Origin of the sequence: Kitasatospora sp. NPDC101176 (genome assembly GCF_044768035.1) — a bacterium.
GTDB lineage: Bacteria > Actinomycetota > Actinomycetes > Streptomycetales > Streptomycetaceae > Kitasatospora.
Window position 1 is genome coordinate 121,908 of sequence record NZ_JBIWPA010000018.1, and the last position, 46,115, is coordinate 168,022.

The following is a 46,115-nucleotide window of genomic DNA, read 5'->3' on the forward strand; positions in this document are numbered from 1 at the left end:
GCCGGATCCCGTCCGAGGCCGCCGCCTACGCCGCGGCGCTGCGCGACCTGCGGCACCTGAACGACCACACCGCGGACCCGCTGCCGCACCCCCCGGCGGTCGGCCACTACGACATCGCCCGGGTCGCCGCCGACCTGAGCGCCCTGTACGACCGGCTGGCCCGCGCCTGACCGCCCGCCGCCGGAACCGCCGTCACATTCCCAAGGAGTCACACCCATGACCACACCGCGCCGAAGCGCCCGCCACCTGGTCCGCCGCTGGTGGCCGGTGGCGCTCGCGGTGCCGCTGGGCGCCGCGGCCGGAGCCGGGTACGCCGTCGTCTCGCACCCCTCCTACGCGGCCAGCGCCTACGTCCTCGTGGTGCCGGAGAGCCCGGGGGAGGCCGCCACCGCGACCAACTTCGCCCAGGCGTACGGACGGCTGGCGGGCCAGCCGCAGGTGCTCGCCGTGGCGGCCGCCGAGACCGGCCACACCCGCTCCGAGCTGGAGTCCCTGGTGCACGGGACGACCTCCCCGGACGCCCCGATGATCGAGATCACCGGGACCGGGACCCGGCCGCAGGAGGCCGCCCGGACCGCCGACGCGGTGGCCCGCTCGCTGGTCTCCTTCGCCAACACGAGCAGCCGGGACACCAACGTCCGGCTGGTCACGCTGGCGCCGGCCGCCGAGCCGGACAAACCGACCACCCCGTCCGGGCGCCTGGACGTCGCGGTCGGCGGAGCGGCCGGCCTGCTGATCGGCGCGCTGGTGATGATGACCCGCCGCCGCGGCGGGGCGGACGCCGAGCCGCCGGCCCCGGCGACGCCGGCCGCCCCGGCCGACCGCTCGACCACCCCCCGGCCGCGGACCGAGGAGCCGGCGGCCGCCGGCGCCGCAGCGTCGGAGGAGACGGGGCAGAAGGCCGCGCAGAAGTCCGGAGGGAAGCCTGTGGAGAAGACCTCCGCGGAGGCCCCCGCGAAGGCCGCCGCGACGGTCGCGGAGCCCCCGGCCAAGGCGAAGAGCGCCGCCGGGAGCCCGCGATGAGCACCGAGACCCGGCGGGCCGGCCTGCCGCACCGGGCACCGGCGCCGGTGTGGACCACCGAGCTGCGCCGCGAGGACGACGCCCTGGACTCCCTGGCCGAGGAGTGGGACGACCTGGCCGCCCGCTGCCGGACGGCCACCTTCTTCCAGGCCGTCGACTGGCAGCGCTCCTGGTGGCGCCACTACGGCAGCCCCGGCGGCCTGCGGGTGGTGCTGGTCCGCCGGGACGGCCGGCTGGTCGGCGCCGGCGCCTTCATGCGCCGCGGCGGCCCGCTCGGCGGACTGACCGGCCTGGGTGCCGGGCTGGCCGACTACACCGACGTGCTGCTCGACGACGACTGCGCCGACCGGGCCGCCGCCGAGTTCGCCGCCGCCCTCCCGCTCACCCGCCCGTGGCACTGCCTGGAGCTGCGCGAGGTGCACCCCGAGGCCGCGGTGCAGCGGGTGTACGAGCACTGGCGCGGCGGGCGCCGCCGCTTCCAGGACTCGCTCTGCCAGTACCTGCCGGCCGTCCCGATGGAGCGGCTGCTCAAGCGGGTGCCCGGGAAGACGGCGCAGCGCAGCCGGGTCAAGCTGCGCAAGATCGCCGAGGCCGGGGTGGAGGTCTCCTCGACGCCGCCCGCCGAGGTGCCGGAGGCACTGCGCCACCTGCTGCGGCTGCACTTCCAGCAGTGGCAGGAACGGGGCGTCACGCCGGAGCACCGCACCGAGCGGTTCGCCCGGCACCTGACCGAGTCCACCACCGGGCTGGTCGCCACCGGCCGGGCAGCCGTCCACCAGTTCCGGCTGGACGGCGAGCTGGTCGCGGTGAACCTGCTGCTGCTCTGCCCGTCCTTCGGCGGCCTCTACCTGTACGGCGCGCACCCGCTGCTGCGCGAGCGGCTGGACATCGCCGGGCTGCTGTTCGGCGCGGCGCTGGACGAGACGGTCGGCGCGGGCATTCCGGTGCTCGGCCTGCTGCGCGGCCAGGAGCCCTACAAGCAGCGCTGGCGGCCGGACCGGCTGCCCAACCAGCGGCTGCTGTTCGGCCCGCCCGGGCCGGCCCCGGCCGCCGCCGCCCGGGCCGGCGCGGTGCGCGCCCGGCAGACGGCGGCGGAGGTGCTGAGCACCCGGTTCCCCCGGCTCAAGGAGGCCCTGCTGGCCCGGCGCCGAGGCTGACCGGGCCCGCCCCCGGGGCTCACCGCCGCGCGGGCGCCCCGGCGGCCGACGGACGGGGCGACGGGTCGGCCGCCGGGTCGGTGGCCGCGGTGGACGGGCTCGGCGAGGGGCCCGGGCCGGTGGCCGCGGCCGGGCTCGCCGCAGGGCTCGTGGCCGCGGTCGCGGTCGGCGTCCCCGGCTGGGCGGGCCGGTTCGGCGGGGTGGGGGCCGCGGGCGCCGTCGGCACCACCGCCGGCGCCCCCTTCGAGCCGGACATCAGCCGCTTGAACCGGTCGGCCGAGCGCGGGTTGCGGTCGCACTGGAAGAAGCCGTGCGGGCAGTAGTCGGTGATGGTCTGGTAGGCGGTGTCGTGGGTGCGCATCCACTCGACCATCCGCTGCACGAACTCCGGGTTGTCGCCGTTGCGGAACAGCCCCCACTCCGGGTACGAGACCGGCTTCCCGCGCCTGGCGGCGAACTCCACCTGGTCCTGCAGCCCGTACGGCTCGCGCACGTACTCGTCGAAGGTGCCCCCGGCGGGCTGGTCGTAGCTGTCCATGCCGATGATGTCGACCACGTCGTCGCCGGGGTAGCACTTGGTCCACGGGATGGCGTCCAGGCCCCGGTTCGGGGTGAAGTCGAAGCGGAACCGCTGCCCGGGCACCGAGCGCATCACGCCGACGATCCGCCGCCAGTAGGCCTTCCAGGCGCTCGGGTCGGGCTTGCAGCGGTGGGTGTAGGTGACACCGTTCATCTCCCAGCCGAGGGTGAGCACGGTGTCCGCGCCGCCGAGGGCGACCAGCCTGCGGGCGAGCCGCAGGAAGTGCCGGTCGAAGTCCCCCCGCGCCCCCTGGGCGAGCAGCTTCGCGACCTCGCCGTCCGGCACGTTCGCCTCGTTGGGCACCAGCATCGGGACGCCGAGGACGAGCGTCCTGGACGGGTCGGCCAGCCGCCACTGCGACCACATGCCGAGCACCACCGGCTCGCCCTCGACGTCGGCCCAGCTGTTGCCCGCCAGATAGGTGTGGCCGACCTGGAGGTTGGCGTCGCCCAGCCACTGCGCGTACCGCCCGATCTGCGGGATGTAGCTGTCCCAGGAGCCGACGAAGGCACCGAACGGGGGCTCGTGCCGGGGCCGTTGCACGGCCGGGCGGGGCGCGGCGCCGCGCGGCTCGAAGGCGTCCGAGGAGAGGGAGTGCCGCTCGGTCTGGCTGAGCGGGGTCCCGGTCGGGACACTGGCGGTGGCCAGCAGCAGCAGCGCGGCGGCGGCCAGCGTCAGGCGGCCGATTCGCATGGTCTCTCCTCCGGGCGTCGCGGGGCGGGGCGCGGTGGACGGACCGTGGCGCCCCGCTCGCCGACAGTAGGCCCGGCGGGCGTCGGAAAAGCCGAATGTCACCCTAAAGTGGGCGCCATTCGAACGCCGTCTGCCGCAGCGGCCACCCGGGTGCACCGCGTGTATCAGCTCTGTAACGGTCGATCCGACCCTCCGGGCCTGACTCCGGAGCGGTCGGCGACCCGGCCGCGCCCCCGACGGCGCAGGTCGGCGGGCGGGTGCGCGGGGAGGGCGCGCACGCCCCTGCGCGCGGTCCGCAGTGCGGACGGTGGGCGATTCCAGGCTGACTCGCGTGCCCGGTGCCGGGTACGCTCCGGCCGTGTCCTGGAAGCCGCTGCGTGTACTGACCCCCCGCTCGATCCTGCCTGCCCTGGCGGTGATGCTGGTCCTTGCGGCCGGAGCGGCGGCCCACGCGAACAAGCCGGTGCCGTTCGGCGACCGGGTGGCGGGCCCCGGGGACGCGGAGGCCACGCCGGTGAACTCGCAGTCGCTGAGCTCGGCCGACCTCGAGCTGAAGGTGGGCCCCGGGCTGGAGGCCTTCCACCGCGCGACCGGCGAGCAGGCCTGGTCCTACCGCCGCGAGGGCGCCACCGCGTTGTACCTGTCGATGGCGGGCGACAACGCCGTCGTGGTGTGGGACGACGGGCTGATCACCTCGGTGCGCCCGGGCGACCACGAGGTCCGCTGGCACCGGGCGGTGCCCGGCCTGGCGGACTGGCTGCGCGGGGACGGCGAGCCGGGCGCGGACAAGCGGACCGACGAGCAGCGCAGACAGCTCGCCCGGGACCGCGCCGCCGCGGCGATGCACACCGTCCAGCAGGGCGGCTCCGCCTGGGTGGCGGTGGTCACCCCGAACCTGACCATGGGCCTGCGCGAGGCCGACGGCGACCTGCGCTACAACTCCAAGCCGCCCGGCAACTGCGTCTACGACCCGCTGCGCACCGTCGGCACCGAGTACGCGGTGCTGGTGCCGCGCAGCTGCACCAACAGCTCCGGGCAGGCCGTCTCCGGCGGCATCAGCGGCTACCGGCTGGACAGCACCGGCTGGCAGCTGAACACCGGCCCGGCCGCCGCCATCAAGGCGCTGGACGGCAGCCGGGTGCTGATCACCGACGGCCCGATCGTGCCGCCCCGGGTCTTCGACACCAAGGCGGCCGCCCCCGAGGCGGCCTGCGGCAGCCCGTCCGTCCCGTTCGCGGCGGTGCGCCCGCAGGGCGGCTGCGCGGACCCGGCGGCGAGCCCGTCGACGGACGTCCCGGTGCCGGACCAGCCGGCCGCCCAGCCGCCGGTGCAGGACCAGTCGTCGCAGGCGCCGCAGCCGTCCGAGCAGCCGCAGCAGTAGCACCGGCACCGGCGGTGGAGGCGGTGCCCCGGGGCGTTCCCGCGCGGCCCGGTAGACTTGCCGCCATGGCTGACTTCTCCGGGCACTAGCAGGCGTTGCGGCGCCGCGCTCCGCGCCGTGCCGAACACCGACGAAGCCCCTTCCCCGCTGCTCGGCCCGGGCCCCGCCCGCCGCCCGCCCACGTCCCAGGAGTAGTCCACCGCCATGATTTCCGCCAACGCCCTCGAGCTGCGCGCCGGTGCCCGGATCCTGATCGAGTCCGCGAGCTTCAAGGTCGCCGCCGGCGACCGGATCGGTCTGGTCGGGCGCAACGGCGCCGGCAAGACCACCCTCACCAAGGTGCTGGCCGGCGAGGGCCTGCCCGCCGCCGGCACGGTGATCCGCTCCGGCCAGGTCGGCTACCTCCCGCAGGACCCGCGCACCGGCGACCTGGACGTCCTCGCCAAGGACCGCATCCTCTCCGCCCGCGGCCTCGACACCGTGCTGAAGAAGATGCGCGAGAACGAGGACCGGATGGCCAACGGCAAGGGCGCCACCCGCGACACCGCGATGAAGAAGTACGCCCGGCTGGAGACCGAGTTCCTCACCAAGGGCGGGTACGCCGCCGAGGCTGAGGCCGCCACCATCGCCGCCGCGCTCGGCCTGCCGGACCGCATCCTGAACCAGCAGCTGCACACCCTCTCCGGTGGTCAGCGCCGCCGCGTCGAGCTGGCCCGGATCCTCTTCTCGGACTCGGACGTGCTGCTGCTCGACGAGCCCACCAACCACCTGGACGCCGACTCGATCGCCTGGCTGCGGGACTTCCTGAAGACCTACAAGGGCGGCTTCATCGTCATCTCGCACGACGTCGACCTCGTCGAGACGGTCGTCAACAAGGTCTTCTACCTGGACGCCAACCGCTCCGCGATCGACGTCTACAACATGGGCTGGAAGCAGTACCAGCAGCAGCGCGAGGACGACGAGAAGCGCCGCAAGCGCGAGCGGGCCAACGCCGAGAAGAAGGCCGCGACCCTCAACGCGCAGGCGGACAAGATGCGCGCCAAGGCGACCAAGACGGTGGCCGCGCAGAACATGGCCCGCCGCGCCGAGAAGCTGCTCTCCGGCCTGGAGCAGGTGCGCCAGAGCGACAAGGTCGCCAAGCTGCGCTTCCCGGACCCGGCGCCCTGCGGCAAGACCCCGCTGACCGCCGCGGACCTGTCCAAGTCCTACGGCTCGCTGGAGATCTTCGCCGGCGTGGACCTGGCGATCGACCGCGGCTCGCGGGTCGTCGTCCTGGGCCTCAACGGCGCCGGCAAGACCACCCTGCTGCGGATGCTGGCCGGGGTGGAGCAGCCGGACACCGGCGAGGTGATCCCGGGCCACGGCCTGAAGATCGGCTACTACGCCCAGGAGCACGAGACCCTGGACCCGGACCGCACGGTGCTGGAGAACATGCGCTCCTCGGCCCCGGACACCGACCTGGTCCAGATCCGCAAGATCCTCGGCTCCTTCCTGTTCTCCGGCGACGACGTGGACAAGCCGGCCGGGGTGCTCTCCGGCGGTGAGAAGACCCGTCTGGCGCTGGCCTCGCTGGTGGTCTCCAGCGCCAACGTGCTGCTGCTCGACGAGCCCACCAACAACCTCGACCCGGCCAGCCGGGAGGAGATCCTGGGCGCGCTGCGCGAGTTCTCCGGCGCGGTCGTGCTGGTCACCCACGACGAGGGTGCGGTGGACGCGCTCCAGCCGGAGCGGATCATCCTGCTGCCGGACGGGGTCGAGGACCTCTGGAGCCCGGCCTACGCCGATCTGGTCTCGCTCGCCTGACCGGCAGTAGACACGGGATCCTCTTTTCGGACCAGAAAAACTAGTCCTTACGGCGTGTCCGGGAATGAAGTAGGCCTGGATTCCGTTTAAGGACTTCCTGTCGGCCCGCCACTCGATCGTGGTCGGGCCGACACTGCTGATCAGCCCTTTCACGGCGGTCGGCGCAACCCGCCCGGGGGCGTGCACTCTGCGTGAGCGCCCTGGTGCGCTCGGATCACCACCGTAGGACGGCACATTCCCGACATCGACCTTGTCGAATGGGTGGCCAGGACGCGGTCGATGGGTGATCATGGGAATCTGACCGAGCAACGCTACGAGGAGGCACGGGTGGCCGAGACTCTGAAAAAGGGCAGCCGGGTGACCGGTGCCGCGCGTGAGAAGCTCGCGGCCGATCTCAAGAAGAAGTACGACTCCGGGGCGAGCATTCGCGCTCTCGCGGAGGAGACCGGTCGTTCGTACGGCTTCGTGCACCGGATGCTGAGCGAGTCCGGAGTGATCCTCCGGGGCCGCGGCGGTGCCACGCGGGGCAAGAACAAGGCGACTGCAGGGGCCGGTTCCTGACGGTCCGTCAGCACATGGCTGGATGACGCGGCGGCAGGGCGCCGGCCGAGGAGACGACAGCTGACCGTCAGCTGGGCGTCCGCCCTCGGGTCGAGTGGACCGGCCGCCGATCGTCATGCCCGGGGTGTCGACCGCCCCCGGGCATTTTTCGTGCCCCCGATCTTTCCCGGCCGGTGGCCTGCCGTCGCGCCCCCAGTTTTGTTACTCTCCGGTAGCCAAGCCCCTCGCCACCGGAGGTCCCCGCATGACCGCCCCCGTCACCGACCCGCAGGCCCCGAGCTGGGAGCAGGACGGCGTCCGCCTGGAGATCGACGGCGAGCTCGCCGTCGTCACCCTGTGTCAGCCCAAGCGGCGTAACGCCCAGTCGCCCGCCATGTGGCGCGCCCTCGCCGCCGCCGGCCGTGACCTGCCCGGCACCGTCCGGGTCGTCCTGCTGCGAGCGGAGGGCGTCTCCTTCTCGGCCGGCCTCGACCGCGCCATGTTCACCCCCGAGGGCATCCCCGGCGAGCCCAACTTCCTCCGGCTCGCCGCCGCGCCGGACCAGGAGCTCGACGACACCATCGCCTTCTACCAGGAGGCCTTCACCTGGTGGCGCCGCCCCGACCTGATCTCCATTGCCGCCGTCCAGGGCCACGCCGTCGGCGCCGGGTTCCAGCTCGCCCTCGGCTGTGACCTGCGGGTCGTCGCCGACGACGCCCAGTTCGCGATGAAGGAGACCTCGCTCGGGCTCGTCCCCGACCTGGCCGGCACCAAGCCGCTCACCGAGCTCGTCGGCTACGCCCGGGCGCTGGAGATCTGTGCCACCGGCCGCTGGGTCGGCGCCGAGGAGGCCGCCGCGATCGGGCTGGCCAACCTGGCCGTGCCCGGCGCCGAGCTGGACGCCGCCGCCCGCGACCTCGCCGCCGCACTGCTGGCCGCGCCGCGCAACGCCGTCACCGAGACCAAGGCCCTGCTCCAGGGCGCCTCCGGGCGGACCTTCGAGGAGCAGCGCGCCGCCGAGCGGGCGGCGCAGGCCCGCCGACTGCGCGACCTCGCCGGGATCGGCGACTGACCTTCGGCCGTTCGAACGAGGCCCGGCCCCGGGGCGCCACCCGGGAGCCGGGCCTCCGCCGTTCCCGGCGGGCGCGAAACGTGGCGAAATGCCAGAGTTGGGGGGATCTGCGATATAGCTGGAGCCGTGACGACGGGAGACCCGCCCCATGCCTGACACTCCGACACCCGCCACCATGCACAAGAACGCCGGAGCCGCCGCCCCCGCCGCCCCCGCAGCGGCCGAGAGCCGGAGGGCGGTCGGCGAACGGGGCCGCACGGCCCTGGCCGTCGGCGTGGTCGAGAAGATCGCCGGCATGGCCGCCCGCGAGGTCTCCGGGATCCACGCCCTCGGTTCCGGCCTCGCCCGCACCTTCGGCGCGATGCGCGACCGGGTGCCCGGCGGCAAGTCCAGCATCGGGCGGGGCATCAAGGCCGAGGTCGGCGAGAAGCAGACCGCCATCGACATCGCGCTGGTCGTCGAGTACGGCGTGGTCATCCCCGAACTCGCCCGTCAGGTGCGGGAGAACATCATCGACGCGGTCGAGCGGATGACCGGCCTCGAGGTCGTCGAGGTCAACATCGCGGTCAACGACGTCCACCTCCCCGACGAGCCGGACGTCGAGGAGGAGGAAGAGGAGACCGTTCCGGCGGGGCAGCGGCCCAAGCTCAGATAGCGGGTTCAGGCGGCGCCCGACGGCGGGCGGCAGCGGAAGACGAGGAGTGAGCGGATGAACCTGGCCATCGTCGGCCTGGTGGTGGGCATGGCCCTCGGCTTCGCCGGGTACTTCGGCGGGTTCGCGGCGTTCCTGCTGGTGGCCGCCCTCGGGCTGGTCGGCTTCGTGGCCGGGCGTCTCCTGGAGGGCGACATCGAACTCGGTGACCTCGGCGATCTGCTCCGCGGCCGCGACCGGCGCCGCTGATGGCGGCCCCGGCCCCCGCCGCCCGCCGCCGTGAACCCGCCGTCCGGGGGCGCCTGCGGATCGCCGACCGGGTGTACGCCCGGATCGCCGCCCGGGCCGCCCGGGAGGCGCTCGCCGACGTCTGGACCGGCCGCAGCGCCGAGGGCGCGCCGCCGAGCGTCACGGTCGCCACGCCCGGCAGCACCGTGACCGTGCGGGTCGCCGTCGAGCTGCCCTTCCCCGCCGACCTCGCCGCGCTCGCCCGGGCCGTGCGCGAACGCGTCGCCGCCCAGGTCGCCGGGTTCACCGGGACCAGGGTCTCCGAGGTGGTCGTCGTCGTCGAACGGCTGGTCGCCGGGGGAGCGTCGTGACCGCGGACGGGCCGGTGCAGGCGCAGGGCCCGGTGGTGGAGGGGCCTCCAGCGGCGCCGCCGGACGGCCCGGGGGGCCCGGAGGACGAGGCGGCGGCGCCCAGGGTGCGGCGGCCGCGGGCACCCCGGACCACGGCGGCGGTGATCGTCGCCACCGTCGTGCTGGTGGTCGCCGGGGCACTGCTCTACGACGTGATCGCCGTCCGCGCCGGGCTCCCCGCCCGCCGGTGGCGCGCCCGGATCGCCGACGAACTGGCCACCCGGCACCTGGACGACCCGTGGGTCCTGGTGGGCGCCGGCGTCGCCGTGCTGCTCGGCGGCACCCTGCTCTGGCTCGCCCTCGCCCCCGGGCTCGGACGCTGGCTCCCGTTGCGCCCGCACGGCGGGACCGGTGCCACCATCGACCGGGCCGGCATCGGACACCTGCTCGCCGACCGGGCCGCCGGGCTCCCCGGCGTCGACCACCTGAAGATCCGTCTCAGCCGCCGGCGGATCCGGGTCACCCTCACCGGGACCGCCGATCCGGCGCTGGTGGAGCGACAACTGCGCGACGAGCTGGCCCGGGTGACCCTGGCCCGGCCGCCGCAGCTCGACGTCCGGTCGGCAGGCGGAGCGGCACGGGACGTCGCGCCCGAGCCGGAGACGGGGACGTCCGAGACGGGGACGTCCGAGACGGGGACGGAGATGCCCGAGACGGGGACGTCCGAGACGGGGACGGAGATGCCCGAGACGGAGACTCCGGGGACGGGGACTCCGGGGACGGGCACGGGAACGGGGGCCGCGGGATGAGACGGACGACCGTCAACCGGGTGCTGCTCGGGGTGGTCGGCGCGGTGCTGCTGGCCGTCGGGCTCCTGGTCCTCGCCGGAGGGCTCGACCTGTACGGGCGGCTCGGCGTCCACCCGCCGGGCCGGTGGCCCCTCGCCGCGCCCGGCCGGCCGGTGCTCAGTGCCGCCGCGCGCGGCCGCTGGTCGGGCGCCGTCTGGTGGTGGCCCGTCGTCATCGGCGGGCTGACCGTGATCGTCGTCGGCACCGCCTGGTGGCTGGTGGCCCAGCTGCGGCGCAGCGGCCCGGGCGACATCTCCGTGCCGACGCCCGGTGCCACCGGTCTGCGGTTGCGGATCCGCACCCGGGCGCTGGAGGAGGCGCTCGAGACCGGGACGGCCACTCTCCCCGAGGTGGAGCGGGCCGGGGTGCACCTGGTGCGGGCGTCCGGCCGCCACCGGCTGCGCGGCGCCGTCCGGCTCACCCCGGGCGGCGATCCGGCGGCGCTGGTCGAACACTTCGAGACCGGCCCCAGGGCGGACGCCTGCAGCAGTCTCGGTCTGCCGGAGCTGCCGGCCGACCTGCGGATCAGGGTCCTCCAGGCCGCCCCGACCGAGCCCGCGCGGCGCCGCGGACGGCGCCGCGGGCACCCTCGGGTGGAGTGAGCCGGAGGCGCGGGGGCCGTCCGACCGGGCGGCCGCCCCGCGCCCCGAGCGCTCCTCAGAGGGTGCGCAGGGCGCCGCCGTCCACGGGCACCATCACGCCCGTCAGGTAGGAGGCGGCGGGGGAGAGCAGGAAGGCCGCGACCTTGCCGAACTCCTCCGGGGTGCCGTAGCGGCCGAGCGGGATCGCGGCGGAGGCCTGGGCGCGGGCGCCGTCCGGATCGCCGCCCAGGGAGTCCAGCTCGCGGACGCGGTCCGTGTCGATCCGGGCCGGGAGCAGCCCCACCACCCGGATGCCGCGCGGGCCCAGCTCGTCCGCGAGGGACTTGGCGGCCATCGCCAGCCCGGGGCGCAGGCCGTTGGAGATGCCCAGGCCGGGGATCGGCTGGCGCACCGAGCCGGAGAGCACGAAGCCGATCACGCCGCCCTCGCCGAGCGCCTCGGCGGCCGCGCGGGCGATCCTCAGGGCACCGAGGAAGACCGACTCGAACGCGTCCCGCCAGGCCTCCTCGGGCGCGCCGACCACCTGGCCGGCCTGCGGGCCGCCGACGCTGATCAGCACGCCGTCGAGCCGGCCGAAGTGGGCGGTCGCCTCCGCGACCAGGCGCCCGGCGGTGGCCGGGTCGGCGTTGTCGGCGACCAGGCCGTGGGCGCGACCGCCGCCGAGGGAGTCCAGCTCGGCGACGGCTGCGTCCACCGACTCCTTGCTCCGGCCGCTCACCAGCACCCGCGCGCCGTCGGCGGCCAGCTCCCGGGCACTGGCGAGGCCGAGACCCCGGGTTGCGCCGGTGACCACGTACGCCCTGTCCTTCAGTCCAAGATCCATGGGCCCATCCTGCCGGGTGGCGGGTGACCGGGACAGCAGGCGGGGTGGGTCGGTGGTGCCGCCGCGGAGGCGGGGAGGGCGCCCGAGGCGCTGGCGTTGACGTCGGCGTCAAGGTCTACCGTCGGACGTGGCGGCGCGCGGAGGCGGTCGGGAGAGCGGGGGCGGGCATGCGGATCGGGGAGCTGGCGGAGCGCGCGGGGACGACCACCCGGGCGTTGCGCTACTACGAGCAGCTCGGTCTGCTGCCGGCCCGGCGGGCGGGCAACGGGTACCGGGCGTACGACGAGCGGGACCTGCGGCTGCTGCGGCAGATCCGGACCCTGCAGGACGCCGGGTTCGGCCTCGAGGAGACCCGGCCCTTCGTGGAGTGCCTGCAGGCGGGCCACCCCGAGGGGGACTCCTGTCCGGCCTCGCTGGAGGTGTACCGGCGCAAGCTGGCCGAGCTGGACGAGTGCATCGCCCGGCTGCAGGAGGCCCGGGAGCGGGTCGCCGGGCAGTTCGACCGGGCCGTCAGGGCCCGGGACGGGCTCGCGGCCGAGGCCTCCGGGCAGCGTCCGCCGCAGTGTGGACTGTCGACCGAGTGGACGGAGGAGTAGACGATGGTGCGGATTCCCGGAGTGCCGGCGGTGACGGACGACACGTTCGCCGAGCAGGTGCTACAGGCCGAGGGGCCGGTGCTGGTGGACTTCACGGCGGACTGGTGCCCGCCCTGCCGGATGATGGCGCCGGTGCTGGCGGACATCGCCCGCGAGGAGGCGCACCGGCTGCGGGTGGTCAGTCTGGACGTGGACCACAATCCGCGCACCCAGGCGGCGTACGGGGTGCTGTCGATGCCGACGCTGATGGTGTTCCGCGCCGGTGAGCCGGTGCGCTCGGTGGTCGGTGCCCGGGCGAAGGCGCGGCTGCTGCGCGAGCTGGCCGACGTCCTGTGAACCGGCCCGGCCGGGGGCGATCAGGAGCGGCGGCGCCCGGCTAGGCCGCCGGGACGGGCTCGGCCGGGGCCGCGGCCTCGGCGGCCTGCTTGGCGCGGTCCCTGGCCTCGCGGCGGGCCAGGACCCAGACCCCGACCGGGATCATCGCGGTGAAGAGCCACCACTGGATCGCGTACGCCATGTGCGGGCCGATGTCGGAGTGGTTGGGCTCGGGGATCAGCTGGGGCTGGTCGGCCGGGGCCGGTGCGGTGGCGGTGAGCTCCAGGTAACCGCCGAGCAGTGTGGCGCCGGTGTCCTCGGCCTGCTGGGCGGTGCTGATCAGGTTGAACTGGCGGTCGGGCAGTCCGGCCCGGTCCCTGATGCCGCTGCCGGCGCTGGTCTCGTCGGCGCGCAGCCGGCCGGTCAGGGTGACCTCGCCGCCCGGGGCGGCCGGGACCGGCGGGTAGGCGGTGGCGTCGTCGCCGGAGGCGACCCAGCCGCGGTTGACCAGGACGTCGCCCCGGCCGTCGGAGAGCTTCAGCGGGGTGACCACGAAGTAGCCGATGGTGCCGTTGCTGTCGGTCCGCTTGCGGACCACGAACTCGTGCGCCGTGTCGTACCGACCGGTGGCCGTCACCGCGCGCCAGGTGAGGTCCTTGGGCACCGCGGTGCCGGGCGCGGTCGACAGGGTGTCGAACGGCACCGGGGCGGCGGTGAGGGCCCTGCCGATCAGCTCGTTGCGGGCCACCCGCGCCTCGTGGCGGTGGAGCTGCCAGAAGCCCAGCTCGATCGTGGCGGGGATCAGCAGCAACGCGATCAGCATGGTGATCAGCCACTGCCGGGTCAGCAGAAAACGGTACACATGGGCACGGTACGCCGACCTCACAACGGGCTCACGCACCGGGGTGCGGGGCTACCTCGCGCAGCAGCTGCAGGAAGGCGTCCTCGCCGACCACTGGGGTGCCGACCTCCCGGGCCCGGCGGGCCTTGCCGCTCCAGCTGCCGGGTTCGTTGGTGACCAGCAGGCTGGTGAGCCGGCTCACCGAGGTGGCGATGTGCAGGCCGGCCTCGACGGCGCGGTCCTCCAGCAGCTCGCGGTCGGTGGCGGTGTCGCCGGTGAAGGCCACCCGCATGCCCTGCACGAGCGGCTTGCCGTCCTCCCAGCGCCCCGGGTTGGGGTACGGGCAGGGCGGGCGCTTCTTGGCCTGGCGGTAGGCGGCGCCGGTCCAGGAGGCGCGGCCGGGGGCGGCGGGCTCCTCCTCGCCGAGGTCGGTCACGGCGACGCAGGTCTGCAGCGGCAGCGGGACCCCGCCGAGTCGGGCCAGCCGCAGGCTGGGGCGGAACGCCTCGGCGAGCACCCGGGCGTCGTCGAGGGCGTTGTGCGCCTGCTGCTGCCGGACGCCGAAGTGGGCGGCCAGCGAGGACAGCTTGCCGTTGGGCAGCGGCAGGCGCAGGTCGCGGGAGAGCACCATGGTGCAGATCCGCTGCTCGACCGGGGCGCGCAGGCCGGCCCGGGAGAACTCGCGGGAGATCATGTTCCAGTCGAAGAGCGCGTTGTGGGCGACCAGCACGCGGCCGCGGAGCCGGTCGGCGAAGTCGTCGGCGATCTGCGGGAAGGTCGGGGCGCCGTCGAGCAGCTCGGCGGTGAGCCCGTGGATCCAGACCGGGCCCGGGTCCCGCTCGGGGTTGACCAGGGTGTACCAGTGGTCGGTGACCTCGCCGTCGTGGTCCAGCTGGTAGACACCCGCCGAGATGACGCGGTCCGAGCGGCCGAGGCCGGTGGTCTCGACGTCGACCACCGCGAACCCCGGGGAGGGGTCGGCGGAGCGCTGGGCGGGGACCGGGGCGGTCCGCGGCGCGCCGTGGGTCTCGGGCTGGATCGGTTGCATGGTCCAACAGGATAAGCGCCGCCGGGCACCGCCCCGGTCGACATGTTGCCGCCGACCGGCCGGAATAGAGTGGTCCGCATCGGTGTCGTACATCCGGTCGACCCCGATCCCCAGGCCGCCGACACCCCTGACGGCCGTCTCCGTAAGGACGAACACCCATGCGCGCCACCGTGATCCACGGCCCCAACGACATCCGGATCGAAGAGGTCCCGGACCCGGTGATCCAGCACCCGACGGACGTGGTGGTCCGGGTGGTGAACGCCTGCATCTGCGGCAGCGACCTGTGGGCGTACCGCGGGGTGGCCCAGCGGGTGGCGGGGCAGCGGATCGGGCACGAGTTCCTCGGCGTGGTCGAGGAGGCCGGTGCGGAGGTGCGGGGCTTCGCGCCCGGGGACCTGGTGGTGGCGCCCTTCGTCTGGTCGGACGGCAGCTGCGACTTCTGCCGGGAGGGCCTGCAGACCTCCTGCCCGCACGGCGGGTTCTGGGGCCAGGTCGGGTCGGACGGCGGTCAGGGCGAGGCGGTGCGGGTGCCGTTCGCCGACGGCACGCTGGTGAAGCTCCCGAAGGAGGCCGCGGGCGACGAGAAGCTGCTGCCGGGCCTGCTGGCGCTGTCGGACGTGATGGCCACCGGGCACCACGCGGCGGTGTCGGCGCGGGTCCGCCCGGGCGCGACGGTCGCGGTGGTCGGTGACGGCGCGGTGGGCCTGTGCGGCGTGCTGGCGGCGCACCGGCTGGGCGCGGGCCGGATCATCGCGCTGGGCCGGCACGCCGCCCGGACCGATCTGGCCAGGCGCTTCGGCGCGACGGACGTGGTGGCCGAGCGCGGCGAGGCGGCGATCGAGGCGGTGAAGGAGCTGACCGGCGGGCAGGGCGCGCACGCGGTGCTGGAGGCGGTCGGGACGGAGGAGTCGATGCGCACGGCCGTGTCGATCACCCGGGACGGCGGTGCGGTGGGCTACGTCGGCGTTCCGCACGGCGGCAGCGCGGGCGTCGACATCGGTCAGATGTTCGGCCGAAACGTTTCGCTGAACGGTGGGGTCGCCCCGGCCCGCGCCTACATCCCGGAGCTGCTGCCCGACGTCCTGTCCGGTGCCATCGAGCCGGGCCTGGTCTTCGACCGCACCGTGGACCTCGACGGCGTCCCGGACGGCTACCGGGCGATGGACGACCGGTCGGCGCTGAAGGTCCGCATCGCGTTCTGACGCTGCGTCAGAAGGGGTGGCACCGCTGGGCGGTGCCACCCCTTCCGCGTGTGCGGGTGGTGTGCCGGGCGTGACGCGGGTGGTGGTTTTCGGCCAATTGGATAGTGCGAGGGGGTGAACGGCTGGCTGATCGCGGTCAACCCCTTTCGGGGCGGGCACGACGCTCCTAGCATTGCGCGGCGCGCACACGGAATGTGACGCCCCTCACGTCGGATCGTTCCTCATGTGCGACCGCTACGCCGAAGGAGTGAGGAGACCAGAGAGTGGATTCGCCGCCGATCACCACTGCCCCTACGGATGTCCAACTCATCGATGACAGCGCGGAGTTCCGCGCCCTACGGCGCTCGTTCCGGAGCTTCGCCTTCCCGGTCACCATCGGCTTCGTGCTCTGGTACCTGCTCTACGTCCTGCTCTCCTGCTACGCCCCGGGCCTGATGGGCACCAAGGTCCTCGGGCACGTCAACGTGGCCCTGGTGCTGGGGCTCCTGCAGTTCGTCACCACCTTCGTCATCGCCGGTTGGTACGCCCGCTACGCGGACCGGCGGATCGACCCGCCCGCCGCCGCGATCCGCGAGGCCCACGGCGCCGTCGTCCACGCCCCCCGGGAGTCCGCCGAATGACCTTGCTCGCCAGTTCCGCCACCGAGCACCGCGGCCTGACGATGACCCTGTTCGGGCTCTTCGTCCTGGCCACCCTGGGCATCACCGTCTGGGCCGGACGGCAGACCCGCAGCGCCGCCGACTTCTACGCCGGGGGCCGCGGCTTCACCGGCTTCCAGAACGGCCTGGCCATCTCCGGCGACTACATGTCCGCCGCCTCCTTCCTCGGCATCGCCGGCACCATCGCGCTGGCCGGCTACGACGGCTTCCTCTACTCGATCGGCTTCCTGGTCGCCTGGCTGGTCGCGCTGCTGCTGATCGCCGAACCCCTGCGCAACTCCGGCCGGTTCACCATGGCGGACGTGCTCGCCTTCCGGATGCGCCAGCGCCCGGTGCGCACCGCGGCCGGCGTCTCCACCATCGTGGTGTCGATCTTCTACCTGCTCGCCCAGATGGTCGGCGCCGGGACGCTGGTCGCCCTGCTGCTCGGGGTCAACGGTGACGCGGCCAAGCGCTGGACCATCGTCGCGGTCGGCGCGCTGATGGTGGTCTACGTGGTGATAGGGGGCATGAAGGGCACCACCTGGGTGCAGATCGTCAAGGCGGTGCTGCTGATCGCCGGCGCCGCGCTGATGACCGTCATGGTGCTCGCCAAGTACCACTTCAACCCCTCCGAGCTGCTGGGCGCGGCGGCGAGCGCCAGCGGCAAGGGCGAGGCCTTCCTCCAGCCGGGGCAGAAGTACGGCAGCGGCACCGCCAAACTCGACTTCATCAGCCTCGGCATCGCGCTGGTGCTCGGCACCGCGGGCCTGCCGCACATCCTGGTCCGCTTCTACACCGTGCCCACCGCCAAGGTCGCCCGGAAGTCGGTGCTCTGGGCGATCGGCATCATCGGCGTCTTCTACCTGATGACCCTGGCGCTCGGCTTCGGTGCCGCGGCCCTGGTCGGCTCCAAGGCGATCAAGGCGGCCAACCCGGCCGGCAACACCGCGGCCCCGCAGCTGGCCGAGGCGCTCGGCGGGGTCGGCACCACCGGCGGCGCCGTCCTGCTCGCGGTGATCTCGGCCGTGGCGTTCGCCACCATCCTCGCCGTGGTCGCCGGTCTGACCCTGGCCTCCTCGGCCTCCTTCGCGCACGACCTGTACGCCAACGTGATCCGCCGCGGCAAGGCCAGCGAGAAGGAGGAGGTGCGCTCGGCGAAGTGGGCCGCGGTGGCGATCGGCGCCGTCTCGATCGTGCTCAGCCTCTTCGCGGACAAGCTCAACACCGCCGCCCTGGTCGCCCTGGCCTTCGCGGTGGCCGCCTCGGCGAACCTGCCCACCCTGCTCTACTCGCTGTTCTGGAAGCGCTTCACCACCGTCGGCGCGGTCAGCTCGGTCTACGCCGGCCTGATCAGCTCGGTGCTGCTGGTGGTCTTCTCCACGGTCGTCTCCGGCGGGGAGAAGTCGCTCTTCCCGCACTCCGACTTCCACTGGTTCCCGCTGGAGAACCCCGGCCTGGTCTCCATCCCGGTCGGCTTCCTGGCGGGGTGGATCGGCACCCTGCTGTCGAAGGAGCGAGCCGACCCGGCGAAGTACGCTGAACTGGAGGTCCGCTCGCTGACCGGGCTGGGCGCCCACTGATCATCCGGGGATGACTATGCTGGCCCGGCCCCGCCGTGACGGTGGCCGGGCCGGCCGCATTCTCGGGAAGGGACGCACGTGCTGCTCGACACCTTCGGACGACAGGCCGTCGACCTGCGGGTATCCCTCACCGACCGGTGCAACCTGCGGTGCACCTACTGCATGCCCGAGGAGGGCCTGCAGTGGCTGGCCAAGCCCGACCTGCTCACCGACGAGGAGATCGTCCGGCTGGTCACCGTCGCCGTGCGCGACCTGGGCGTCCGCGAGGTCCGCTTCACCGGTGGCGAGCCGCTGCTGCGCCCCGGGCTGGTCGCCGTCGTCGCGGCCTGCTCCGAGTTGGAGCCGCGCCCCGAGCTCTCCCTCACCACCAACGGCATAGGCCTGGCCAGGACGGCCACCGCGCTGCGCACGGCCGGGCTCGACCGGGTCAACGTCTCCCTGGACACCCTCGACCCGGAGGTGTTCCACACCCTCACCCGCCGCCACCGCCACCAGGACGTGCTGGACGGACTGGCCGCCGCGGAGGCGGCCGGGCTGGCGCCGGTCAAGCTGAACGCGGTGCTGATGCGCGGGGTCAACGACCACGAGGCGGCCCACCTGCTGTCCTGGTGCCTGGAGCGCGGCTACGAGCTGCGCTTCATCGAGCAGATGCCGCTGGACGCCCAGCACGGCTGGGACCGCTCCTCGATGGTCACCGCCGAGGAGATCCTGGACCTGCTCCGCGCGCGCTTCACGCTCACGCCCGAGCCCTCCGCGCGCCGCGGTGCGGCGCCCGCCGAGCGCTGGGTGGTGGACGGCGGCCCGGGCCGGGTGGGCGTGATCGCCTCCGTCACCCGCCCGTTCTGCCGGGCCTGCGACCGGACCCGGCTGACCGCCGACGGTCAGGTGCGCGACTGCCTGTTCGCGACCGGGGAGACGGACCTGCGCACCGCCCTGCGCTCGGGCGCGGACGACGCCGAGCTCGGTGCGCTGTGGCGGGCGGCGATGTGGGGCAAGAAGGCCGGGGCCGGCATCGACGACCCGGAGTTCCACCAGCCCGAGCGGCCGATGTCGGCGATCGGCGGCTGAGCCGGCGTCAGGAGGCCTCGGAGGTCCCGGACGTCTCGGGAGTCCAGTCGGCGAAGGCGACGACCTCCTTGAGGAAGCCGCGCACCCCCAGGAACTGGGACAGCGACTCGCGGTGCTCCTCGCAGGCGAGCCAGGTCTTGCGGCGGTCCGGGGTGTGCAGCTTCGGGTTGTTCCACGCCAGCACCCAGAGGGCGTCCGCCCGGCAGCCCTTGGCGGAGCAGATCGGGGTCTGCGGGGTGTCCATCGGGCCGTCCTCGAACGTTGGCGGGTGGTCTGCACCGCCAGTCTTTCACGTGCCCCCGGCCGCCCGGGTCGGGGCCGTCCGGATCGGGGCATGGCGACGCCGGGCAGCCACGGGGGGAGCCGCCCGGCGTCGGTCCGTCGCTCCGACGGGGGATGCGGAGCGCGTACGCAGTATGTCACGCCGGGGGGCCCGCTTGGGGAGGTCCTGCATGATTAATCTGAGCTTCTTTTGAGCTTTCCCCGAGCCGAACCGCCAGCAACCCCCGTGAACCGGGCGCTCAGCCCGCGTTCTGTGAAGGATCGGTGGCAGCCCCCGCGGCCCCTGCCGCACCGGTGGCCGCACCCGCCCCACCCGTCCCGCCCGGGCCGAGCATCAGCGGGGTGTCGGCCGGGATGTCGAAGGTGCTCGGCAGACCGGGGGCCCGCTCCCGGCCGGCATTGGCTATCAGAACGGCGAAGTAGGGCAGCAGCACGGCGCCGGCCAGCGCCCCGAACGCCAGCCAGCGCTGGACGTCCCACAGCACCACCGCGAGCAGCACGCAGACCGTCCGGAGCAGCATGGACACCACGTAGCGGCGCTGCCGCCCGCGGACGTCCTCGGTGAGGCTGCTGCGAGCCTCCGTGATCCGGTGGACCTGCCCACCGCCGGCGCCCTTGCCCATGTCCTACCGCCCTCGTCCACGCACCCGCGCGCCTCGCCGCGCGGCCTCCTCACGGTACGCCCGGGCGCGGGCGGCGACGAGACCGGGTGGGCGGGGCCCACCCGGTCGGGTCTGCTACTGGCCTGTCCGGCGCAGTCGGGGAGGGCGGGCGGCGCGTCCGCGCCCGTCACGGCCGTCGGCCGGGGCCGTCACGGCCGTCGGGAGAGGTACTGCGGGGGGACGGCGTCGGTGAGCCAGACCCCGTTGTCGCTGATCCGGAACTCGTGGCCGGCCGCCGACATCGCGGCCGCGTTCACGGTGAGCACGACCGGGCGGCCGTGCCGGGCGCCCACCCGCACCGCCGTCTCGGTGTCCGCGGACAGGTGGACGTCCTGGCGCGCCATCGGGCGCAGGCCCTCGCGGAAGATCGACGCCAGGTGGCGGTCGGCGGTGCCGTGGTACAGGACCGGGGGCGGCACGGCGGCGGACAGACCGAGGTCGACCGCCACCGTGTGCCCCTGGTTGGCGCGGATCGAGAGACCGTCCGCGGAGTAGCCGAAGCGGCGCTTGTTGTTGGTGGCCACCACGTGGTCGAGCTCGGCCCTGGTCAGGCGGTTGCCCTTGGCCGCGAGCGCGCCGAGCAGCACGTCGATGCCGACCCAGCCGGCCCCGTCCAGGGTGATGCCCACCCGGTCGGGGTCGTGCCGCAGGATGCGCGACAGCATCTTGCTCGTCTTGACCAGCCGCTTCTCGTCCATCATGTCTCTCGTATCCCCCCGTCGGCCGCCGGCTATGAGGCCTGGCTGACCGAACTCATGTTGAAGTCCGCGACACGCACGGGTGGCATCGCGGTGCGGGTGAAGTAGTCGTTCCACTCGCGGGGCAGGCAGCGTTCGGTGCGGCCCGCCTCGGTGATCCGGCCCAGCAGGTCCACCGGGGACTCGTTGAACCGGAAGTTGTTGACCGCGCCGACGACCTCGCCGTCCTCGACCAGGTAGACGCCGTCCCTGGTCAGGCCGGTGAGCAGCAGCGTCGCCGGGTCCACCTCGCGGATGTACCAGAGGCAGGTGAGCAGCAGGCCGCGCCGGGTGCGGGCGATCATCTCGTCCAGGGTCGGCGCGGCGTCCTGGTCGGCCGCCTCCAGCACCAGGTTGTCGCCGGCCGGGCGCAGCGGCAGCCCGCTGAGGCTGGCGGAGTGCCGGCTGGTGACCAGGTCGGCCAGGGCGCCCTCGCGGATCCACTCGGTGGCGGTGATCGGCAGACCGTTGTCGAAGACCGAGGAGTCGCCGCCGGTGGAGTGGGTGAGGACGAACGGGGCCGTCTCCAGGCCGGGTTCGGCCGGGTCGGAGCGCAGCGTCAGGGGCAGGGCGGCGAGCTTGTCGCCGATCCGGGTGCCGCCGCCGGGCCGGGAGAAGACCGTCCGGCCCTCGTGGGCGTCCCGGCCGCCGGAGGACCAGTGCATGTAGATCATCAGGTCGGCCACCGCCGAGGGCGGCAGCAGCGTCTCGTACCGGCCGGCCGGCAGGTCCACCCGGCGGGCGCCCCAGCCGAGGCGCTTGGTCAGCTCGGTGTGCAGGGTGGCGACGTCCACGTCGGTGAAGTCCCGGGTGGCGGCGCCGGCCCAGGCCGAGCCGGACAGGTCGGCGGTCTTGGCGTTGATCTCGACCATGCCGGTCGGCTGGTCGTGCCGCAGCCGCAGGCCGGTCGAGGTGCCCAGGTAGCTGGTGACGATCTCGTGCCGGGCGAAGCCGTACAGCAGCTCGCCCTGCGCGGCCGCCCGGGCGAAGGCCTCGCCGAGGGCCGGACCGAAGGCGTCGAACACCTCGATCGAGGTCTCGCGGGGCGGCTCGGTGAAGTGCGGCGAGGACGGCTGCCCGGTGGGCAGCGGCTGGGCGTCCTCCGCCGGGCCGGCCGCGCGGGCGGCCTCCTCGGCGGCCCGGACCAGGCCCTCCACCTCCTCCGGGGCGACGGCCTCGCGGGAGACCACGCCGGACGCGGTGCCCTCGGCGCCGGCCACCGTGGCGATCACGGTGAGGCTGCGGCCGCGGGTGACGCCGTTGGTGGTCAGCGCGTTGCCGGCCCAGCGCAGGTTGGCGGTGGACTCCTCGTCGGCGATCACCACGCAGCCGTCGGCGCGGGAGAGGCCGAGTGCCAGCTCGACGAGTTCGTGGGGCTGCATCGCGGTCATCAGTGACCCGCCTCCTGCTGGGTGTTGAGCACGTTGACGTTGCGGAACAGCGCCGACGGGCAGCCGTGGCTGACCGCCGCGACCTGGCCGGGCTGCGCCTTGCCGCAGTTGAAGGCGCCGCCGAGGACGTAGGTCTGCGGGCCGCCGACCGCCGTCATCGAGCCCCAGAAGTCGGTGGTGGTCGCCTGGTAGGCGAAGTCCTTCACCTGGCCCGCGAGTTGGCCGTTGCGGATGGCGTAGGCGCGCTGGCCGGTGAACTGGAAGTTGTAGCGCTGCATGTCGATCGACCAGGAGCGGTCGCCGACGATGTACAGGCCGTTCTCCACCCCGGCGAACAGGCCCTCGGTGTCCGGGCCGCCCGCGGCGGGCTGGAGCGAGACGTTCGCCATCCGCTGCACCGGCACGTGCGCCGGGGAGTCCGCGAAGGCGCACCCGTTGGAGCGCTCGAAGCCCTTCAACCGCGCCATGCCGCGGTCGAGTTGGTAGCCGACCAGGATGCCGTCGCGGACCAGGTCCCAGGACTGGGTGGCGACGCCCTCGTCGTCGTAGCCGATGGTGGACAGGCCGTGCTCGGCGGTGCGGTCGCCGGTGACGTGCATCAGCTCGGAGCCGTACTTCAGCGAGCCCAGCCGGTCGAAGGTGGCGAAGGAGGTGCCGGCGTAGGCGGCCTCGTAGCCGAGCGCGCGGTCCAGCTCGGTGGCGTGGCCGATCGACTCGTGGATGGTCAGCCAGAGGTTGGACGGGTCGATCACCAGGTCGTAGCGGCCGGCCTCGACGCTGGGCGCCCGCATCTTCTCGGCGAGCAGGGACGGCAGTTCGGCGAGCTCGGCGTCCCAGTCCCAGCCGGTGCCGCGCAGGTACTCGAAGCCGCGCCCGACCGGCGGGGCCAGCGTGCGCATCGAGTCGAAGGCCCCGGTGCGCTCGTCCACCGAGGTGGCCTCCAGCGTCGGGTGCAGCCGGATCCGCTGCTGGGTGGTGACGGTGCCGGCGGTGTCCGCGTAGAACTTGTTCTCCTGGACGGTCAGCAGGCTCGCCTGGACGTGCGAGACGCCCTCGGCGGCCAGCAGCCGTGCGCTCCAGTCGGCGAGCAGCGCCGTCTTCTCCGCGTCCGGCACGTCGAAGGGGTTCTCCCGGTAGGAGGAGACCCAGGTGGCGTCCCGGTGGACGGGTTCGTCGGCCAGTTCGACCCGCTCGGTGGAGCCCGCGGTCCGGCTGATCCCCCCGGAGAGCCGGGCCACCGCGACGGCCTGCTCGGCCACCCTCGCCGCCGCGGCGGGGGTGAGGTCGACCCCGGCGGCGAAGCCCCAGGCGCCGTCCAGCAGGACCCGGACGGCGAAGCCCAGCTGCACGCTGTCGGAGGTGCCGGCCGGGCGGGCGTCACGCAGTCGCCGGGAGGCGCTGCGGACCCGCTCCAGGCGGAAGTCGGCGTGGCCGGCGCCGAGTTCGCGGGCCCGGGTGAGGGCGGCGTCGGCGAGGGTGCGCAGCGGCAGCTCGAGGAACAGCGGGTCGACGGCGCGCCCGTGCGGGGCGCCGACGCTGTCGGCCGGAGGGATCGGAGGCAATCGGGCTCCCTGGTCGCGGAGGGTGGCGGTGCGGCGCCGCACAGGGGCGCCCGCACCGCATCATGGCCCGTCCAGGGGGTTTCGGCCAGCGCATTTCGACCGGTGCGCCGCCGTCATGCCGGCCGGGTCAGCCGACCGCCTCCCACCAGCCGTCCAGCTCCGGCGGGTTGTCCACGTCGACCCGCTCGCCGGGGCGCGGCACGGCCAGCGGGACGGCCTGCGTCTTCGCCTCGGCCAGCAGCCGCTCCACCGGCTCGGCCCACGGGTGCAGGCCGAGGTTGAAGGTGCACCAGTGCACCGGCACCAGCAGGCCGGCGCCGAGGTCGCGGTGGGCGAGCACGGCGTCCTCGGGGGTCATGTGGATGTCGGCCCAGGCCGCGTCGTAGGCGCCGATCTGCACCAGCGCGGCGTCGAAGGGGCCGTGCTGGGCGCCGATCCTGGCGTAGCCCTCGAAGTAGCCGGAGTCGCCGGTGTAGAAGACCTTGCGGGTCGGGCCGGCGATCACCCAGGAGCCCCACAGGGTGGTGTTGCGGGTCAGGCCGCGGCCGGAGAAGTGGTGCGCGGAGGTGAGGGTGAGCACCAGCTCGCCGAGCGTGCAGGTCTCGTCCCAGTCCAGCTCGATGATCCGGTGCTCCGGGACGCCCCAGCGGCGCAGGTGGCCGCCGATGCCCAGCGGCACCGCGAACGGCGCGGACTGGCTGCGCACCAGGCGCTTGACCGTCGCCATGTCCAGGTGGTCGTAGTGGTCGTGCGAGATCAGCACCGCGTCGACCTGCGGGAGCTCCTCCAGCTCGACCGGCACCGGGTGCAGCCGCTTGGGCCCGACGTGCGCGGACGGGGAGCAGCGATCGCTCCAGATCGGGTCGAGCAGCACCCGGGCGCCCTCGATCTCGACCAGCGCCGAGGCGTGCCCGTACCAGGTGATCGCGACCCCCTCGGCGCAGGCGTCCGCGGCCCCGGCCGGGCGGACGGTGGGCACCGGGTTGGCGGGGACGCGGCCCTCGCGCTCGAACAGCATCCGCCGGGCCGTCCCGCGGTCGAAGCCCGGCCCGGCGGCGGCGCGGGCGAGGGTCGAGGGGGCGTTGTGGAAGACGCCGTCGCGGTACTGCGGGGAGTCGCGCACCCGCTCCTCGCGCTCGCCGTCGGGCCGGCGCCCGAACGCCGCCGGCAGGTCGCGCAGCGACCAGGCGGCCGCTCCCAGGCCGGCCGCCAGGGCGGTCAGGGCCAGCAGTCGTCCGCGCCGGGGGGTGCTCCCGGGCCGTGCCTTGGTCATGCGCCCTGCCTTCGTTCCTCGCCGGGACTCACGGGGGGAGGCGGTACGGCCGGTCCCGGGTCGGTCCGCACCACGGGGGCAACGGGTGCGCCCGGGGGTGTTGTTCCCGTACGGTACCCCCGGCCCGGCCCCGGCCTCGACCCGATCGGGGCAGGTGAGCGGGCACCGGGCGCTCCGGGTACGGATTGTCGGATTGCGACAGTTCCGATCGTGCGGCGCTGTGGGAGCTCGATGCGTCGACACCGCCGACCGCCCGATAGCGTCACACTGCGTACGCGTTTCCGACGTACGCGCTCACACACGGAGAGAGGTGGATCGTTGAGCCGCTCGGTTCTCGTCACCGGAGGAAACCGGGGCATCGGCCTCGCGATCGCCCAGGCCTTCGCCGAAGCCGGCGACAAGGTGGCCATCACCAGTCGCTCGGGCGAGGTGCCCGAGGCCCTGGAGAAGTACGACGTCCTCGCGGTGCGCTGCGACATCACGGACGCCGCCCAGGTCGACGCCGCGTTCACCGAGATCGAGGAGAAGCACGGCGCCGTCCAGGTGCTGGTCGCCAACGCGGGCATCACCAACGACACCCTGCTGCTGCGCATGTCCGAGGAGGACTTCACCTCCGTCCTGGACACCAACCTGACCGGTGCCTTCCGGGTCGTGAAGCGCGCCTCCAAGCTGATGATGCGCGCCCGCAAGGGCCGCGTGGTGCTGATCTCCTCGGTCGTGGGCCTCTCCGGCTCGCCGGGCCAGGCGAACTACGCCGCGTCCAAGGCGGGCCTGGTCGGCTTCGCCCGTTCGCTGGCGCGCGAGCTCGGCCCGCGCAACATCACCGTCAACGTGGTCGCCCCCGGCTTCGTCGACACCGACATGACCGCCGTGCTCAGCGACGAGCGCCGCGCGGAGATCGTCTCGGGCGTGCCGCTGGGCCGCTACGCGTCGCCCGCCGAGGTCGCCTCCACCGTGCGGTTCCTCGGTTCGGACGAGGCCGCGTACATCACCGGAGCCGTCATTCCCGTCGACGGCGGATTGGGCATGGGTCACTGATCATGAGTGGAATCCTCGAGGGCAAGCGGATCCTGATCACCGGTGTGCTGATGGAGTCCTCCATCGCCTTCCACACCGCCAGGCTGGCGCAGGAACAGGGCGCGGAGATCATCCTCACCGCCTTCCCGCGCCCGAGCCTGACCGAGCGGATCGCCAAGAAGCTGCCGAAGCCGGTCAAGGTGCTGTCGCTGGACGTCTCCAGCGAGGAGGACCTGGCGGGCATCGCCGACCAGGTCCGCGAGACCCTGCCGACCCTGGACGGCATCGTCCACTCGATCGGCTTCGCCCCGCAGGACGCGCTGGGCGGCAACTTCCTGGACACCCCGTGGGAGTCCGTGGCCACCGCGATGCAGGTCTCGGCCTTCTCGCTGAAGTCGCTGACCATGGCGCTGCTGCCGCTGATGCAGGACGGCGGCTCGGTCGTCGGCCTCACCTTCGACGCGCAGTACGCGTGGCCGCAGTACGACTGGATGGGCCCGGCCAAGGCCGCCCTGGAGTCGACCAACCGCTACCTGGCCCGCTACCTGGGCTCGCGGGACATCCGCTGCAACCTGATCTCGGCGGGCCCGATCGGTTCGATGGCCGCCAAGTCCATCCCGGGCTTCGGCGACCTGGCCGACACCTGGAACCACCGTTCCCCGCTGAAGTGGGACCTGAGCGACCCGGAGCCGGCCGGCCGCGGCGTCGTCGCGCTGCTGTCGGACTGGTTCCCGAAGACCACCGGCGAGATCGTCCACGTCGACGGCGGTCTGCACGCCATCGGCGCCTGACCGCTCCGCCGTACGCCGCTGCCCGGTACCCCGTGGGGGTGCCGGGCAGCGGCGTTCCCGCGTCCGGGGCCGCTCAGGCGTCGGCCGGGCCGCAGGCGCCGATGGCGCGGCCGGCCTCGACCGAGGCGCGCTGGGCGTCGCCCGCCCGGATGGCGTCGAGGATGGTGTCGTGGCCGATGTAACGCTCGGCGATCAGTTCCGGGCCGACGTCGTGCCGCAGGTGGGCGCGGGTGACCTCGCCGAGGTCGGCGTACACGGCGGCGAGCACGTCGTTGTGGGCGGCGGCCACCACGGCCTGGTGGAACGCGGCGTCGGCCTGGACGAAGTCCTCCGCGTCGCCGGAGTGCCAGGCGGCCTCGCGGCGGTCCAGCGCGGCGTCCAGCAGGCCGAGGTCGCGGTCGGTGCGACGGGCGGCGGCCAGGCCGGCCGCCGAGGTCTCCAGGGCGGCCCGCAGCTCGGCGACCTGGGCCTGGTCGGCGTCGGCGAACCGGCGGTGCATCACCCCCGCGAGTTCGCTGGTGGCGAGCACGTAGGTGCCGGACCCCTGGCGGATGTCGAGCAGCCCGTTGTGCGCGAGGGCGCGGACGGCCTCGCGGACGGTGTTGCGGGCGACGCCGAGCTGCTCGACCAGCGCGGCCTCGGTCGGGATGCGCGAGCCGACGGGCCACTCCCCGGAGGTGATCTGGGCGCGCAGCTGCGCGATCACCTGGTCGGACAGGGGGGTGCGCCTCGGCGAGGACAGCGCCACGGGGACTCCTTGCGGCTGCGGGTGGGAGGACGAACGGGTCCGGTCGGTGGGGGCCGACGTCCGGTGGGGGAACGAACGGGGTCGGCACATCATGCCAAGTCCGAGGTGCATCAATTCATCCCATCATTCTATGATGGCGCCATGCCTCCCGCAGCAGACACCGCCGCCTCCCCACGAACCGAGGCCCGGCCGCAGACCGAGCGGCCCTCCCACCCCTCCCGCTACCTGGGCGTGCTGTTCGCCGTCGCGATCGCCGCCGCCGCCTTCAACCTGCGCCCCGTGGTCACCAGCCTCGGGCCGCTGATGGACCCGGTCCGCTCCGAGCTCGGGATGAACCCCACGCTCGCCGGGCTGCTCACCGCCGTCCCCTCGCTCTGCTTCGGGCTGTTCGGCTTCGCCGCGCCCTCGATGGCCCGGCGGATCGGCCCGATCGCGGTGATCACCGCGGGCATGGGTGCGATCACCGCGGGCGTGCTGGCCCGCTCCTTCGCCGGCGGCACCGCGGTGTTCCTGCTGCTGACCGCGCTCGCGCTGGCCGGTGTGGCCGTCTCCAACGTGCTGATCCCGGTGGTGATCAAGCGCTACTTCCCGGAGAAGGTCGGGCCGATGATCGGCCTCTACTCGATGTCGCTGTCGGCCGGCACCTCGCTGGCCGCCGCCGTCACCGTGCCGATGACCAGCGCGCTCGGCGGCGACTGGCGCGTCGGCCTGGGCGTCTGGGCCGGCCTCGGCGCCCTGGCCCTGCTGCTCTGGCTGCCGGTGCTGCGCGCCAACCGCGAGCGGCGCGAACGCGCCGGCGGCCCGCCCGCCGCGCCCGCCAGGCTGCCGATCACCCGCAGCCGGACGGCCTGGGCGATGGCCTGCTTCTTCGGCCTCCAGGCCACCGGCGCCTACGTGGTGATGGGCTGGCTGCCGAAGATCTTCCAGGACGCCGGGGTCGACGAGGGCACCTCGGGGGTGCTGCTCGCCGTGACCATGGTGATCGGCGTGCCGGTCTCCTTCGTGCTGCCCAACCTGGCCGCCCGCCGCGGCGACCAGCGGCTCTTCGTCGTCGTGCTGGCGGCCTTCGGCATCGCCGGTTACGCCGGGCTGGCGCTGGCCCCGGCCGGTGCCCCCTGGGTCTGGGCGGTCCTGGTGGGCCTGTCCAACTGCGCCTTCCCGCTGGTGCTGACCATGATCGGGCTGCGCGCCCGGACCGCGGGCGGGGTCGCGCAGCTGTCCGCCTTCGCCCAGGGCGTCGGCTACCTGATCGCCGTCCCCGGCCCGATCCTGATCGGTCGGATCTACGGCCTCACCGGCGAGTGGTACCTGCCGCTGGGCTTCCTGGCGCTGCTGCTGGTGCCGCAGATGCTGTTCGGGCTGCGGGCCGCGAGGGCCCGGCACATCGAGGACGAGGCGGTCCACCCCGCGGAGCGGGTCAGGGCCTGACCGCGCGAGGCGGGGCCTGACCGCTCGGGTCAAGGCCCGACCGCTCGGCGGGGTCCGACCGCGCGGGGCGGGGCCGAACCCCGCCCCGTCCGGGTGCGGGTCCGGCCGCGTCGGTCAAGGCCCGGCCAAGCGCGGGCCAACGGCTGCCCCGGATCGAGGGGCCGGTGCCGGGCGGGCGCGTTCGAGGTGGGAGAATTCCGGGCATGCCCGTTCTCGATCCCAACCCCACCGACGGCCGCAAGCAGCTCGGCCGCCTCGCCCTCGCGATCGTCGGCGTCGTGGTGCTGGTGGCGGTCATCGCCTCCGTCGCCTCGTCCATGGGCTGACCCGCCCGCCCGTCGGAGCCCGCCCGCCGCCGTACCCGGGGTGACCCGCCGGTGAACGGCGCGTGACGGCACCCGCCACCCCTGGGAGTGGCGGCGGCCGGGAGCGTCGCGCCGCCGAGCGGCTTTTCTGCCAAGCTTGCTGGGTATGAGCGCCGACACGCCCCGCAGGATCATCGTTCTCCGCCACGCCAAGGCCGACTGGCCCAACGGCGTGGACGACCACGAGCGGCCGCTGGCCGACCGGGGCCGTCACCAGGCCCCGGACGCCGGCCGCTGGCTGTCCGACTCCGGCATCAACCCCGACTACGTGCTCTGCTCCACGGCGCTGCGCACCCGCGAGACCTGGAAGCTGGCGGCGCACGAATTGCCCAAGCGGGCCCGCAAGACGGTGTACGAGGACCGGATCTACGAGGCCAGCCCGGGCGAGATCATCGCCGTCCTCCAGGAGACCCCGGAGGAGTACTCGGACGTGGTGCTGGTCGGGCACAACCCCGGCGTGCTGGGCCTGACCCAGGTGCTGGCCGGGGACGAGGGCGACCGGGACGCGCTGGAGCGGCTGCGTCTCGGGGGCTTCCCGACGGCGGCGATCGCGGTGCTCGACTTCAACGGGTCCTGGAAGGGCGTCGAGCCGGGCGCCGCCGCGCTCGTCGCGTACCACACGCCGCAGGACTGAGGTCCGCCGGAGCGGCCCCCGCCGGAGCCCGGCGGGCCGGCCTGGCCGGGCACGGGAGAGGGGCGCGCGGACCAGTCTGCGCGCCCCTCTCGTACGTCCTCGGGTCCTACTCGGTCGGGGTACCGTCGAGCGCGTCGGCCGCCTCGACCTCCTCGCGGGTGATGCCCAGCAGGTACAGCACGGTGTCCAGGAACGGCACGTTCACCGCGGTGTCGGCGGCCTCGCGCACCACCGGCTTGGCGTTGAACGCCACGCCGAGCCCGGCCGCGTTCAGCATGTCCAGGTCGTTGGCGCCGTCGCCGATCGCCACCGTCTGCTCCAGCGGCACCTTGGCCTGCTCGGCGAACCGGGCCAGCCAGCGGGCCTTGCCGGCGCGGTCCACGATCTCGCCGACCACCCGGCCGGTGAACTTCCCGTCCACCACCTCCAGGGTGTTGGCGGCCGCGAAGTCCAGCCCCAGCTGCTCCACCAGGTGGTCGGTGACCTGGGTGAACCCGCCGGAGACCACCGCGACCTGGAAGCCCAGTCGCTGCAGCGTGCGGATCAGGGTGCGGGCGCCCGGCGTGAAGCGGACCTCCGCGCGCACCTTCTCGGTCACCGAGGCGTCCAGGCCGGCCAGCAGCGCCACCCGGGCCCGCAGCGACTCGGCGAAGTCCAGCTCCCCGCGCATCGCGGCCGCGGTCACCCCGGCGACCTCCTCCTCGCAGCCCGCGTGGGCCGCGAACAGCTCGATCACCTCGTCCTGGATCAGCGTGGAGTCGACGTCCATCACCACCAGGCGCTTGGCCCGGCGCTCCAGCCCGGCCGCGACCACCGCGACGTCCACCCGCTGGGCGGCCGCCTCCTGGGCGAGCTCGGCCCGCAGCTCGTCGGTGGCCACGCCGGACACGGCGAGCTCGACCGCCGTCACCGGGTACTTGGCGAGCCGGAAGACGCGGTCGATGTTGCCGCCGGCGGCGGTGATCCGCGAGGTGAGCGCGGAGACCGCGGCGGAGGTCAGCGGGTTGCCGAGCACGGTGACGTGCGAACGGCCCTCGCGGCGCGGCCGGTTGTCGCCGATGCCGGAGAGGATCTCGGCCTGGAGCTTCTGCTCCTCGGCCCAGCGGTGCACGGTGGCCCGCAGACCGCCCTCGGCGCCGGGGGCGGTGGGCGGGGTGACCAGGGCGCACAGGGTGATGCGGCCACGGGTCACGACCTGTTCGATGTCGATCACGTCGACGCCGAAGCCGGCCAGGGTGGCGAAGAGGCCGGCGGTGATGCCGGGGCGGTCCTTGCCGAACACCTTGACGAGCAGGGTGCGCTCGTCCGCGGTCCGGGGCTGGGCGGCGGGGAGGGGCTCAGCGGCCAGGGGCGATGCGTTCATGGTGCCTCCCACGCTACCCGTCGGCCGCGGGCCCCAGAGCACCCGTCCCACGTCGCGGACGCGCGCCCGGGTAGCAGCCTGGTCACAGTCACCCGGGGTGACTTTTATTGGCGGTCGGCGGGCTGGAATGATTCCCCCCGTCAGTTTCAGGAACATCGCACCCCTGGTCGGGGGCCACAATTCGGGGGACCGAGAGAGCGGGGCAGGCGAGCAGTGCCGCAACTCGTCATTGAGATCAACGGACAGCAGCGGACTCTGGAGCCCGGGCGGTCCTACACCATCGGGCGCAACCCGCAGTCGGACTTCCCGTTCGACGACGCCAGGGTCTCCTGGCACCACGGGACCATCACCTTCAACGGCAGCGGTTGGCAGCTGGACGACCACGGCAGCACCAACGGCACCTACGTCGCCGGTGCCCGCACGATGCAGGCCCAGCTGTTCCCCGGTGCCGCCGTCAACCTCGGCAACCCGGAGAACGGCCCCCGGCTCGGCTTCTCCGCGCCCGCCCAGGCCGCCGCCCCGCAGGCCCCCGCCTGGCACGAGGCCGCCACCAGCCGCAGCGCCACCCCGACGCCCCAGCCGCCGGCCCCGCAGCAGGGCTGGTCGCCGCAGGCCCCGTACGCCCCGCAGCCCGAGCCGCAGCAGGGGTGGGCGGGCCAGCAGCAGCCGTTCCCGCAGCAGCAGGGCGGCCTCCCGCCCCAGCAGGGCGGTTTCCCGCAGCAGCAGGCCTTCCCGTCGGCGCCGCAGCACGGCGGCGGCGGTCCGCAGCCGACGATGATCCGCAACCTGACGTCGGCCATGCGCACCGTCCGGATCGGTCGTGCGCTCGACAACGACATCGTGGTCTCCGACCTCCAGGTCTCCCGCCACCACGCCGAACTGCATCAGCTGCCCGACGGCCGCTACGAGATCGTCGACCTCGGCAGCCACAACGGCATCTTCCTCAACGGCCAGCGGGTCCAGCGCCAGCTGATGGGCCCGCAGGACCGGCTGACCGTCGGCCACTCCAGCTTCGTCCTGGTCGGCGACCAGCTGCAGGAGTTCGTCGACACCGGCGCGGTCTCCTTCTCCGCCCGCCACCTGACCGTCGAGGTCGAGCACAAGGGCGCCAAGAAGATCCTGCTCAACGACGTCAGCTTCGGCGTCCCGGAGAAGTCCCTGGTCGCCGTCATCGGCCCCTCCGGCTCCGGAAAGTCGACCCTGCTGCGCGCCCTCACCGGTTACCGCCCGGCCGACCGCGGCGACGTGCTGTACGACGGGCGCAACCTCTACAAGCAGTTCGCCGAACTCCGCTCGCGGATCGGCCTGGTGCCGCAGTCCGAGATCCTGCACAAGGAGCTCACCGTCCGCACCGGCCTCAAGTACGCGGCCCGGCTGCGCTTCCCCGGCGACACCGAGGCCCGCGAGCGCGAGGCCCGGATCGACGAGGTGCTCTACGAGCTGCGCCTGGACAAGCGCGCCGACAACAAGATCACCGCGCTCTCCGGCGGCCAGCAGAAGCGCGTCTCGGTCGCCCTCGAACTGCTCACCAAGCCGTCGCTGATCTTCCTGGACGAGCCCACCTCGGGCCTCGACCCGGGCATGGACCGCGAGGTCATGCAGATGCTGCGCGGCCTCGCCGACGACGGGCGCACCATCCTGGTCGTCACCCACTCGGTGGCCGAACTCGCGCTCTGCGACCGCCTGCTGGTCATGGCGCCGGGTGGCTCGGTGGCCTACTTCGGGCCGCCGGACGAGGCGCTGCACTTCTTCGGGTACGAGACCTGGGCCGACGTCTTCCAGGCCTTCGAGAACTACCCGGACCACGACTGGGCCGGCCGCTACCGCGGTTCGGTGCACTACCAGCAGTACTCCGCCCCCGACGTGGAGTCCGGCGAGGTGCAGCACGCCCAGGTCGCGCAGGAGGCCGTCCGCCCGCCGAAGCCGCAGAGCTGGGGCTCGCAGCTGTGGACGCTGATGCGCCGCTACATGTCGGTGCTCGCCTCCGACCGGGGGTTCCTGGCCCTGTCGGTGCTGCTGCCCGCGGTCATCGGCGCGGTCAGCGTGCTGATCCCGAACGAACCGGGGCTCGCCCCCAACCCGAAGACGCAGCTCCACCTCAACAGCGGGGCCGCGACGATCATGCTGATCCTGGCGATCGGCGCCTGCTTCTCCGGCGCGGCCAACTCGGTCCGTGAGCTGATCAAGGAACGGGCGATCTACGAACGGGAACGGGCCACCGGGCTCTCCCGGTCGGCGTACATGATGTCCAAGATCATCGTGCTGGGCATCTTCAGCGTGATCCAGGGCGCCATCATCTCCGCCGTCGGCTTCCTGCCGCGCAAGCTGCCCGAGCACGGCCTGATCGTCAAGGACGTGCCGCTGATCGAGATGACCATCGGCATGATCCTGCTCAGCTTCGCCGCGATGATGTTCGGTCTGATGATCTCCGCGCTGGTGAAGACCGCCGAGAAGACCATGCCGCTGCTGGTCATGTTCGCCATCGTCCAGGTCGTCTTCACCGGCTGCCTGTTCCAGATCTTCAGCAAGCCCGGCCTGGAGCAGGTCGCCTGGCTGATGCCGGCCCGCTGGGGCACCGGCATCGTGTCCACCACGCTCGACCTGTCGAAGCTCATGGGCCCCTGGAACAAGGACTTCCAGAACCCCGAGTACGACCCGCTCTGGACGCACAGCGTCGCCCAGTGGGCCATCGACGCGGGCGCCCTGGTGGTCATCTCGATCGTCATCGGCGTCGTCGTCACCAGGCTCCAGCGCCGCCACGAGCCCGAGGTCATGCAGAAGGGCTGAGCCCCGCCAGCCCGGCCGGCAGAGGGCGGCCCTCCCACCCCGGGAGGGCCGCCCTCCGGCGTTCCCGGGGCGGGTCCCGCCCGGCCCGGGCCCGGCAGCCCCCGTCGCCCCCCGGTCGCTCGCCCGGCAGCCCCCGTCGCCCCCCGGTCGCTCGCCCGGCAGCCCCCGTCGCCCCCCGGTCGCCCGTCGCCCCCGCCGCCCGGCCCGGGCCCGACGACCTAGGTCCCGGGACCTGCGTCCCGCGCGGCCGTGGACGGACGCGGCCGCCCCCGCGACGGCGGTAGTTTGGCGTCATGCCCAGCACGCCCAGTGACCAGCGGAGCCCGGCCGGCCCCGTGCCCGCCTGCGACCCCTGCCTGACCGGCATCGAGGAGGTCAGCCAGGCGCTGCTCGCGATGAGCCGGCACCTGGAGGTCCGCGAGGTGCTGCGCCGCATCACCGCCTCCGCCCGCGACCTCCTCGGCGCCGAGTACGCCGCCCTCGGAGTGCCCGACGACCACGGCGGCTTCGCCCAGTTCGTCGTCGACGGCGTCACCGACGAGCAGTGGCGGGCGATCGGCCCGCTGCCCCGCCAGCACGGCGTGCTCGCCAAGATGCTGCACGAGACCGGCTCCACCCGGCTCGCCGACGTCCGCCGGGCACCCGCCTTCGGCGGCTGGCCCGCCGCCCACCCCGAGATGGACGCCTTCCTCGGCATGCCGATCCTCGACGCCGAGGCCGCCGAGGACGAACCCCAGGTCATCGGTGTCGTCTTCCTCGCCAACAAGCGCGGCGGCGGCCTGTTCACCGACCACGACGAGGAACTGCTGCGGATCCTCGCCGCGCACGCCGCCCTCGCCCTGTCCAACGCCCGCCTCTACGAGCGCAGCCGCGAACTCACCCTCGCCGGCGAGCGCGCCCGGATCGCCCACGACCTGCACGACGCCGTCTCGCAGAAGCTCTTCTCGTTGCGGCTCACCGCCAAGGCTGCCGCCACCCTCGTCGACCGCGACCCGGCCCGGGCCCGCGCCGAACTCGCCGAGGTGGCCCGGCTGGCCGCCGAGGCCGCCGACGAACTGCGCGCCGTCGTCGTCGAACTGCGCCCGGCCGCCCTCGAGGAGGACGGGCTGAGCGCCACCCTCGCCTCCCAGGTGCAGGTCCTCGACCGGGCCCACACCGCCGACGTCGCCTTCGCCGCCGACGGGGTCCGCGCCCTGCCGCCCGCCCAGGAGGCCGCACTGCTGCGGGTCGCCCAGGAGGCGCTGCACAACGCGCTGCGCCACTCCGGCGCCGGCCGGGTCACCGTCACCCTGGCCGGCACCCCGGGGCGCGGCGCCGTCCTGCGGGTGCGCGACGACGGGCGGGGCTTCGACCCCGAGTCCGTCCGCCGGGCCGGCCGCCACCTCGGCCTCGCCTCGATGCGCGACCGCGCGGCCGCCGTCGGCGGCACGCTCATGCTGGATTCCGCCCCCGGTCGGGGGACGCTCGTCGAGATGGAGGTCCCCGGTGCCTGACAGCGCTGCGTCGATCCGTGTCCTGCTGGTCGACGACCACCAGGTGGTCCGCCGCGGCCTGCGCACCTTCCTGGAGGTCCAGGACGACATCGAGGTGGTCGGCGAGGCCGCCGACGGCGCGGAGGGCGTCGACCGCGCCCGAGAACTCGACCCCGACGTCGTGCTGATGGACCTCAAGATGCCCGGCGTCGACGGCATCGAGGCGCTGCGCACGCTCAAGGGCGAGGGCAGCCGGGCCCGCATCCTGATCGTCACCAGCTTCACCGAGCACCGCACCATGGTCCCGGCGCTGCGGGCCGGCGCCGCCGGGTACGTCTACAAGGACGTCGACCCCGAAGCGCTGGCCGGTGCGATCCGCTCGGTGCACGCGGGCCACGTCCTGCTCCAGCCGGAACTGGCCGAGGCGCTGCTCGCCGACGAGGGGCCGCGGGCCCCGCAGGGCCGCGGCGGCACCCTCACCGAGCGCGAGCGCGAGGTCCTCGGCCACATCGCCGACGGTCGCTCCAACCGGGAGATCGCGCGCAGCCTGCACCTGTCGGAGAAGACGGTGAAGACCCACGTCTCCAACATCCTGATGAAGCTGGACCTCGCGGACCGCACCCAGGCGGCGCTGTGGGCCGTCCGCAACGGCGAGGCCCGCTAGCGTCCGAGTCCCCGCGCCGGGCCCGGGCGGTCAGCGCGCGTCGCGCTCGTCCACCAACGCGTTGTAGGCGGCCACCTGGGCCCGCCGGGCGGTGCGGCGCAGCGGCGCCAGCACCGCCCCGCGCGCGGCCATCTCGGAGGCGCTCACGGCCGCGCCGTGCCCGCCCGCGGCGATCGCCAGCAGTGCCGACACCTGCCGGGCCGACTCCAGCACCCGCACGGCCCGCGGCGGGTAGCCGGGCGCCAGCAGCTCGACGTGCCCGCGCCGCCGGTGGGCCTCCAGGGCCCGCAGCGCCTCCGGGCCCGCGCCCGCCACGTCCAGCCGGGTCAGCATCAGCGTCGCCTCGCGCAGACCGTCCGCCAGCTCCCGCTCGGCCTCGTGCAGCGAGGGCACGTCGGCCGGCGGGGCGTCCTCGACCTCGGTGCAGCGCCACAGGACGGTGGCCGAACGGTCACCGGCGGGGCCGAACACCTCCACCTCCGGGACCAGGCCGAGCGGCACCCCCACCGCCAGCACCGCCTCGCCCGCGCCCATGGCCCGCTCGTTGAACGGCGCCGGGCCGGTCAGCCCCAGCGGGTGTCCGGCGGACGGCAGGGCCAGCCGCAGGCCCTTCACGCCGAGGACCCGCAGCCGCCCCAGGGCCCAGGTGAGGCCGTGCAGCTCGCCCGGTCCGTCCCCGGGCAGACCGGTGACCCGATGGCTCTCGTCGTCGCCCAGCACGGCCGCGGCGGCGTCGTCGGGCGGCACCAGACCGGCCAGCAGGGCGTTGCCCCAGGCGGTCAGCCGCCCCGAACGGGGTTCTTCGTACGGATTGTCGGCAGGAGTCACGAGCATCCGGCCAGCCTACGGAATCGGCGGTCATCCGCGTGGCGTAGGTTTGCCCATGCGTGTGCGGCGCACCCACCCCGTGCCCACCGGCTGCCGGAGTAGGCTCGCCGCCCGCACCGACGGCCGAAATTCTTGTATTGGGGAAGGCGTAGGCATGAGCGACGTGCTGGAGCTGGTGGACGTATCCGTGGTCCGGGAGGGGCGCGCGCTGGTCGACCAGGTCTCGTGGTCCATCTCCGAGGGGGAGCGCTGGGTCATCCTCGGCCCCAACGGCGCCGGCAAGACCACGCTGCTGCAGATCGCCGCCACCTACCTGTTCCCGACCGCGGGCAAGGTGTCCGTGCTGGGCGAGAAGCTGGGCGAGGTCGACGTCTTCGAGCTGCGCTCGCGGATCGGGCTGGCCGGCGCCGCCATGTTCGACAAGCTGCCGGCCGAGCAGACCGTGCTGCAGACCGTGCTCACCGCCGCCTACGGCATGACCGTCAGCTGGCAGGAGACCTACGAGCAGTCCGACGAGTCCCGCGCCCTCGCGCTGCTCGACCGCCTCGGCATGGCGGGCCTGACCGGCCGCAAGTTCGGAACCCTCTCCGAGGGCGAGCGCAAGCGCACCCTGATCGCCCGCGCCCTGATGACCGATCCCGAGCTGCTGCTGCTCGACGAGCCCGCGGCCGGCCTGGACCTCGGCGGCCGCGAGGACCTGGTCCGCCGGCTCGGCGCGCTCGCCCAGGACGAGTTCGCGCCCGCCATGGCGATGGTCACCCACCACGTGGAGGAGATCGCGCCGGGCTTCACCCACGTCCTGATGATCCGGCAGGGCAAGGTGCTCACCGCCGGCCCGATCGACACCGAACTGACCGCCCGCAACCTCTCCAAGTGCTTCGGCCTGCCGCTCACCCTGGAGCGCCACGGGGACCGCTGGTCGGCGCAGGGCCTGCCGCTGGGCTGACCCGCCGTCCGCGACGCCGCCGGGAGACCGCGGGGACCGGTCGCACGTGCGACCGGTTTCCGCCCCTCGACCTGCGGGAACTGTCCGCCTGGAAGACCCTTCGCTCCCTAGGATGGACGCGTGGACAGCTGGATCTGGTGGCTCCTGGCCGCCGTCGGGCTCGGCATACCGCTGGTGCTGACCGCGATGCCGGAGTTCGCCATGTTCGCGGTCGGTGCGGCGGCCGCCGCCGGCGTGGCCGGGCTGGGTGCGGGAGTGGTCTGGCAGACCCTGGCCTTCGTCGGGGTCTCGGTCGCGATGCTGGTGGTGGTGCGCCCGATCGCGTACCGGCAGCTGCGCCGGGGCCCGCACGTGAAGATGGGCATCGAGGCGCTCCAGGGCGCCACCGCGGTCGTCGCGGAAACCGTCGACGGGGAGGGCGGCCGGATCAAGCTCAACGGCGAGATCTGGTCGGCCCGCGCGCTCCACCCGGACAGCGTGTACCAACCGGGGCAGCAGGTCGACGTCGTCGAAATCCAGGGCGCGACCGCCCTGGTCGTCTAGGGGAGAGTCCGTGGAACCCGTCCTTATCGTTTTGGTCGTCCTGGTCGTGGTGGCCTTCATCGCGCTGATCAAGACGATCCAGGTCATCCCGCAGGCCAGCGCCGCGATCGTGGAGCGCTTCGGCCGCTACACCCGGACGCTCAACGCGGGGCTGAACATCGTCGTCCCGTTCATCGACAGGGTCCGCAACCGCATCGACCTGCGCGAACAGGTCGTGCCGTTCCCCCCGCAGCCGGTGATCACCCAGGACAACCTGGTCGTCAACATCGACACGGTGATCTACTACCAGGTCACCGACCCCCGCGCGGCCACCTACGAGGTCGCCAGCTACATCCAGGCCATCGAGCAGCTGACCGTCACCACGCTGCGCAACATCATCGGCTCGATGGACCTCGAGTCCACGCTGACCTCGCGCGAGGTCATCAACGCCGGCCTGCGCGGCGTCCTGGACGAGGCCACCGGCAAGTGGGGCATCCGCGTCAACCGCGTCGAGCTGAAGGCCATCGAGCCGCCGACCTCCATCCAGGACTCGATGGAGAAGCAGATGCGCGCCGACCGCGACAAGCGCGCCGCGATCCTCACCGCCGAGGGCCAGCGCCAGGCGCAGATCCTCAAGGCCGAGGGTGAGAAGCAGGCCGAGGTGCTCAAGGCCGAGGGTGAGGCGCAGGCCGCGGTGCTGCGCGCCGACGGTGAGGCGGCCGCGATCCGGACGGTCTTCGAGGCCATCCACGACGGCGACGCCGACCAGAAGCTGCTCGCCTACCAGTACCTGCAGACCCTGCCCGAGCTGGCCAAGGGCGACTCCAACAAGCTCTGGATCATCCCGAGCGAGGTCGGCGACGCGCTGAAGGGCCTCGGCGGCGCGTTCACCGGCATGACCGGCAACGGCGGTGCGGTGAACGGTGGCGCGGTCGCCGCCCCGACCGTCCCGCCGGTGGCGCCCGCCTCCACCCAGGTGCCGATCGACCCGGCCTCCGGCCCGCGCCCGGTGGACACCGAGAAGGGCGCCGCCCGTCCCCGGGTGGACCCGGCGCGCGAGTACCGCAAGATCGACCCGGAGTGACCGGCTGAGCCGTCCCGCTCCCGGGGCCCGTCGCCAGGTGGCGGCGGGCCCCCGTCGTTGCGCGGGCGGTGGGGCCCCGCCACGCGCGGGCGGCGGTGCCCCGCCACGCGGGCGCGGCCGGTCCGGGGGAGCCGGCCCGGTGGGCGCCCGGGCCGCGGGTGTGGCGTGCGTCCCGAATCGTGGGCGGCTCTGGTCCGGCCGGTGGGCCGTCCGGCATGATCCGTTCGGACAGGACCGAGAGGAGAGGTGACCCATGACGCTCTGGGAGGCCGTCGCCGTCCTGGTGGCGGGCGTCGGCGCGGGGATGATCAACGTGATCGTCGGCTCCGGCACCCTGATCACCTTCCCGGTGCTGCTCGCCGTCGGCATCCCGCCGGTCACCGCCAACGTCTCCAACTCCTTCGGGTTGGTGCCCGGTTCGCTCAGCGGCGTGATCGGCTACCGGCGCGAACTGGTCGGCCAGGGCCGCCGGCTGCTGCGCCTGGGCAGCGCCTCGCTGCTCGGCGGACTGCTCGGCGCGCTGCTGCTGACCAAGCTGCCCAGCGCCGCCTTCGACGCCATCGTCCCGGTGCTGATCCTGCTCGCCCTCGTCCTGGTGGTCGTCCAGCCCCGGGTCGCCAAGGCCGTCGCCGCCCGCCGCCGCCCCGGCGGCGACCCGGACGGCGGCCTGGTCCTGCTCTTCGGCGTCTTCCTCACCGGCATCTACGGCGGCTACTTCGGCGCCGCGCAGGGCGTCCTGCTGATGGCGCTGATGGGCATGCTGCTCCAGGAGGACCTCCAGCGGATCAACGGCGTGAAGAACGCGCTGGCGATGATCGTCAACGCCGTCGCCGCGCTGTTCTTCCTCTTCACCTCGACCGTGAACTGGGCCGCCGCCGGGCTGATCGCGGTGGGCTCGCTGGTCGGCGGACTGGTCGGCGCCAAGGTCGGCCGCCGCCTGCCGCCGTCCGTGCTGCGCGCGGTCATCGTGGTGGTCGGCCTCGCCGCCGTCACCAAGCTGCTGCTGGCCTGACCGGCCGTCAGAACGCCCCGGCCGCGGGGCCGTCCCGCCGGCCCCCGACTCCCGAGGAGTACTCCGTGGCCCTGGAGATGCGCGAGACCTGCGAGCGCTGCGCGGTGTCGCTGACCGCCGACGGTCCCGCCTCGATATGTTCCTTCGAGTGCACCTTCTGCCCGGACTGCACCGAGGCCATGGCCGGTGGCTGCCCCAACTGCGGCGGCGAGCTGGTGGCCCGTCCGCGGCGGAGGGCCGCCTGACCCCGCACCTGGACCCGACGACGAACGGGAGCGCTTCGATGAGCAACAGAGCACGGCTGAGCGAGGACGAGATCACGGGGGCCCTGGCGGCGCTGCCGCACTGGGCCCGGGAGGGCGACGCCATCGCCCGCACGGCCGACGCCCCCGACTTCCCGGCGGCGATCAGGGTCGTCGTCGCCGTCGCGGAACAGGCCGAGGCGCTCGACCACCACCCGGACGTCGACATCCGCTGGCGCACCCTGCGCTTCGTCCTCTCCACCCACAGCGCCGGCGGGCTCACCGCCCTGGACGTCGACCTGGCCGCCCGGATCGACGAGGCCCTGCGGGCCGAATCGGCGGTCTGACGCCGGTCCGACGCCGGTCCGAGGGCCGGTCCGACGCAGGCCTGCGGGAGGCTCCAGGGAGGCCTGCGGCAGGCCTGCGGGACCACCGGGGGAGGGCGGAGGGGCGTGTTCCGGCGGGCGTGAGATGCTGACTGCCGCATTGGCCGGCGGCGCGGAGGGACGGGAACGGATGGCGCAGGAGCCCTTCGGAGACGCCCACCAGCAGCCGTGGCACCCCCAACCGCAGCAGGCCTGGACGGGCGGTGGGTACCAGCAGCCTCCGCAGGCCGCGCCGTTCGGGCAGCCGCTGTCCGGAGAGGCGGCGTCCGGGCAGCCGCAGTTCGGGCAGTCGCCGTCCGGGCCGCAGGAGCAGTGGCAGCAGGAGCAGTGGCAGCAGGAGCAGTGGCCGACGAGTGCGGGCTACGGGCAGGTGCCGCAGTACGGCGAGCAGCCCGCCCACCTCGACCAGGCCCTCCCGTACGACCAGGCCTCCCGGTACGGCGGGGCTCAGCAGTACGACCGGACCCATCAGTACGACCAGGCCCAGTGGTACCAGCAGACCGCGCCGTACGCCGACCCCGCGCCCTACGGCGCGGGCCCGCACCACGGCGACGCCGGGTACGGCGCGACCGGGTATGTCCAGGGCGGCCACCTCCAGGACCGGTTCCAGCCACACCAGGCGTACCCGGACCCGGACCCGGACCCGGGGCAACAGCCCGCGGGGGAGGGGCTGTACGTCCCGGCGGGGGCCGAGTACTCGGCCGACGGGTACGTGCACCTCGACGAGGCCGAGCCGGAGACCGGGCCCGCTGCGGCGGACGCCACGGACCGGGACCGGGAGTCGACCCCGGAGCCCGCACCCGTCGCACCCCCGCGGGCCGCCGGCCGCCGCGGCGGTGCAGCTGCGCCGGCCGGGTCCTCGCTCGGCGCCCGGGCCAGGGCCGCCGCCGGCACGGTGCTCTCCGGCGAGCACGTGCCCAGCCGACGGGCCCTGCTGGTGCGCACCGGCGCCGGGGTGGCCGCGCTGGGCGTGCTGGTCGCGGCCGCTCTGACGGTCGGTGCCGAGGGCGGTGGCACGGCGGCCGCCGACAGCGGTGGCGAGCCCGGCTTCGCCGTCGCCCACACCAGGACGTGGTCCGCCCAGCCCGCCGCCGCGGCCGGGCCGACCGGGACCGACGACACACTGGTCGGCAGCTGGCTGCTGGCCGACGCGGTGGTCCGCGCCGACGCCGCGGGGGTGCGCGCCTACGACCTCGCGGCGGGCAAGCCCGTCTGGTCGGTCGAGCCGCCGGCGGCCGGGGCCGTGCCGTGCGGGCTGTCGGCCGGAGTGAACAAGGAGGGCCTGGGGGCGGTGCTGTTCCGGCCGCAGGCCGACCCGAAGAGCCCGTGCACGCTCGTCGCCGCCGTCGACACCAAGACCGGCAGGACCGCGTGGACGAAGAGCGTCTCGGACGCCAAGGGCGCGTACGTCGCCCGGATCGGCGTCACCGAGGACAAGGTGATCGCGGTCGGCGACGACCGGGCGATCGCCTGGGAGTCCGCGGACGGCAAGGACGTCTGGCAGTACACCGGGCAGGGCAAGTTCTGCACGCTGTCCGGCGGCGTCAGCGGCAAGACCGTGCTGATCGCCTCCTCGTGCGCCGACTCGACCCCCGCCGACCAGGCCGTCGCGCTGAACACGGCGGACGGCAAGGTCGGTTGGTGGCGCGGCCTGAACAACCGGCCGAAGACGGTGACCGTCCTCTCCGCCGAACCCCCCGTCGTCCTCACCACGGGCGGGAAGCCCGAGGACGACCGGGTGTTCGCCTGGGGAGCGGGCGGCGACCCGGCCGCCGAGATACCGGTGGTCGGTGACGGGGGCCGCCTGGACCTCACCCACGGCACGTTCTCGGCCACGCCCGACGTGTTCTTCCAGGACCGCACGATGGTCACCACGCTCGTCCAGCCCAACGGCGGCGGCCCGGCCGTGGCGGTCGGCTACGACCTCGACACCGGCAAGCAGCGCTGGAAGTCGCCGACCGCGGCTAAGGGCACCGTCCGGGCCGTCGGCCTGGACGGCGGCTCGCTGGTGCTCGCCGCCGACGAACGCCGCGACCAGCCCGCCCACCTCAACCGCTTCCCGCTCGCCGGCGGCCAGGAGGCGACCGGAGGCAACTTCCCGCCCGGCACCGGCTCGCTGCTGGTCTCCGGGCGGGTGCTGATCGGCGGCGGGCGGGTGGCCGTGGTGCCCGAGCACTCCGCCAACTTCGGCACGGCGGCGGTCTACCAGGCCAAGGGGTAGCCGCCGGACCCCGGTCGGCGGACCGGTCGGGGCCGGGGGCGGTCGGGGCCCGTCGAGGTCCGTCGACCGGGCTCCGGCGGACGGACCCCGACGGGCGGACCCCGGTCGGCCGGGCGTCAGGTCAGGCGGCCGGAAGTGCCGACGGGACCGCCTGGGCCGGTACCTCCGGCAGCCAGTCCGCCAGCTCCCTGGCCTCCGAGCCGCGCAGCCCGAGCGCGAGCATCAGGGTGGCCTGCGGGGTCGGCACGAACGGCCGACGCAGCAGCCGCATCCCGGCCTGCTCCGGCGTCCGGTCCGCCTTGCGCTGGTTGTCCTCCGCGCACGCGGCCACCGTGTTCAGCCAGCTGTCCTCGCCGCCGCGCGACCGCGGCTGCAGGTGGTCCACCGTGGTGGCCCGCCGACCGCAGTAGGCGCACAGGTGCTGGTCCCGGGCCAGCACACCCCGCCGCGACCACGGGGCCTGTTGTCGGAACGGCACCCGGACGTAGCGTTGCAGTCTGATCACCCGGGGGACCGGGACGGTCACTCCCGTCCCCCGGATCGAGCGCAGCGGATGCGCCTGCTCCACCACCGCCTTGTCCTGGAGCACCAGGACGACGGCGCGCTGGAGCGACACCGTCGTCAGGGGCTCGTAGCTCGCGTTCAGAACCAGCGTGTTGCGCACTCGGCACGCCCTTTCCGCGGGCGTGCCACGGCGGCACGACCGTCTCCACACACGTCACTGCCGCCGCACGGCGGTGAAGCCACTCTGAACGGGCCCCCAGCCGACGAACAACGGAATTTCCGGTATCGGGGAGGCGAGCCGGGGATCCGGCGGGGAAACGCGGCACGCCGCCTCGGCGAAAACTCGCTGGCCCGGACCGCGTAGGCTCTACCACGCTGGAGTCGTACCGACCCGGGGCCCGACGGAACCGGGGCCACCACCGGGCGGGCGCCCGATCGAAGGAGAAGCGTGACCGTGACGGACATCGTCGACGAGCTGCGGTGGCGGGGGCTGATCGCCCTGTCCACCGACGAGGACGCACTGCGCAAGGCGTTCGCGGACGGCCCGGTCACGTTCTATTGCGGCTTCGACCCGACGGCCCCCAGCCTGCACCTGGGCAACCTGGTGCAGATCCTCACGATGCGCCGGATCCAGCAGGCGGGGAACCTCCCGCTCGGCCTGGTCGGCGGTGCCACGGGCCTGATCGGCGACCCGAAGCCCACCGCCGAGCGCGTGCTGAACGACCCGGAGACGGTCGCCGGCTGGGTCGAGCGCCTGCGCGCCCAGATCTCGCGCTTCCTCGACTTCGACGGCCCCTACGCGGCGCGCATGGTCAACAACCTCGACTGGACGTCCGGGATGTCCGCCATCAGCCTGCTGCGCGACGTGGGCAAGTACTTCCGCGTCAACAACATGATCGCCAAGGAGGCCGTCGCCCGACGGCTCAACTCCGACGCGGGCATCAGCTACACCGAGTTCAGCTACCAGATCCTCCAGGGCATGGACTACCTGGAGCTGAACCGCCGCTACGGCTGCAGCCTGCAGACCGGCGGCAGCGACCAGTGGGGCAACCTGACCGCCGGCACGGACCTGATCCGCAAGGCCGACGGCAAGTCCGTCCACGCGCTCGCCACGCCGCTGATCGTCAAGGCCGACGGCACCAAGTTCGGCAAGACCGAGTCCGGCACGGTCTGGCTCGACCCCGAGCTGACCACCCCGTACGCCTTCTACCAGTTCTGGCTGAACGCGGACGACCGGGACGTCTCCAACTTCCTGCGGATCTTCAGCTTCCGCTCGAAGGAGGAGATCGAGGAGCTCGAGCGCGAGACCACCGAGCGCCCCGCCGCCCGCCTCGCGCAGCGCGCCCTCGCCGAGGAGCTCACCACCCTCGTGCACGGCGCCGAGCAGTACGAGCGCGCCGTCGCCGCGTCCAAGGCGCTGTTCGGCCAGGGCGACCTCGCCGACCTGGAGGCCCCGACCCTGGCGGCCGCCCTGGCCGAGGTCCCGAAGGCCGAGGTGTCCGAACTCCAGCCGGTGGTCGACCTGTTGGTCGCCGTCGGCCTGGCGCCGAGCCGCTCGGCCGCCCGCCGGACGGTCAAGGAGGGCGGTGCCTACCTCAACAACGTCAAGGTGACGGACGAGGAGGCGGTGCCGACGGAGGCCGATCTGCTGCACGGCCGCTGGCTCGTGCTGCGCCGCGGCAAGCGCAACCTGGCGGCGGCGGAGCTGGCGCCGGCCACGATCTGACCGAAACACGACGCCGCTGACCTGCGGCTTCTACCATCGAGGGCGGGATCCAGCCGGATCCCGCCCTCGATGTTTGACGGTGACGTGCAGGTGGACTAGTGTTGAACGAGTCGCTGAAGCGGCCACACCACTCGGCAAGACCCACTCTCACCTCGACGCCCATTAACGTGGGTCTGTTGGCGTTCCCGTCAACCGCGGTGAGCGTGAATTTCGGGTAACGCCCGGAATGCGCTAATGTGGAGGACGTCGCGGAAAGCGACACCGACCAGTTCGGTACATCGGATGAATGAAACTCCGGAAAACGGAGCGGAAAGCGTCTGATAAGCTGGGAACACGAAAGAACGAAGCGCCCGGAGGGCCTGCTGGAAGGCAGACCGAAGGAAGTGTCCGTTCCTTGAGAACTCAACAGCGTGCCAAAAGTCAAC

Annotated in this window: 48 protein-coding genes (1 of these 48 only partly in view); 34 read left to right on the forward strand and 14 right to left on the reverse strand. The window is 73.8% G+C overall.

Annotation, left to right across the window (positions count from 1 at the left end; translation table 11 throughout):
• The 3 genes in view from ACIRS1_RS23795 to ACIRS1_RS23805 are tightly spaced (at most 46 nt apart) and all read left to right on the forward strand, a layout consistent with a single transcriptional unit that may run on beyond the window.
• Positions 1-170 carry the 3' end of a glycosyltransferase gene (locus ACIRS1_RS23795; protein WP_402843056.1) on the forward strand. Its footprint begins 946 nt before the window's first position, so 170 of the gene's 1,116 nt are visible here — the last part of the coding sequence; its start codon lies beyond the left edge, outside the window; its stop codon occupies positions 168-170.
• A gap of 46 nt (positions 171-216) precedes the next feature.
• Entirely contained in the window at positions 217-1,023 is an 807-nt protein-coding gene (locus ACIRS1_RS23800; RefSeq protein WP_402843059.1) for a Wzz/FepE/Etk N-terminal domain-containing protein, read from the forward strand.
• Positions 1,020-2,180 carry a GNAT family N-acetyltransferase gene (locus tag ACIRS1_RS23805; RefSeq protein ID WP_402843061.1) on the forward strand — a complete coding sequence of 387 codons (1,161 nt, stop codon included), beginning with the start codon at positions 1,020-1,022 and terminating at the stop codon, positions 2,178-2,180. The genes ACIRS1_RS23800 and ACIRS1_RS23805 overlap by 4 nt, the downstream gene beginning before the upstream one ends.
• A gap of 19 nt (positions 2,181-2,199) precedes the next feature.
• Here the strand turns inward: ACIRS1_RS23805 and ACIRS1_RS23810 are convergent, their stop codons facing one another.
• Complete coding sequence (locus ACIRS1_RS23810) at positions 2,200-3,453, reverse strand: glycoside hydrolase family 26 protein (RefSeq protein WP_402843063.1); 1,254 nt, start codon at positions 3,451-3,453, stop codon at positions 2,200-2,202.
• Between the two features lie 358 nt (positions 3,454-3,811).
• Here ACIRS1_RS23810 and ACIRS1_RS23815 point away from each other — a divergent pair, with 358 nt between their 5' ends.
• The 9 genes from ACIRS1_RS23815 to ACIRS1_RS23855 all read left to right on the forward strand — a co-directional run bounded on the left by ACIRS1_RS23815 (position 3,812) and on the right by ACIRS1_RS23855 (position 10,929).
• On the forward strand, positions 3,812-4,834 hold the full coding sequence (locus tag ACIRS1_RS23815; RefSeq protein ID WP_402843066.1) for a hypothetical protein: 1,023 nt from the start codon (positions 3,812-3,814) through the stop codon (positions 4,832-4,834).
• A 204-nt stretch (positions 4,835-5,038) separates the two neighbouring features.
• Entirely contained in the window at positions 5,039-6,637 is a 1,599-nt protein-coding gene (abc-f, locus tag ACIRS1_RS23820) for a ribosomal protection-like ABC-F family protein (protein ID WP_360211809.1), read from the forward strand.
• Positions 6,638-6,964: 327 nt separating this feature from the next.
• Positions 6,965-7,198 (forward strand): helix-turn-helix domain-containing protein, encoded by a 234-nt coding sequence (locus tag ACIRS1_RS23825; protein ID WP_030059940.1) that lies wholly within the window; start codon positions 6,965-6,967, stop codon positions 7,196-7,198.
• A 244-nt stretch (positions 7,199-7,442) separates the two neighbouring features.
• Positions 7,443-8,249: an enoyl-CoA hydratase/isomerase family protein gene (locus ACIRS1_RS23830; RefSeq protein WP_402843069.1), complete on the forward strand. Its 807-nt coding sequence runs from the start codon at positions 7,443-7,445 to the stop codon at positions 8,247-8,249.
• A 148-nt stretch (positions 8,250-8,397) separates the two neighbouring features.
• Positions 8,398-8,904 (forward strand): Asp23/Gls24 family envelope stress response protein, encoded by a 507-nt coding sequence (locus ACIRS1_RS23835; RefSeq protein ID WP_360211815.1) that lies wholly within the window; start codon positions 8,398-8,400, stop codon positions 8,902-8,904.
• Between the two features lie 54 nt (positions 8,905-8,958).
• Positions 8,959-9,150: a hypothetical protein gene (locus ACIRS1_RS23840; protein ID WP_063349611.1), complete on the forward strand. Its 192-nt coding sequence runs from the start codon at positions 8,959-8,961 to the stop codon at positions 9,148-9,150.
• Positions 9,150-9,500, forward strand: a complete 351-nt coding sequence (locus tag ACIRS1_RS23845; RefSeq protein WP_360211818.1) for an Asp23/Gls24 family envelope stress response protein — start codon at positions 9,150-9,152, stop codon at positions 9,498-9,500. Before ACIRS1_RS23840 ends, ACIRS1_RS23845 begins: the two co-directional genes overlap by 1 nt.
• Complete coding sequence (locus ACIRS1_RS23850) at positions 9,497-10,288, forward strand: DUF6286 domain-containing protein (RefSeq protein ID WP_402843073.1); 792 nt, start codon at positions 9,497-9,499, stop codon at positions 10,286-10,288. Before ACIRS1_RS23845 ends, ACIRS1_RS23850 begins: the two co-directional genes overlap by 4 nt.
• Positions 10,285-10,929: an alkaline shock response membrane anchor protein AmaP gene (locus ACIRS1_RS23855; protein ID WP_360211824.1), complete on the forward strand. Its 645-nt coding sequence runs from the start codon at positions 10,285-10,287 to the stop codon at positions 10,927-10,929. The genes ACIRS1_RS23850 and ACIRS1_RS23855 overlap by 4 nt, the downstream gene beginning before the upstream one ends.
• Before the next feature lie 55 nt (positions 10,930-10,984).
• On the opposite strand, the gene ACIRS1_RS23860 is transcribed toward ACIRS1_RS23855, so the two are convergent.
• The gene (locus ACIRS1_RS23860; protein WP_387901640.1) at positions 10,985-11,752 is read right to left on the reverse strand and encodes an SDR family oxidoreductase; all 768 of its coding nucleotides are present in this window, start codon (positions 11,750-11,752) and stop codon (positions 10,985-10,987) included.
• Between the two features lie 167 nt (positions 11,753-11,919).
• On the opposite strand from ACIRS1_RS23860, the gene ACIRS1_RS23865 reads away from it, so the two are divergent.
• Together ACIRS1_RS23865 and trxA are read left to right on the forward strand one after the other, a co-directional pair.
• On the forward strand, positions 11,920-12,348 hold the full coding sequence (locus ACIRS1_RS23865; protein ID WP_402843075.1) for a MerR family transcriptional regulator: 429 nt from the start codon (positions 11,920-11,922) through the stop codon (positions 12,346-12,348).
• Positions 12,349-12,351: 3 nt separating this feature from the next.
• Positions 12,352-12,684, forward strand: coding sequence for a thioredoxin (gene trxA, locus ACIRS1_RS23870; RefSeq protein ID WP_360211831.1), 333 nt, complete (start codon positions 12,352-12,354; stop codon positions 12,682-12,684).
• A 40-nt stretch (positions 12,685-12,724) separates the two neighbouring features.
• On the opposite strand, the gene ACIRS1_RS23875 is transcribed toward trxA, so the two are convergent.
• Together ACIRS1_RS23875 and ACIRS1_RS23880 are read right to left on the reverse strand one after the other, a co-directional pair.
• A complete protein-coding gene (locus ACIRS1_RS23875) occupies positions 12,725-13,525 on the reverse strand; it encodes an SURF1 family protein (protein ID WP_402843079.1) in 801 nt (266 codons plus the stop codon).
• A gap of 31 nt (positions 13,526-13,556) precedes the next feature.
• On the reverse strand, positions 13,557-14,552 hold the full coding sequence (locus ACIRS1_RS23880; protein WP_360211835.1) for a DEDDh family exonuclease: 996 nt from the start codon (positions 14,550-14,552) through the stop codon (positions 13,557-13,559).
• A gap of 158 nt (positions 14,553-14,710) precedes the next feature.
• Between ACIRS1_RS23880 and ACIRS1_RS23885 the strand changes: the two genes are divergently transcribed.
• The 4 genes from ACIRS1_RS23885 to moaA all read left to right on the forward strand — a co-directional run bounded on the left by ACIRS1_RS23885 (position 14,711) and on the right by moaA (position 19,043).
• Positions 14,711-15,754 (forward strand): zinc-dependent alcohol dehydrogenase family protein, encoded by a 1,044-nt coding sequence (locus ACIRS1_RS23885; RefSeq protein WP_360211837.1) that lies wholly within the window; start codon positions 14,711-14,713, stop codon positions 15,752-15,754.
• 263 nt (positions 15,755-16,017) lie between these two features.
• Positions 16,018-16,374: a DUF485 domain-containing protein gene (locus ACIRS1_RS23890; RefSeq protein WP_360211839.1), complete on the forward strand. Its 357-nt coding sequence runs from the start codon at positions 16,018-16,020 to the stop codon at positions 16,372-16,374.
• A complete protein-coding gene (locus tag ACIRS1_RS23895; RefSeq protein WP_360211840.1) occupies positions 16,371-17,975 on the forward strand; it encodes a cation acetate symporter in 1,605 nt (534 codons plus the stop codon). Before ACIRS1_RS23890 ends, ACIRS1_RS23895 begins: the two co-directional genes overlap by 4 nt.
• Before the next feature lie 78 nt (positions 17,976-18,053).
• Positions 18,054-19,043 (forward strand): GTP 3',8-cyclase MoaA, encoded by a 990-nt coding sequence (gene moaA, locus ACIRS1_RS23900; protein WP_402843083.1) that lies wholly within the window; start codon positions 18,054-18,056, stop codon positions 19,041-19,043.
• Positions 19,044-19,050: 7 nt separating this feature from the next.
• Here moaA and ACIRS1_RS23905 read toward each other — a convergent pair whose 3' ends face one another.
• The 6 genes from ACIRS1_RS23905 to ACIRS1_RS23930 form a co-directional block, all read right to left on the reverse strand.
• On the reverse strand, positions 19,051-19,287 hold the full coding sequence (locus tag ACIRS1_RS23905) for a hypothetical protein (RefSeq protein WP_402843085.1): 237 nt from the start codon (positions 19,285-19,287) through the stop codon (positions 19,051-19,053).
• 277 nt (positions 19,288-19,564) lie between these two features.
• Positions 19,565-19,948: a DUF3099 domain-containing protein gene (locus tag ACIRS1_RS23910; RefSeq protein WP_402843088.1), complete on the reverse strand. Its 384-nt coding sequence runs from the start codon at positions 19,946-19,948 to the stop codon at positions 19,565-19,567.
• A gap of 188 nt (positions 19,949-20,136) precedes the next feature.
• Positions 20,137-20,685, reverse strand: a complete 549-nt coding sequence (locus ACIRS1_RS23915; protein WP_402843123.1) for an RNA 2'-phosphotransferase — start codon at positions 20,683-20,685, stop codon at positions 20,137-20,139.
• A 32-nt stretch (positions 20,686-20,717) separates the two neighbouring features.
• Positions 20,718-22,115 carry a metallopeptidase TldD-related protein gene (locus ACIRS1_RS23920; protein ID WP_402843091.1) on the reverse strand — a complete coding sequence of 466 codons (1,398 nt, stop codon included), beginning with the start codon at positions 22,113-22,115 and terminating at the stop codon, positions 20,718-20,720.
• The gene (locus ACIRS1_RS23925) at positions 22,115-23,668 is read right to left on the reverse strand and encodes a TldD/PmbA family protein (RefSeq protein WP_402843125.1); all 1,554 of its coding nucleotides are present in this window, start codon (positions 23,666-23,668) and stop codon (positions 22,115-22,117) included. Before ACIRS1_RS23925 ends, ACIRS1_RS23920 begins: the two co-directional genes overlap by 1 nt.
• Positions 23,669-23,804: 136 nt before the next feature.
• Positions 23,805-24,950 (reverse strand): MBL fold metallo-hydrolase, encoded by a 1,146-nt coding sequence (locus ACIRS1_RS23930; protein WP_360211850.1) that lies wholly within the window; start codon positions 24,948-24,950, stop codon positions 23,805-23,807.
• Between the two features lie 318 nt (positions 24,951-25,268).
• Between ACIRS1_RS23930 and fabG the strand changes: the two genes are divergently transcribed.
• Both fabG and fabI read left to right on the forward strand, forming a co-directional pair.
• The gene (gene fabG, locus ACIRS1_RS23935) at positions 25,269-25,988 is read left to right on the forward strand and encodes a 3-oxoacyl-[acyl-carrier-protein] reductase (protein ID WP_360211852.1); all 720 of its coding nucleotides are present in this window, start codon (positions 25,269-25,271) and stop codon (positions 25,986-25,988) included.
• Positions 25,989-25,990: 2 nt separating this feature from the next.
• Complete coding sequence (gene fabI / locus ACIRS1_RS23940; RefSeq protein ID WP_360211854.1) at positions 25,991-26,758, forward strand: enoyl-ACP reductase FabI; 768 nt, start codon at positions 25,991-25,993, stop codon at positions 26,756-26,758.
• 73 nt (positions 26,759-26,831) lie between these two features.
• On the opposite strand, the gene ACIRS1_RS23945 is transcribed toward fabI, so the two are convergent.
• A complete protein-coding gene (locus ACIRS1_RS23945) occupies positions 26,832-27,506 on the reverse strand; it encodes a FadR/GntR family transcriptional regulator (protein ID WP_360211856.1) in 675 nt (224 codons plus the stop codon).
• Between the two features lie 141 nt (positions 27,507-27,647).
• On the opposite strand from ACIRS1_RS23945, the gene ACIRS1_RS23950 reads away from it, so the two are divergent.
• The 3 genes from ACIRS1_RS23950 to ACIRS1_RS23960 all read left to right on the forward strand — a co-directional run bounded on the left by ACIRS1_RS23950 (position 27,648) and on the right by ACIRS1_RS23960 (position 29,933).
• On the forward strand, positions 27,648-28,934 hold the full coding sequence (locus tag ACIRS1_RS23950) for an MFS transporter (protein ID WP_402843096.1): 1,287 nt from the start codon (positions 27,648-27,650) through the stop codon (positions 28,932-28,934).
• A gap of 203 nt (positions 28,935-29,137) precedes the next feature.
• The gene (locus ACIRS1_RS23955) at positions 29,138-29,260 is read left to right on the forward strand and encodes an SGM_5486 family transporter-associated protein (RefSeq protein WP_402843099.1); all 123 of its coding nucleotides are present in this window, start codon (positions 29,138-29,140) and stop codon (positions 29,258-29,260) included.
• 145 nt (positions 29,261-29,405) lie between these two features.
• Positions 29,406-29,933 (forward strand): histidine phosphatase family protein, encoded by a 528-nt coding sequence (locus ACIRS1_RS23960; protein WP_360211862.1) that lies wholly within the window; start codon positions 29,406-29,408, stop codon positions 29,931-29,933.
• A gap of 106 nt (positions 29,934-30,039) precedes the next feature.
• Here ACIRS1_RS23960 and serB read toward each other — a convergent pair whose 3' ends face one another.
• Complete coding sequence (serB, locus tag ACIRS1_RS23965; protein WP_360211864.1) at positions 30,040-31,296, reverse strand: phosphoserine phosphatase SerB; 1,257 nt, start codon at positions 31,294-31,296, stop codon at positions 30,040-30,042.
• Positions 31,297-31,509: 213 nt separating this feature from the next.
• On the opposite strand from serB, the gene ACIRS1_RS23970 reads away from it, so the two are divergent.
• The 3 genes from ACIRS1_RS23970 (at position 31,510) to ACIRS1_RS23980 (ending at position 36,219) form a co-directional block, all read left to right on the forward strand.
• Positions 31,510-34,083: an FHA domain-containing protein gene (locus tag ACIRS1_RS23970; protein ID WP_387901624.1), complete on the forward strand. Its 2,574-nt coding sequence runs from the start codon at positions 31,510-31,512 to the stop codon at positions 34,081-34,083.
• Between the two features lie 395 nt (positions 34,084-34,478).
• Positions 34,479-35,576 carry a GAF domain-containing sensor histidine kinase gene (locus ACIRS1_RS23975; RefSeq protein ID WP_402843128.1) on the forward strand — a complete coding sequence of 366 codons (1,098 nt, stop codon included), beginning with the start codon at positions 34,479-34,481 and terminating at the stop codon, positions 35,574-35,576.
• Positions 35,569-36,219 (forward strand): response regulator transcription factor, encoded by a 651-nt coding sequence (locus tag ACIRS1_RS23980; protein ID WP_360211868.1) that lies wholly within the window; start codon positions 35,569-35,571, stop codon positions 36,217-36,219. Before ACIRS1_RS23975 ends, ACIRS1_RS23980 begins: the two co-directional genes overlap by 8 nt.
• 30 nt (positions 36,220-36,249) lie before the next feature.
• On the opposite strand, the gene ACIRS1_RS23985 is transcribed toward ACIRS1_RS23980, so the two are convergent.
• Positions 36,250-37,053: a hypothetical protein gene (locus ACIRS1_RS23985; RefSeq protein WP_402843103.1), complete on the reverse strand. Its 804-nt coding sequence runs from the start codon at positions 37,051-37,053 to the stop codon at positions 36,250-36,252.
• 148 nt (positions 37,054-37,201) lie between these two features.
• Between ACIRS1_RS23985 and ACIRS1_RS23990 the strand changes: the two genes are divergently transcribed.
• The 7 genes from ACIRS1_RS23990 to ACIRS1_RS24020 all read left to right on the forward strand — a co-directional run bounded on the left by ACIRS1_RS23990 (position 37,202) and on the right by ACIRS1_RS24020 (position 43,460).
• Positions 37,202-37,993, forward strand: a complete 792-nt coding sequence (locus tag ACIRS1_RS23990) for an ABC transporter ATP-binding protein (RefSeq protein WP_360211872.1) — start codon at positions 37,202-37,204, stop codon at positions 37,991-37,993.
• Between the two features lie 120 nt (positions 37,994-38,113).
• On the forward strand, positions 38,114-38,536 hold the full coding sequence (locus tag ACIRS1_RS23995; protein ID WP_360211874.1) for an NfeD family protein: 423 nt from the start codon (positions 38,114-38,116) through the stop codon (positions 38,534-38,536).
• A gap of 10 nt (positions 38,537-38,546) precedes the next feature.
• The gene (locus ACIRS1_RS24000) at positions 38,547-39,599 is read left to right on the forward strand and encodes an SPFH domain-containing protein (protein WP_360211876.1); all 1,053 of its coding nucleotides are present in this window, start codon (positions 38,547-38,549) and stop codon (positions 39,597-39,599) included.
• A 253-nt stretch (positions 39,600-39,852) separates the two neighbouring features.
• Positions 39,853-40,611 carry a sulfite exporter TauE/SafE family protein gene (locus ACIRS1_RS24005; protein ID WP_402843108.1) on the forward strand — a complete coding sequence of 253 codons (759 nt, stop codon included), beginning with the start codon at positions 39,853-39,855 and terminating at the stop codon, positions 40,609-40,611.
• 65 nt (positions 40,612-40,676) lie between these two features.
• Entirely contained in the window at positions 40,677-40,856 is a 180-nt protein-coding gene (locus ACIRS1_RS24010) for a DUF1272 domain-containing protein (RefSeq protein ID WP_360211880.1), read from the forward strand.
• Between the two features lie 38 nt (positions 40,857-40,894).
• A complete protein-coding gene (locus ACIRS1_RS24015; protein WP_387901612.1) occupies positions 40,895-41,200 on the forward strand; it encodes a 4a-hydroxytetrahydrobiopterin dehydratase in 306 nt (101 codons plus the stop codon).
• Positions 41,201-41,369: 169 nt separating this feature from the next.
• A complete protein-coding gene (locus tag ACIRS1_RS24020; protein ID WP_402843112.1) occupies positions 41,370-43,460 on the forward strand; it encodes a PQQ-binding-like beta-propeller repeat protein in 2,091 nt (696 codons plus the stop codon).
• Between the two features lie 121 nt (positions 43,461-43,581).
• On the opposite strand, the gene ACIRS1_RS24025 is transcribed toward ACIRS1_RS24020, so the two are convergent.
• Complete coding sequence (locus ACIRS1_RS24025; protein WP_360211886.1) at positions 43,582-44,124, reverse strand: HNH endonuclease; 543 nt, start codon at positions 44,122-44,124, stop codon at positions 43,582-43,584.
• A 294-nt stretch (positions 44,125-44,418) separates the two neighbouring features.
• Between ACIRS1_RS24025 and tyrS the strand changes: the two genes are divergently transcribed.
• Positions 44,419-45,690, forward strand: coding sequence for a tyrosine--tRNA ligase (tyrS, locus tag ACIRS1_RS24030; protein ID WP_402843130.1), 1,272 nt, complete (start codon positions 44,419-44,421; stop codon positions 45,688-45,690).
• Positions 45,691-46,115 lie beyond the last annotated feature (425 nt).

Bases quoted from the DNA above. Each gene is read 5' to 3' on its own strand.
- ACIRS1_RS23800 (WP_402843059.1), top strand. From the start codon at position 217: ATGACCACACCGCGCCGAAGCGCCCGCCACCTGGTCCGCCGCTGGTGG.
- ACIRS1_RS23805 (WP_402843061.1), top strand. From the start codon at position 1,020: ATGAGCACCGAGACCCGGCGGGCCGGCCTGCCGCACCGGGCACCGGCG.
- ACIRS1_RS23810 (WP_402843063.1), bottom strand. From the start codon at position 3,453: ATGCGAATCGGCCGCCTGACGCTGGCCGCCGCCGCGCTGCTGCTGCTG.
- abc-f (WP_360211809.1), top strand. From the start codon at position 5,039: ATGATTTCCGCCAACGCCCTCGAGCTGCGCGCCGGTGCCCGGATCCTG.
- ACIRS1_RS23830 (WP_402843069.1), top strand. From the start codon at position 7,443: ATGACCGCCCCCGTCACCGACCCGCAGGCCCCGAGCTGGGAGCAGGAC.
- ACIRS1_RS23835 (WP_360211815.1), top strand. From the start codon at position 8,398: ATGCCTGACACTCCGACACCCGCCACCATGCACAAGAACGCCGGAGCC.
- ACIRS1_RS23840 (WP_063349611.1), top strand. From the start codon at position 8,959: ATGAACCTGGCCATCGTCGGCCTGGTGGTGGGCATGGCCCTCGGCTTC.
- ACIRS1_RS23845 (WP_360211818.1), top strand. From the start codon at position 9,150: ATGGCGGCCCCGGCCCCCGCCGCCCGCCGCCGTGAACCCGCCGTCCGG.
- ACIRS1_RS23855 (WP_360211824.1), top strand. From the start codon at position 10,285: ATGAGACGGACGACCGTCAACCGGGTGCTGCTCGGGGTGGTCGGCGCG.
- ACIRS1_RS23860 (WP_387901640.1), bottom strand. From the start codon at position 11,752: ATGGATCTTGGACTGAAGGACAGGGCGTACGTGGTCACCGGCGCAACC.
- ACIRS1_RS23865 (WP_402843075.1), top strand. From the start codon at position 11,920: ATGCGGATCGGGGAGCTGGCGGAGCGCGCGGGGACGACCACCCGGGCG.
- trxA (WP_360211831.1), top strand. From the start codon at position 12,352: ATGGTGCGGATTCCCGGAGTGCCGGCGGTGACGGACGACACGTTCGCC.
- ACIRS1_RS23880 (WP_360211835.1), bottom strand. From the start codon at position 14,552: ATGCAACCGATCCAGCCCGAGACCCACGGCGCGCCGCGGACCGCCCCG.
- ACIRS1_RS23885 (WP_360211837.1), top strand. From the start codon at position 14,711: ATGCGCGCCACCGTGATCCACGGCCCCAACGACATCCGGATCGAAGAG.
- ACIRS1_RS23895 (WP_360211840.1), top strand. From the start codon at position 16,371: ATGACCTTGCTCGCCAGTTCCGCCACCGAGCACCGCGGCCTGACGATG.
- ACIRS1_RS23905 (WP_402843085.1), bottom strand. From the start codon at position 19,287: ATGGACACCCCGCAGACCCCGATCTGCTCCGCCAAGGGCTGCCGGGCG.
- ACIRS1_RS23910 (WP_402843088.1), bottom strand. From the start codon at position 19,948: ATGGGCAAGGGCGCCGGCGGTGGGCAGGTCCACCGGATCACGGAGGCT.
- ACIRS1_RS23915 (WP_402843123.1), bottom strand. From the start codon at position 20,685: ATGGACGAGAAGCGGCTGGTCAAGACGAGCAAGATGCTGTCGCGCATC.
- ACIRS1_RS23920 (WP_402843091.1), bottom strand. From the start codon at position 22,115: ATGACCGCGATGCAGCCCCACGAACTCGTCGAGCTGGCACTCGGCCTC.
- ACIRS1_RS23930 (WP_360211850.1), bottom strand. From the start codon at position 24,950: ATGACCAAGGCACGGCCCGGGAGCACCCCCCGGCGCGGACGACTGCTG.
- fabI (WP_360211854.1), top strand. From the start codon at position 25,991: ATGAGTGGAATCCTCGAGGGCAAGCGGATCCTGATCACCGGTGTGCTG.
- ACIRS1_RS23950 (WP_402843096.1), top strand. From the start codon at position 27,648: ATGCCTCCCGCAGCAGACACCGCCGCCTCCCCACGAACCGAGGCCCGG.
- ACIRS1_RS23955 (WP_402843099.1), top strand. From the start codon at position 29,138: ATGCCCGTTCTCGATCCCAACCCCACCGACGGCCGCAAGCAGCTCGGC.
- ACIRS1_RS23960 (WP_360211862.1), top strand. From the start codon at position 29,406: ATGAGCGCCGACACGCCCCGCAGGATCATCGTTCTCCGCCACGCCAAG.
- serB (WP_360211864.1), bottom strand. From the start codon at position 31,296: ATGAACGCATCGCCCCTGGCCGCTGAGCCCCTCCCCGCCGCCCAGCCC.
- ACIRS1_RS23975 (WP_402843128.1), top strand. From the start codon at position 34,479: ATGAGCCGGCACCTGGAGGTCCGCGAGGTGCTGCGCCGCATCACCGCC.
- ACIRS1_RS23985 (WP_402843103.1), bottom strand. From the start codon at position 37,053: ATGCTCGTGACTCCTGCCGACAATCCGTACGAAGAACCCCGTTCGGGG.
- ACIRS1_RS23990 (WP_360211872.1), top strand. From the start codon at position 37,202: ATGAGCGACGTGCTGGAGCTGGTGGACGTATCCGTGGTCCGGGAGGGG.
- ACIRS1_RS24005 (WP_402843108.1), top strand. From the start codon at position 39,853: ATGACGCTCTGGGAGGCCGTCGCCGTCCTGGTGGCGGGCGTCGGCGCG.
- ACIRS1_RS24015 (WP_387901612.1), top strand. From the start codon at position 40,895: ATGAGCAACAGAGCACGGCTGAGCGAGGACGAGATCACGGGGGCCCTG.
- ACIRS1_RS24020 (WP_402843112.1), top strand. From the start codon at position 41,370: ATGGCGCAGGAGCCCTTCGGAGACGCCCACCAGCAGCCGTGGCACCCC.